We start from the raw sequence: 55,260 nt of genomic DNA on the forward strand, positions 1-55,260 counted from the left end.
GGTGGGCCCTCGACCGCGGGTGCGACCGGCAACGCCTCGTCCGGCAGCTCCCGGGCATCGTCCAGGGCGGCCAGCCACGTCCGGGCGAGCCGCCGGACCGAGCGACCACCGAAACCGGGCAGTGTCAGCAGCGTCTTCTCGTCCCTCGGGTCCAGCTCGGCGGCCGCGACGATCGCCGAGTCCGGCAGCACCCGGCCCGGAGCGGCATCCCGGCGGGCGGCGATCTGGTCCCGCGCGTACCACAGCGACCGGACCCGGGCCTGCGCCCGCGCCCCGCGCACCCGATGGATCCCGGAGGTGCGACGCCACGGGTCGGCGCGGAACCGCGGCGGGCGGGCACCATTGCGGATCACGGCGGCGAACTCCTCCGCCGCCCACCCGGACTTGCCCTGCCGGGTCAGCTCGGCGTCGAGCGCGTCGCGCAGCTCGACCAGCAGCTCCACGTCGAGGGCGGCGTACGTCAGCCAGGACTCCGGCAGGGGCCGGCTCGACCAGTCCGCCGCCGAGTGGTGCTTCTCCAGCCTGAAGCCGAGTAGCTGCTCGGTCAGCGCGGCCAGACCGACCCGCTCGAAGCCGGCCAGCCGGGCGGCGAGCTCGGTGTCGAACAGCCGGCGGGGACGCAGCCCCAGCTCCGCGAGGCAGGGTAGGTCCTGGCTGGCGGCGTGCAGCACCCACTCGGCCTCACCGATCACCTCGTCGAGCACGGCCAGGTCGGGCAGCGGTAGCGGGTCGATAAGCGCCGTGCCGGCGCCCGCGCGGCGCAGCTGCACGAGGTAGGCACGCTGGCTGTATCGGTAGCCCGAGGCGCGTTCGGCATCCAGGGCGACCGGGCCGGTGCCCGCCGCGAAGCGGGCGAGGACCTCGTCGAGCTCGCTCGGCGTGGCCACCGGCTGTGGTGTTCCCTCATGCGGGGCGATCAGCGGAACGGGCCCGTCGACGGTCGGTTGCTCCCCCGCGTCCTCCGGCTCCGACTGGGCCGACGGCGGGCGGTGCGGTGTACTTCCCGTACGGCTTTCGGCGGCCCGACGGCTCTGGGGTGGTTCGTCGGTCACCTGCCAACCCTATTGCGGGACCCGATCGCGTGGGTGCAGCCGGTCCGGTGCGTGTCGGGGAGATGGCCGGCAGGTGTCCCGCAGTCGTCCGGACACCGGGGGAGACAAAGGGCATTCGTGCAGGTACGGTCCATTGAACCGGGTGAGTGCGCCGGGCATCGGTGCGGTCCGGGTGTGCTCGGGGAGGACGAGGGAGCATGGCTGCGGGCTACGGTTGGTCCGGGACGGAGGACGGCTCCGGCGCGATCACACCCGATCAGCCCGGCGTCCGCCCGGCCCCCCGGCCGATCGTCTCCGAGCTGTCCTCGCCGACGGCCCCCGGGTACCCGCCTGCGGCGCACCGGCCGGCCCCGACCGGTCCCGGCGCCGTCGATCCCGGCCAGCTCCCGGCGCCACCGCCCGCCACCTGGTTTCCGCCGGCCCAGGCCGGCGCCCGCAACGGTGCCCCCGGATCCGCGGCGCCGGGCAACCGGGACACCGGCGCCGTGCCGTCCACCGCCGCGGGAGCGCCGGCTCCCGCTGCCTTCGCCGCCCCGCCGGCCCCGGGCGGCGTTGGGCCGCCCCGCCCGCCTCGGGGCCGTCGGTCACCCGGGCGCCGGGGCCTGCCGTCCCGGCGGTCGCCCGGCCCGGCCTCCCGTCAGTGGTCTGGCCTGGTGTCCCGGCGACCGGGGGCCCGGCCGGAGCCTGGCCTGGCACCCAGCCGACCCCCGCCCCGGCGGCCCCCCGACGGGTCTGGCCCGGCCGCCTGGCCGCACTGCTCGTCGCCGTGCTGATCCTGGTGACCGGTGCGCAGGCGTACCAGATCGATCGGCTCACCGACCGGCTTGGCGACACCGATCGGCGGCTTGACACCGCCCAGCAGGGTGCCGGGGCGCGGCTCGACGGCCTGGAGACGCGGGCGGAAGCCCTGGAGGAGCGGGCCGGCGCCGCGTTCGACCCGGAAGCCGTCGCCAGCGCCGTGCTGCCCACCGTGTTCCGGGTGCGCGCCGGCCGGTTCACCGGCTCCGCGTTCGCGGTGGGCGGACCGACCGCCGGAGGCGGCACCAACCTGTTCACCAACTTCCACGTGGTCGAAGGGGTCTGGGAGGGTGGTGGCCGGCAGATTCTCCTGGAGCGCACCGATCAACGCTTCCCGGCAACCATCGTCACGGTGGACAAGGACAACGACATCGCCCACCTGCGGACGACCAGCAAGTTCACCGGTCTTGCCGCCGCTTCCGCGGCGGTGCGGTCCGGGCAGCAGATCGTCGTGGTGGGTGCCCCGCTCGGTCTGGAGGACAGCGTCACCACCGGTGTGGTGAGCGCGTTCCGCGAGGCCGAGGGCGGTGACCCGCCGGCGATCCAGTTCGACGCTCCGATCAACCCGGGCAACTCCGGCGGCCCGGTGGTCAACGGCAGCAAGCAGGTGGTCGGCATCGCCACAGCCAAGGCGCGCGACGCCGAGGGGATCGGTCTCGCCGTACCGATCAAGACCGCTTGCGACAGTTTCAAGATCTGCTGACGGTGTGAGGAGACCCAAAAACCTCTGATCGGTCAGGCCGCGCCAGCGGGTCGGTGCTCGGGGAGTGCCGTCACGCCGGGCGGCGGGAGGCCGGCGGTGGAGGCGAGCAGCGTGCACCAGGCGTGCAGGTGCGGCGTGAGATCGTCGTCGATCGGTGTCCACGACGCCCGGAGTTCGACGTCGCCGGCCGCGGGCGGCCCGGCGAGCTCGCCGAACCGGGTCGACACGGTCTGCGTGACCGTTCCGCCGATCGCCCGGTACCGGGCATCCTGCGCCGCCAAGGCATCGGTCAGCCAGGTCCAGCCCACCCCGGGCAGCAGCGGGTCGGCGGCCAGGTCCACCTCCAGCTCGGCAGTCACGTACGTGACCAGCCGCAGGGTGCCCTGCCACGCCTCGTGCCCGGCCGGGTCGTGCAACAGGATCAGTCGCCCGGTCGCCACCTCGTCGCCGTCACGGAGCACCGTCGCGGAAAGCGCGAACGCGTAGGGAGCCAGCCGCTGGGGCGCGCCGACCTCCTCCAGCAGGATCTCCGCCCGGGACACCGCGGACCGTAGCCCGGCGACCGCCCGGGCGAAGGTCTCCGGAAGCGCGATCGGGGGGGCCATGCCGGCAGCCTATGCCGCCGCCCGCCGGCCTTCCGGGCGGCGCGCCGATGTCACCGCGGCCGGCACCCGGGCCGGGAACCGGCGCCTGGCTCGGCTGGCGCGCGGAACCGGACCCGGGTTCGGCATTCCCCAAGGCGCTGAACAGCTCACTTCCCCAGCCGGTCGGACGCCGGTCACAAATGGTGGCGGTGGGCGCGGAGACCGCCGGGGCGCGTGGCACGATGGCCGCGATGAGCACCGACCCCACGGGCACCGCGGCCCGAGACGAGGACGCCCACCCCGGCGGACCCGCCGACTCAGCCTTCGTCCGGGCGTGCCGGCGTGAACCCGGCCCGCACACCCCGGTCTGGTTCATGCGCCAGGCGGGCCGGTCGCTGCCGGAGTACCGCGAGATCCGAGCCAACGTGGCGATGCTGGAGTCCTGCCGGCGACCGGATCTCGTCACCGAGATCACCCTCCAACCGGTCCGTCGGCACGGGGTCGACGCGGCCATCCTGTTCAGCGACATCGTGGTGCCGGTCGCCGCCGCCGGGGTCGACCTGGACATCGTGCCCGGCACCGGACCGGTGGTGGCCGAACCGGTCACCAACCGGCAGGGTGTGGAGCGAATCCGCCCGATCGGCTGCGACGACGTCTCGTACGTGGACGAGGCGGTGCGGATGCTGGTCGCGGAGTTGGGTGGCACCCCGTTGATCGGGTTCGCCGGCGCCCCGTTCACGCTGGCCAGCTACCTGGTCGAGGGTGGCCCCTCGCGCACCCACGCGAAGACCAAGGCCCTGATGTATGGCTACCCGGACCTCTGGCACGCCCTCGCCGGCCGGCTCGCCGAGGTGACGCTGGCTTTCCTACGGGTCCAGGTCGACGCCGGGGTTTCCGCGGTGCAGCTCTTCGACTCGTGGGCCGGCGCTCTCTCCGAGGCCGACTACCGTCGCTTCGTGCTGCCGCACTCGCGGACGGTCCTCGCCGGGCTCGCCGACGCGGGTGTACCCCGCATCCACTTCGGGGTCGGCACCGGCGAACTGCTGACCGCGATGGGCGAGGCCGGTGCCGACGTGGTCGGCGTCGACTGGCGTACGCCGTTGGACGTGGCCACCCGCCGGATCGGCCCCGGGCGGGCCGTGCAGGGCAACCTCGACCCGTGTGTGCTGCTCGCGCCGTGGCCGGTGGTGGAGGCCGAGGTGCGGCGGGTGGTGGAGCAGGGCCGGACCACCCCGGGGCACGTGTTCAACCTCGGCCACGGGGTGCTGCCGGAGACCGACCCGGACGTGTTGACCCGGTGGTGGCGCTGGTCCACGAACTGTCCGCCCGGCCGGCCGAGCGGGGCTGATCGGCATGCCGGCACCGTGGCGGGTCGCGGTGGTCGGCGGCGGGATCGCCGGCCTGGCCGCCGCCGTGCGGCTGCGCGACCGCGCTCCCGCCGGCACCGAGATCACGGTGTACGAGCAGAGCGGCGCGCTCGGTGGCAAGCTGCGCACCGGCGACCTGGCCGGCCAGGCGGTGGAGTTCGGCGCGGAGTCGTTCCTCATGCGCGACCCGGCCGGTGGCCAGTCCGCAGCCGTGGCCCTGGTCCGCCGGCTCGGGCTGGCCGACCGCATCGTGCACCCGACCGTCGGGCAGGCGGCGCTGGTCGTCGACGGCGGGCTGCGCCCGATCCCGGGCGGCACGCTGGTCGGTGTGCCCGGGGATCTGGCCGCGGTGACCACGGTCGCCCGGCCGGCGGCGGACGCCGACCGGGATACCGGCCGGGCGCTGCTCGGCCCCCACGACGACGTCGCGGTGGGGGCGCTGGTCCGCGCGCGGCTCGGCGACGAGGTGGTCGACCGGCTGGTCGACCCGATGCTGGGCGGCGTGTACGCGGGCCGCGCCGACGACCTGTCGCTGGCCACCACCATGCCGGCGCTGACCCGCTCCGCCCGCGTCGAGCACACCCTGGTCGACGCGGTGCGTGCCGCGCGGGCCGCCGCGCCCCGGTCGCCGGGTGCGCCGGTGTTCGGGACCCTGGCCGGTGGCCTGGGCACCCTGGCCGAGACGGCCGCGACAGCCAGTGGAGCGACGATCCGCCGGGACGCGGCGGTCCGCGAGCTCACCCCGGTCGGCGCCGGCTGGCGGCTGACTGTCGGTTCGATCCGTGACGCGGAGCTGATCGATGTCGACGCGGTGGTGCTGGCGGTGCCGGCCCGCCCGGCGGCGCGGTTGCTCGGTGGCGTCGCCCCGCTGGCCGCCGCGGCGATCGGCGGGCTGGACTACGCCAGCGTCGCGCTGGTCACCCTCGCCCTGCCGGAGCCAGCCCTGCCGGCGCTGTCTGGCTTCTTGGTGCCGGCCGCCGAGGGGCTACTGGTCAAGGCATCCACGTTCTTCACCACGAAGTGGGGGCACCTGCGCCGCCCGGATGGGCTTGCGCTGGTTCGTGCGTCGGTCGGCCGGTACGGCGACGAGGCGCAGCTGCAGCGCCCGGACGAGGACCTGGCGGTCGCCGTGCACCGGGAGTTGTCGGCGGTGCTCGGCGCCCCGCTGCCCGCGCCGGTCGCCCGGCACGTGCAGCGGTGGGGCGGGTCGCTGCCGCAGTACGCGCCGGGCCACCTCGACCGGGTGGCAGCCGCCCGGTCGGCGGTACGGGTCGGTCACCCGACACTGGCCCTGGCAGGTGCCGCGTACGACGGTGTCGGTATCCCGGTCTGCGTCCGCTCCGGCGTGACGGCTGCCGACGAGATCATCACAGCACTGGGAGGTTTCGGGACATGACCGAGCAGACCAACGTGGCCCGGCTCAAGGAGCTGAACGCCACCATCCGCTACACCATGTGGTCGGTGTACCGGGCCAACAGCCCGCTGCCGTCGCTGCGCGAGAACGTCGCCGGTGAGGTCGAGGCACTCATCGCGGAGCTGGCCGGTAAGGACGTGACCGTCCGGGGCACCTACGACGTCGCCGGTCTGCGGGCGGACGCCGATCTGATGATCTGGTGGCACTCCTCGTCCAGCGACGCGCTCCAGGATGCGTACCTGCGGTTCCGGCGCACCACCCTGGGACGCGCGATGACCCCGGTCTGGTCGCAGATGGCGTTGCACCGGCCGGCCGAGTTCAACAAGAGCCACATCCCGGCGTTCCTGGCCGGCGAGGAGGCCCGGGCGTACCTGTGCGTGTACCCGTTCGTTCGCTCGTACGAGTGGTACCTGCTGCCGGACGCCGAGCGGCGGGAGCTGCTGGCCGAGCACGGCCGGATGGCGCGTGGCTACCCGGACGTGCGGGCCAACACGGTCGCCTCGTTCGCGCTCGGGGACTACGAGTGGCTGCTCGCGTTTGAGGCCGACGAGCTGCACCGCGTCGTCGACCTGATGCGCGACCTGCGGGGTTCCCGGGCCCGGCTGCACGTCCGCGAGGAGGTCCCCTTCTACACCGGCCGTCGCCGCCCGATTTCCGACATCGTCTCCTGCCTGCCGTGAGCGGAAGGCCCTTGTCGACCCTGCCGTGAGCGGAAGGCCCTTGGCAACGCGTTTCGGCGTATCGGGGTGTGCGGTATGCCGTCCTCGGCGTACCGCTGATCGTGAAGCCGTGCCGGGCGTAGGAGTCGTCGGGGCGTCGCTGGAGGCGGGCCGGTCAGGCGGCGTCCACCGGTTCGGCCGGAGCGGAGGCCGGGCGGCTGGCGGCACGCCGGCGACGGCGTAGCACCGTGCCGCCGGCGGCCACCGTGAGCAGCGCCCCGGCGGTGGACGCGACCACCCACGGACCCAGGCCGGTCACCCATTCGCTGAGCGCGGACTGCACCCGGCCGGCGGCCTCGATCACCGGATCGTCGCCGCTCCTGCCGGAGAAGACCCGGATCTCGTACCAGCCGTACCAGGCCACGTACCCGCCGGTGAGCACGAGCAGAGCGCCGGCGAGGCGGCCGAGCAGCGGCGCGGCCCGCCGGGCGCGGCGGACCAGGGACTCCCGGGCCAGCGCGACCGCGAGCGCGGCGGCGCCGACCACCAGGCCCATGCCGATCGCGTACGCGACGAACAGCCCGATCCCGGCGAGTGGGCTGCCGGCCCCGAACCCGGCGACCACGACGGCCAGGAACGGACCGATGGTGCAGCCGAGCGAGGCGATCGCGTACGCCGCGCCGAAGAGAACCATCGACCCGAAGCTCCTCCGTACCTCGGGGCCGCTGGCCAGCCGGGGCGCGAACGTGGGCAGTGCCCGGCCGGTGAGCAGCCAGCCGCCGGCGGCGACCAGGGCGAGGCCGATCGCGACCGACACCCAGGGCAGGCGGCTCGCGAGGGCGTCGGCGGCGGGGCCGGCGAGCAGCCCGAACGCGCCGAAGACCGCGACGAAGCCGATGGTCATCGCGCCGGTCAGGGCCAGCGCCCGGCCCACCGGCGCGAGCGGCCCGCGCGTGTCCGCCGGGCCGTCACCCACCACCAGCATCGAGAGGTACGCGGGCAGCAGCGCGAAGCCGCACGGGTTGACGGCGGCGAGCAGGCCAGCGCCGAGCGCGAGGCCGTACGGGGCGTCCACGTCAGCTCAGCTCGGCCACGCGCCGCCGCAGGTCGGCCTGCGACAGCGGCCCGGTGTGTACGACCTTCCCGGTCGAGTCCAGCAGCACGTAGTGTTCCTGGCTGGTGACGCCGAACCGGCGCCACACCGTGCCGTCGTCGTCGGCGAGGTTCGGGAAGCCCTCGATGCCGGTGTCCTTGGCGAACCGGCGCATCGCGTCGTCGCCACTGCCCAGCCCGGCCACCCCGACCAGGTTGACCTGGGCGGCGTTGTCCCGCGCGACGGCGGCCACCGAGTCGGCGACGCCACGGCAGCGGGTGCACCAGGCGGCCCAGAACCACAGCACAGCGGGCCGGCCGGCGAGGCTCGCGCCGGCGAAGGACCCGCCGTCGATGGTGCGGGCGGTGAAGTCGAGGGCCGGCGGCACCGCGGTCGGGCTCGCGGTGGTGTCCGGGCTGGCGGTGGTGGTCGCGGGCTCCGTCGGGATGGCGGTTGGTGTGGCGGTGGTCGGCGTGGCGGCGGTTGGCGCACCGCTGTCGGTGCAGGCGGTGAGCGCGAGAGCGGCGGCCAGGGCGAGCGGGATCGCGCGGAGGGCGGTGACGGGCATGTCCGGATGTTAGCGGTGCGTCGGGCCCGCTGGGCCTTACCGCTCGGTTACGGTGCTGGCGTCCCTACCCACCGTGGCGGCGCGCATGCTCGCGCGCAATTCCTCCGGTTGGTGACCGTCGCGTCGTCCGACTGCCGCGGGCGCTTCGGTAGCGCCAGGCCGGGCGGGCACCGACGGCGCAGCGCTAGGCCGGGCGGGCACCGACGGCGCAGCGCTAGGCCGGGCGGGCACCGACGGCGTCGCGGACCTTGGCGCCCTGTTCCCCTTCTTCGGCCCGCGCGCAGTGGGCGCTGCAGAAGAACCGTCCGGACACCTCCACCCCGTGCCCCACGATTTTGACCTGGCAGTGTTCACAGATCGGCGCCATCCGGTGCACGGCGCATTCGAAGCAGTCGAAGGTGTGCACGTCGCCGCTGACCGTACGCACCTCGAACGACATCCAGTAGTCGTTCCCGCAGACCTCACAGGTCGCCATGACAAACCCCCGCTGGTGGACCGGTAACGCCAGGGTCGGACACCTGACGTGCCCCTGCACCGGAATCAGCGAATCTGGTGCGGTTTCACGGCGAGTCGTCCCTGGCGTGTCGGCCGTTGGTACCGGTGGAACAACCTCGACCCCGGAGGAAAAGTGATCAAGCGCAACCGGCTCTTCGGCAACCAGACCCGGGTCACCTTCTGCCTCCCCCGTGACACCCCGCCGGGAAGGGTCAGCGTGGTGGGCTGCTTCAACGGGTGGGAGCCGGGTCGGCATGAGCTGGTCGCCCGCCGGGACGGTACGCGCACGGTCACCGTCCGGCTCGGGCCGGGCCAGTACCGCTTCCGGTACCTGGCCACCGGCGGGGTCTGGCTCGACGACGACTCCGCCGACCGGATCGACGAGAACGGCAGTCTGCTGCTGCTCTGACGCTGGCTTTGGTCGATGTTGTTATCGATGGGAGTCTTTACTGTTAACAAGGTTTAAATTATTTTGAGTGGCATCCTCAGTAGTTTCGTCCGCGAAGGAGATGCCACCATGCATCGAAGAATCACCCTCCCGCTGGTCGCGGTGGGCGCTGTCGGGTCCTCGCTGGCCGTGGCCGCGCCGGCCCAGGCGCACGGCTACGTGTCCGGCCCACCGAGCCGGCAGGCGCTCTGCGCGCAGAACCGGGTGCCGGACTGCGGCCAGATCAAATGGGAGCCGCAGAGCGTCGAGGGCCCCAAGGGGCTGCGCAGCTGCCACGCCGGGATCGCCCGCTTCGCCGTCCTCGACGACGACAGTCGGGAGTGGCCGGCCACCAGCGTCGGCAGCACGGCGACGTTCACCTGGACCAACACCGCCCGGCACGCCACCAGCAACTGGGAGTACTTCGTCGGCGACACCCGGGTCGCGGTGTTCGACGGCGGCGGCCAGCAGCCCGGCGCCACCGTGTCACACACGGTCAACCTCGGCGGCCACTCCGGCCGGCAGAAGGTCCTCGCGGTCTGGAACATCGCCGACACCGCCAACGCCTTCTACTCCTGCGTCGACCTACAGATCGGCGGCGGCCCCGGGCCCACCCCGACCACGCCGCCACCGAGCCCCAGCCCGAGCCCGACGCCGACCGCCGCGCCGACGACCAACCCGCCCACCCCGGGCGACACCTGGACGGCGGGCCGCGCCTACCAGATTGATGACCAGGTCACGTACGGCGCGGCGACGTACCGGTGCCGGCAGGCGCACACCGCGCTGCCCGGCTGGGAACCGCCGTACACCCCGGCGCTGTGGACCCAGGTCTGACCGAACGGGTGCGGCCCCTACCCAGAGCGTGCCGCACCCGCGGACCCTGGCCCGGCGCCCTGCTCGCGGTGCTGCTGCTCGTCGCCGGCTGTGCCGGCGGTAGCCTGCCGTCCCCGACCGCCACCCTCGTCACCGCCCCGGTGAGCCTGCGGGGAGTGGATGCTCCGTTCCTCACCGCGATGGTGGCACACACCGAGCGGACACTGGAGATCGTCGAGCTGGTCGAGGAGCGCCTGACCGACTCCCGGCTCCGCACCCTGGTCGCCGCGATCGCGGCGACCGAGACCGACGAACTTCGGACCATGCGAACCTGGCTTCGGGACGCCGGCCGGCCCACCACCGGCGGGGAGCACGACCACGCCGGACACGCCGACGCCGACGACCTGGCCCGGCTGCGCGGGGCGTCGCCGGCCGACGTGGACCGCGTCCTGCGCTCGGTGTTGGCCGCGCACCAAGAGGCGGCCGCCGATCTCGCCCGGGCGCACCTGGCACTCGGCGGCAGCACGCCGGTCCGCGAGTTGGCCGAACGCGTCGCCCGGTCGCGGACCGCGCAGGTCGAGCTGATGGCCGAACCGGCGAGCGGCTGAGTCCGCCGCCGGCGGAGCCGGACGGAGCGAAGGTCGGGTCGCTCGACGGCGGACACCTCGAATCAGGGCCGCCGGCGGCGCCGGCCGGGTCGGTCAGGTGTCGCGTGGTTCCAGCCGGATGGCGACCGAATTCACGCAGTGCCGGGTGTCCTTCGGGGTGAACCGCTCGCCGTGGAACACGTGCCCGAGGTGGCTGTCGCACCGGGCGCAGCGGATCTCCGTACGGACCATGCCGAGGCTGTGGTCCTCGATCTCCTCGACCCGGCCCGGGATGGCGTCGTCGAAGCTCGGCCAACCGCAGTGCGAGTCGAACTTCGTGTCGCTGGAGAACAGTTCCAGCCCGCAGGCCCGGCAGTGGTAGATACCCGAGGTCTTGGTGTTCACGTACTCGCCGGTCCACGGGGCCTCGGTGCCGGCCTGCCGCAGCACCCGGAACTCCTCCGGGCTCAGTCGGACCCGCCACTCGTCCTCGGTGCGGGGCAGTTCGCTGTCGTCGAGACTCACCCGCCAACGGTACGTCGGATGTCGGAGCCATCGCATATCGTCGCGCCATGGGTGGCACGAAGGCAGGGGCCGACAAGACCAAGGCCGCGGACAAGACCAAGGCCGCCGACAAGACCAACTCTGCCGGGGAGATCAGGGCCGCCGGGGAGATCAACTCTGCCGGGGAGATCGAGGTCGCCGGGCGCCGCGTCCGGCTGACCAGTCCGGACCGGGTGATGTTCCCGCAGCGGGGGTTCACCAAGGCCGACGTCTTCCATTACTACCTGGCCGTCGGCGACGGCATCATGCGGGCGTTGCGGAACCGGCCGACGACGCTGCAACGCTTCCCGGAGGGCGTCGAGGGGGAGATGTTCTTCCAGAAGCGGGTGCCGGCCCGGGGGGTCCCGTCGTGGGTCGAGACCGCGCAGATCAGCTTCCCCAGCGGCCGGACGGCGGCGGAGCTCTGCCCGGCCGACCTGGCCCACGTTGCCTGGGCGGCGCAGATGGGCACGGTTGTCTTTCACCCCTGGCCGGTCCGTGCCGCCGACCCAGATCGCCCCGACGAGCTGCGCGTCGACCTCGACCCGCAACCCGGCACCGACTTCGCCGACGCCACCACCGCCGCGGCCGAGCTGCGGGGGATCCTCGACGAGCTGGGCGTGCCCGGCTGGCCGAAGACCTCCGGCGGCCGCGGCGTCCACGTCTATTTGCGCATCCAGCCACGCTGGACGTTCGTCGAGGTCCGCCGGGCGACGATCGCGCTGGCCCGGGAGCTGGAGCGGCGCCGGCCGGCACTGGTCACCACCGCCTGGTGGAAGGAGGAGCGCGGCACCCGGGTCTTCGTCGACTACAACCAGATGGCGCGAGACCGGACGATCGCCTGCGCGTACTCGCTGCGGGCCAACCCCCGGGCCACCGTCTCCACGCCGCTGGGCTGGGACGAGCTGCCCGAGGTCGATCCGGACGACTTCGACCTGCGCACCGTCCCGGCGCGACTGGCCGAGCGCGGCGACCCACACGCCGGCATCGACGACTCTCCGTGGGACATCACGCCGCTGTTGGAGTGGGCCGAGCGGGACGCCGCCGCCGGACAGGGCGACCTGCCCTACCCGCCGGACCATCCGAAGATGCCCGGTGAGCCGAAGCGGGTCCAGCCGTCCAAGGACCGCGACCGTCCCCGATGACCGTCGCCCGTCGCGACCCGCAGCCGGTGCCGGCCACCGCCGCGCGCTGCCCGGCGCGGTCGCCCGGTACTCGGGCAGACTGGGCGACATGACCCCCTCGACCGCTGTGATCCGGCGACTGGTCGGCGTATACCACGCCGACGGTGGCCTCCGTGGAGAGCTGACGTACCTCATCGGCAAGCTCCGCGGCACCACCGAATGCGCCCTCTGCGACATCACCCACCGCGGCCTCGGCCGGAAGCGGGAGTGGCGCGAGTTCGTCCCCACCCTGGGCGTTCCGGTCCACCTGGTGCACCTCAACGAACGCAACGCCGACATCCGCGCCGCCAGCGAGGGGCGTACCCCCTGCCTGCTCGCCGTGACCGACGCCGGGTCGGTGCTGCTCCTGCGCCCCGACGAGCTGGCGGCGCTGGACGGCAGCGTCTCCCGGTTCGCCGAGCGGGCGCGGGCGGCCGCCGAGGCGGCCGGGCTGCGCTGGCCGGACACCCGGCCGGCCCCGACGTCCGGACCGCCACCCGCGTGAGCGACCCGCAGACGCTCCGGCGGCACCACCGTGACGCCCCGCGATGTCGTGCCGCACGCAGACCGTCGCGTCAGAGGGCCAGCTTCATGCCCTCGTGGCTGGCCACGAAGCCCAACCCGAGGTAGAAGCGGTGCGCGTCGTGGCGGGTCTTGTCGGTGGTGAGCTGGACCAGGCCGCAGCCGCGGGCGTGGGCCTGGCCGATCGCCCAGGTCATCATGTGCCGGCCCAGCCCACGGCCGCGCTGGTCGGAACGGACCCGGACCGTCTCGATGAGCTGCCGCTCGGTGCCGTGCCGGCCCAGCCCAGGGACGTAGGTGAGCTGCATGCAGCCGAGCAGCTCACCGCCCGAGTCGGCAACGACGAGCTGGTTGCGCGCGTCGGCCGTGATGTCCGCGAAGGCACGCTCGTACCGGGCGTCGACGTCGGTGTGGTCCCGTGTCCGGCCGAGCACGTCATCGGCGAGCAGGGCGAGGATGGCGGGCAGGTCGGCCCGGACCGCTTCCCGGAAGATCACGTCGATAAGCCTGCCACAGACACAACGACGGATGCCCGATTGTCAGCTGCGGCCACCGCGCAGCACGATGCTTGCTCGCACGCGGGCGCTGGAGGAGCTGGCCACAACCGGCGTCGACCTGCTGGACCGGCCGCTAAAGGACCCGGTCACCGGGCCGGGCAGCGCAGCCCCGCCCTGGGGACGGTCAACGAGATCAGGTAGGCGTCGACCGCCGCCGTGACGCAGGGCGTCTGCGGGTAGGCGGTGTGCCCCTCACCCTCCCAGGTCAGCACCCGGCCCACGCCCAGCATCTCGGCCAGTGCCGGGGTCTGCTCGTACGGTGTCGCCGGGTCGCCCGTCGTGCCGACGACCAGGATCGGCGGCGCTCCGTCGGCCCGGCCGGTGGGGTACGGGTCCCGGCCGCCGGGCCACTCGGCACAGGCCAACATGCCGACCGCGAGCGCCGGCCCGAACAGTGGGTACGCCTGCCGCCACCGCGACTGGAGCTGCCGGATCTGCTCCCGGCTCGGCTTCTCGTCCTCGTCGGCGCAGTTCACCGCGAGGTTGGCGTCGAACAGGTTCGAGTACGTGCCGTCGGGCTCCCGGCCCGCGTATGCGTCGGCGAGGCGGAACACCTCGGCCGGATCGCCGCCCGCCAGCTCGTCGAGCGCCTGGGCCAGCTCCTGCCAGCCGGCCTCCGTGTAGAGCGAGGAAACCACGGCGTAGAAGATCCAGCCCGGGGTCGCCTTTCGGCCGTCGTCGCCCGGAACGGGGGAGACCCGCGCCTTGTCGAGGGCCGTGTTCACGGCCGCCCGCGCGTCGGGTGCGATCGGGCAGCGCCCAGCAGCGGAAACGCACCACCGCGAGAAGTTGTCGAACGCCCGCTCGAAGCCCTTGGCCTGACTCTCCGAGGAGGCGACCAGACCCAGCCGCGGATCCACCGCCCCGTCCAGCACCAGCGCCCGGACCCGCTGAGGGTGGAGCTGGGCATACGTGGCACCCAGCAGGGTGCCGTACGAATACCCCAGGTAGGTCAGCTTGTCGTCGCCGACGGCGGCCCGGACGGCGTCCATGTCCTGGGCGGCCTGCTCGGTGCCGTACAGCGGCAGCTGGTCGCCGTACCGGTCGCCGCATCCCCGCCCGATGCGCTGGTTGAGTGCGACGAACCCGTCGAACGACTGCTGGCTTTCCGGGTCGGGGTCGTAGCCGAAGCTCGCGTCGAGGTCGGCGTCGGAGATGCACTCCACCGGACTGGACCGGGCGACACCGCGCGGGTCGAAACCAACGATGTCGAACCGGTCGGTGATCGAGGCCGGCAGGCCACCGAACGCCGACCCGAAGGACAGGTAGACGGCGGTGTCCACGCCGGAGCTGCCGGGGCCACCCGGGTTGACGACCAGCGAGCCGATCCGGTCCCGCTGTTTCGTGGACCGGGCCCGCAGCAGGGCGATCTCGAAGGTCTCCCCGGCTCCCGGCCCGGACGTGGCGCCGGTGCCGCCACCCCAGTTGCGGGGCACCTGGATCCGGGTGCACTCGTAGCGCATGTTCGGCGCGGTGCGCCCGACCAGTTCCTCCGCGACGTCCGGGCAGGCCCGCCAGGTCGGTGTGCCGCCCGGGGCCGCCGCGTCGTCGGCGTCGGTGCGCGGTGCCAACGCCGGCAGGGTGCAGCCGGTGGCGACCAGGGTGGCGGCGATCAGGCCGACCAGGGTCAGCCGGCGGGTGAAGGTGCGTACCACGGGTGCGCCTTTCGTGAACGGTCGGGGACCGACCTACGCCGGCCCGGAGGCGGGGCCGACGCTTGCCGGGTCACCCCGCAGCACCTGGCCCACGTCGAAGCGGACCGGCCGGTCGAGCTGGTCGTAGCGGCAGGAGCGGGGGTCGCGGTCCGGTCGCCAGCGGACGAACCGGGCGGTGTGCCGGAACCGGTCGCCCTCCATCGCGTCGTAGCCGACCTCGACGACGAGGTCCGGGCGCAGCGGCTCCCACTCCAGATTCTTCGTGCCGGTCCAGCGGCTGACCCCACCCGGGAGGCGCTGGCCGCGTTCGTGGTCGCCGTGCACCCACGGGTGATCGGCGCCGGCGTCCCGGTATGGCTCGAGCTCGGCCAGCAACTCCTGCCGGCGCGCCATGGTGAACGATGCGCTCACCCCGACGTGGTGCAGCACGCCCTCGTCGTCGTAGAGGCCGAGCAGGAGCGAGCCGACCACCGGCCCGGACTTGTGCCACCGGAAGCCCGCCACCACGACGTCGGCGGTGCGCGCGTGCTTGACCTTGAACATGAGCCGCTTGCCCGGCTCGTACGGCAGGTCGGCGGGCTTGGCGATCAGTCCGTCCAGCCCCGCGCCCTCGAAGAGGTCGAACCAGCGACGCGCGGTCGCCGGGTCGGTGGTGACCTGGGTGAGGTGCACCGGCGGCCGGACGCCGGCCAGCGCCGCCTCGAGCCGGGCCCGTCGTGCCGGGTAGGGCCGGTCGAGGAACGCCTCGTCGTCGAGGGCCAGCAGGTCGAACGCGACGAAGTCGGCGGGGGTCTGCTCGGCGAGCAGCCGCACCCGGGAGGCGGCCGGATGGATGCGCTGGGCCAGCAACTCGAAGTCGAGCCGGGGCTGCCCACCCGGCCCGTCACGCCGGATCACGATCAGCTCGCCGTCGACCGCGCAGCGCTCGGGCAACTGGCGCAGGGCCTGCTCGACCACCTCCGGGAAGTAGCGCGTCAGGAACTTGCCGCCCCGACTGGCCAGCTCGACCTCGTCGCCGTCGCGGAAGACGATGCAGCGAAAGCCGTCCCACTTTGGCTCGTACGTCATCCCGGGTGTGGCGGGCACCTTCGGAACGCTCTTGGCGAGCATCGGCTCGACCGGCGGGGTGATCGGCAGCTTCACGGCGACCAGTCAACCAGACAGCACCGACAACCGTGAGCAGGATCACCGTCGGACGGTGGGCGGCCCGTTCCTCGGCGTCCCTGTTCGTCCTCACCGGGGCAATCGGGAAACCGCTGGTCAGAGCTAACTTCGCCGGGTGCCGGAATGGGTCTGTGGGTGCTGCGGGCGGTGGCGGGTGAGCGTCGAGCTGATCCGCGGACGCTACCGCTACCGGCTGGTGCAGCGGTATCCGGAGCGCTTCGGCGGGGGTAAGAACGTGCTCGGCGAGGTCGGCACGGTCGACGAGTTGGCCGACCTGCTGCGCCGGTGTACCCCGCTGGAACTGGCCGACCTGCGTGCGGCCGCGTGATCAGCAGCGGACCGGCGCCCGCTTCTCCAACACCGCAAGCCGGACCCCGTTCGGATCCGGCTCATGTCCCACCACCCGGTACCCGTGCCGCTGGTAGAACCGCAGGCTGTCCTCGCTGTCCGCGCCGGTGAACAGGGCGAAGCGGCAGATCCGGGCCGCCACCACCGCCTCGACCGCCCGGAGCAGGCGGCCGCCGATTCCCCGGCCCTGCTGGTCAGGGGCGACCGACAGCCGGCCCACATGGGCGATGTCGTCCTCGATGCGGATCCGGACGGACCCGACGAGCCGGCCGCCCAGTCGGGCGGTGAGCACGGTCTGCGGCCCGGCCAGCGTCGCGCGCACCTCCTCCAGTGTCTCGGTGAGCGGTGGCAGGAACGGGTCGGCGTAGCGCTGTGCCTCGGTCAGGTACGCGGCGCGCTGCACGGTCAGGATCTCGCCGGCGTCGACGGGGGTCGCGGGGGCGATCAGCGGGGGTGTGGTCACGTGCGCCAGCCAACCACAGCCGGCCGGCTGCGCGGTGCCCGGCGTACCGGCCAGTGACCGTGACAGGGTGGGTTCATGCCGGACCTGACCTACGCCGAGGTGGGCACGACCCGTGACGGTCCGTTGCCCGCCGGCTACCACCACCTGCGGCACCGGGTCCGCCTCCCGGTCGGCTGCTACCGGGAAGCCGCCACGGCCGTCCTCACCTGGCGGCTGCACCGCACCGCCGGGGTGCGGATGCGCACCGACGCACCGACGCGCCGTGCGCCGTACCCGAGGTCGCCGTCACGCCCGGCCTGGGCGTCGGCCCGGTCCGGGTCTGGGGCCCGTGCACGGTGGTCTGGGCCGAGGACGGCCCGGAGCGGGCCGGTTTCGGCTACGGGACCCGGCCAGGCCACCCGGAGCGGGGCGAGGAGGCGTTCGTGGTCAGCCTGGGACGCCGCAGGTCGTGTCTGGTTCGAGGTGGTGGCGTTCAGCGTTCCGGACTGGTGGCTGCTGCGTGCCGCCGGCCCGCTGGCACGCGGCGTGCAGCACGCGTACGCCCGGCGGCTGGGGCGGACGTTGCGCCGACTCTGTGACCGCTGACCGCCGTTTGACACGAGCTACCTAGAACCGCGCGAAGGAGCGGATCGGCGCGCGGGGGCCGAACCTGGGTGCCTGCACGGCGGCGGCCTCCAGCAGGACACAGACCCGACCCCGGTGCCCCCGGAACGGCTCCAACAGGGCCAGCATCCGGGCGTCGTCGCCACGCGGCTCGCCCGCCAGGGCCCAGGCCACCGTGTTCGGCACGTGGTAGTCACCCACGCTGACCGCGTCCGGGTCGCCGTACGCGACGCGCACCACCTCGGCGGCCGTCCACGGCCCGATTCCGGCGACGGCGGTGAGCCGGCGGGTGGCGTCGGCGGAATCCGGGCAGCGTTCCAGCCGGTCGGCCAGCGCCGCGGCCCGGCGCAGCGTCTCCGCCCGGCGCTGCTCGACACCGAAGGGGTGGAAGACCCAGTACGGGGTGGCGGCCACCGCCGCCGGTTCCGGCGGCAGCAGCAACGGCTGTGCCGGACCGGGAGCCGCCTCCCGGAAGTGGCGGACCGTCGCGGCGTACGCCCGGTAGGCCTCCTTGCCGGTGACCTTCTGTTCGAGGATCGCCCGCAGCAGCCGGGGGAACACCTGACCGGTTGCGGGCATCCGCAGCCCGCGGTGCCGGGCCGCCAGCTCGGCCACCACCGGGTGCGCGGCGGCCAGCTCGGGGAACCCGGTGAGATCGTCCCGCAGGCCGGCGACCGCGTCGGCCCGCTGCACCACCCAGTCGGCGCCGGGGCCGTACCCCTCGGCGAGCAGGTCGCCGGCGGCCGGCCGCAGGGCGAGGGTCGCCGGTCCGGCCGGCGTGCGGGCGGCCCACCAGAAGGTGCCGGCGGTGATCCGGGCGCAGGGGTCGTACGGGCTGAAGGTGAGCGAACGGACCGATGCGGCCAGCCGATACCCGGCCGGTGGGCGCAGCACCCGGCGGGCGGGGGGTTCGGTCCCGGTCACCCGAACATGCTGCCACGGGCGCCGGCAGCGACGGACAGCACCGCCGGCGCCCGTGAGGGCGTCGGCGGTGCCGTCCACACCGGCGGGTCGGCCGGGATCCGGCCGTGGGTGCGGGTTGGGGGGACCGCGGTGGGTCGCCTGCCGGCGCGGGTGACCCACCGCCCACATCCGCGCCGGGGGCTGCGGGACGCTCGGGACCGTCCGTCGACGTGCGGCGCCGGCCCGGGGGACGGGCCGGCGCCGCGGTCGGACGTGGGCGTTGCCGGTACGCCGGACGTCCGGATCTGGCGCCGGTTGCCGGCCGGATCTTCCTCGGCCGACCGGCCACCGGGTCTTACCGGGTCAGTACGAGTAGTCCGATTTCTCGTCCTGCTCCGCGTCCGACGGCGGCGCGACCGGCTTCGGCGTGCCCGTCGGCAGGCAGGTGAGGTTCTTCTTGCCGTCCGGGGCGACCACGAACCAGGTCCCGCCGACGCCCTGGCCCTTCCACTGCCCGGCCTTCTGGTCGCCGATGTAGCGGTACAGCGGCCAGCCGTCGAGCGTGATCTGCCGGGTGCCGTCCTGCCGGGTGATGGTGCCGACCAGGTTGTCGGCGACGTCGTCGAGCTGCGGGTCGCCGTCGGTCAGCGCCGGCGGCCACACCTCGGCGCACTTGTCGACGCAGTTCGATGCCGCCGGGTCGTTGGTGTCCTTGTCGAAGCGGTACAGGATGAATCCGTCCTGGTCGGTGACCACGCTGCCCATCCGGGCGACCTTCTTGCCGGTCAGCGAGTCGGTGAGTTCGACGTTGGCGGGCGGCTGCTGCGGGGCGACGTCGTCCGCCGGAGCTTCGGCGGACGACGTCGCCTCCGGCTCGACGGCCGCGGTGGGCTCGGCCGCGGCGACGGCGACCGGCTCGGCGGCGCCGGAATTCGCCCCGTCGTAGCCCGCGGGAGCGCAGGCCGTAAGTGCGACCATCGCGCTCGCTACGATGACGGTCCGCTTCATCTGTGCCACGTGCCCTCCTCATATTTGGCAGTTCACCCGGAAATACGTGCGGTGTGCTGTCAAGGTTGAATGTGGAACAGTGGCCAATTTCACCAATGAATCATTGAACCGGCCGGATCGGTATTGCGTGTCTGGGGCGCAGAGGAGCCTTACGGAAGAGGCTCGTGTTCAAGAAACACTGGACAGACGTCGGCCAATGCGGCCGACGCCTGTCCGGGGTACCGTCGGACTACTTGATCGGTACCGTGACCAGCGGGCTCGCCACCCCGTCCGGGTCCACCGACTGCACCTGGAGGTGCTTGATCTCGTCGATGGGGGTCGACGTTGCCGCAGACAGCGACAGTAGCGTCGAGTTGGTGTTCGTGCCGTAGCCGCCGTCGGGCACCGACCAGGTGGAGACCACCTCGCTGGTGTTGTTCTTGCGCATCACGACCAGCCGGCAGGCGCGTGGTCCGGGCAGCCGACCGAGGATGAAACTGACCTTCGTGCCGAAATCCTTCGAGGCGACGAAGAAGTTGGCCTGGACGCCGGTGGTCGCGTCGACCTCGTTGTACTTCGTGCCCTCCGGGAGTTCTCCGCCGACCCCAGGATCGTTCGGATCGCTGCTGCGGGTGGCCACCGGCCCGGTCGGGACGGCGGTCGGCTGGGCGTCGACGACCGGTGGGGCGCTGTCCTCGGCGATGCTGACGAAGCCCACCCCGGTCAGCCCAGCGAAGACCACCACGGCGGCGGCCGTCGCCAACACCCGCCGGAACCGTGTCCTCCGGCGGTGGTCGCGGACCGCGACCAGCGTCCGATCCAGCAGCGCCGGATCCGTCCGCGTCTGCTCCAGCGCGCTCATCGTCTCGCCGTCGATGTCGGAGAGCAGCCCGACCACCGGCATCATCGTCTCCAGCTCGGCCGCGCAGGCCCAGCAGGTGGCGAGATGCTCCTCGAACCGCTCGGTGTCGTGTTCGTCCAGCACGCCGAGCGCGTACGCGGCGACGTCCATGTGGTCCACCCGGCTCATTCCGTCACCCCCCGTTCCTGCAGAGCCGTGCGCAGGGCGCGCAGCGCGTAGTAGACCCGTGATTTCGCCGTGCCGAGCGGAAGGCCCAGTTCCTCGGCTGCCTCCGGGACCGTCCGGCCCGGAAGTACGTCGCGACCAGGATCTCCCGGTGCGACTGGCTCAGCGTACGCAGCGCGTCCGCCACCGTCATCGTGCGCAGCACCCGGTCGGTGCTGTCCGCCTCGGCGAACGCGGTCAGGTCCCGGTCGTACGTCTCGGCCGGCCGGGCCTGCTCACTGCGATGCTCGTCGATGGCGATGCGCCGTGCGACGGTGACCAGCCAGGGCCGCAGCGAGCCCTGCCCCTGCGCACCGAGCCGGTGCGCGTTGCGCCACGCCCGCAGCAGCGTCTCCTGGACGATGTCCTCCGCTCGCTGTCGGTCCCCAGCGGTCAGCCGCATGACGAAGGCCAGCAGCGGACCGGCGTGCTCGGCGTAGAGTAACCGGACCAGGCGGTCGGAGTGATTCGACTCGGCGGACGGCGTCGCCTGGTGCCGTCCGGGAGCGGGTCGGGGTGTCACCGGCCCATTCTGGCGAGGGACACCCCGTGCGTCGACCTCGCGTGCCGACGCGCTCGACCGCGACTGGGATCGCGCGGACATCCAGTCCGCCCGGACCCAGTCACCGTGCCAGCCGGCCGCCACCGCATGCATGCAGACCTCCGGGAGATGACTGCGGCCGTCCCCCCACGGGCTGGCCGTCCGGTGGTACGCACCGCCGGCCTTGACGGATCAACGTCGGACCGAAAAAATCCCCGGCGGTGGGGGCGTGGAGTCGGTCGCGTCTGCGTCGCGGACGACCGCGGCGCCCCCGGCGAACCGGTCCAGTTCCCCGCCGGCCACCAACCGTCCAGGAAACCAGTCCCCGGCGACCCGCCGGGTCAGCGCCGCCAGCGGTGGATCGGCCCGGCCGGCCAGCAGCACCAGGTTGCCGTAGCGGCGACCGCGCAGCACAGCCGCGTCCCCGACCAGCGCCATCCGGGGAAGCACCGACCGGACCGTGGCGACCTGACGGCGGGCGTGCCGCAGCGGCGGGCCGTCGGCGACGTTCGCCAGGTACCAGCCCGCCGGACGGAGCACCCGCGCCACCTCGGCCGCGTACTCCACCGAGGTAAGGTGGGCCGGGGTGCGGGCACCGGCGAACACGTCGGCGACCACTACGTCGACACTCGTGTCCCGAGCGGCGCTGAGCACCGCCCGGGCGTCGGCGACCCGGACCCGGAGCCGGGGGTCGGCCGGCCAGGGCAGTTCCCGGCGGACCAGGTCGACCAGGGCACCGTCGACCTCGCACACCCGTTGGGTGGAACCGGGACGGGTGGCGGTCACGTACCGGGGCAGGGTCAGCGCGCCGCCGCCCAGGTGCAGCACCCGCAGCGGCACACCGGCCGGGGCGAGCAGGTCGATCGCGGCCCCGAGCCGCCGCACGTACTCGAACTCCAGGTGGGTGGGGTCGGCGAGGTCCACATGGGACTGTGGCGCGCCGTCGAGCAGCAGCGTCCAGGAACCCGGCCGGGTCGGGTCGGGCACCAGCTCCGCCACCCCGGTGTCGACCCGTGCGGTCACCCGGTCGGCGGCCCGTTTGCGGCCCATCAGTCGCGGCCACCGGCCGCCGGCCGGGGCCGCGGCGGGCCGGCGGGTGGCGCGCTGGCGGGCGCCCGGGGTGGTGTGGCGGCCCGCGCGGCGACGGTGAGCGCGCGGTACAGCAGTCGGGCGTCGCCGAGCAGCGCCCGCAGCCGGCGCTCCAACCCGGCGATGGGGACCAGGTTCTGCGGGGCGCGCGGGTCCTTGTACGGGGTGGACGCGAAGCGGGGCAAGGTGACCACGGACCGGTCGGCCAGCGCCACCGCCTCAGCGACGTCGAGGTCGGCGGAGCACTCCACCCGCACCACGCCCGCCCACGGCGCGCCGTGGGCCACCGGCAGCCGCAGATACCACGACCAGCCGCCCCAGGCGGTGCCCAGCCGGAACACCGGGGACCGCTCGCCGGCCGCGAGCCCGGTGACCACGGCCGTCAGCCGCGCGTCCAGGTACTGGCTGTGCTGGGTCTTCACGTAGCCGAGCGTCCGGGGCAACTGCCGCCGGTTGCGCAGCGGACCGTCCACCACCAGCAGGTCCCCGTCGGTGCGGGCCGCGCCGGAAACCTCCACCTCCAGCGCGGTCAGCGGCCCCTGCACGGCGGCCGGCAGCTTGGCCAGCTCACCGCTGCCACCGACCCGGTGCACCGGGTAGCGGACGCTGCCAGCCCGCACGTCACCGGCCGACGGGCTCGCGGTGAACAGACCCCGGCCAACCTTCGCGCCGGCCAGCCGCGCCACGCCGCCTTCCAGGTCACAGCGGACCACGCCGGCCGCGTACGAGGCGGCCAGGCCCGGATACGACCCGCCGTCGTCCTCGGCAATCCACAGACTGGCGTCGATCCGACGGACCCCGTCGACGAGCAGCACCATGTCCGGCGGGCGGACACCGGGCCGCGGCCCGATTCCCCGCCAGTCCACGGCGGGTAGTTCGTGGTCAGCCTCGACCCGGGCACTGCTGGGCGCGGCCGGGCCACCGCCGGTCGCCTCGAACGACGTCCCGTACGCCGGGTCCCACGCGTCGACGAAGAACCGGCTCACGCGGGCCGCCCCACGGCGGGGCGGGACGCCGCCCGCCGGCCGCCGCCGGCGCTCACCGGCCGGTCCGCTCGACGCGGGCCGACCGGGCGTCCTTGCGGACCTCGAACCGGACCGGGATGCGTTCGGCCAGCGCCGGCACGTGGGTGACCACGCCGACCATCCGGTCACCGCGAGCGGCGAGGTTCTCCAACGTGGCGGCGACCGTGTCCAGCGTGGCCGCGTCGAGCGTGCCGAACCCCTCGTCCAGCACGATCGACTCCAGGCTCGCCGCCGTGGTGGACATCCCGGCGAGCTGCTCGGACAGCGCCAGGGCCAGGGCCAGGGACGCCTGGAAGGTCTCCCCGCCGGACAGGGTGCGCACCCCGCGCCGCAGCCCGGCGTCGTGGTGGTCGACCACGAAGAACTCACCCTTGTCGTGCACCAGGTCGTACTGGTCGCCGGAGAGTTCCCGCAGGATCCGCGAGGCACCCTCGACCAGCAGGTCGAGTGCCTCGGCGAGCAGCCAGCGCTCGAAGTTGTTGGCCCGCAGGTGCCCAGCGAGCGCGCGGGCCACCTGTGCCTGCCGTTCGTACCCGGACCGCTGCTCGCGCAGCTCACTGGCCCGCTCCCGGCGGCGGACCAGCTCGCGCAGCTCGGCCTCGGCGCGCTCCAGGGCGACCGCGGCGGCCCGGACCGGGTCCTCGGCGGCCGGTACCCCGGCGGCGGTGAGCAGCCCGGCGACGCGCTCCTCGACGGCGGCCACCCGGGCCTCGGCCTCGGCCACCGCCGCCACCCGGCCGGCCCGATCGTCGCGGCGGCGCTTCGCCTCGGAGTCGGCCCAGCCGGTGAGGGCGGCCCAGGCGACCGCCACGTCCTCCCGGTCGGCGGCGGGAGGGCCGAAGCGGGCCAACTCGTCGCGGGACGCGTCGAAGGCCCGCCACGCCGTCCGCAGTCGCTCCTCGGCCGCGTCCACCTCGGCCCGCGCCCGACGGGCCGCGTCCCGCCCGGCGCGCACGGCCGCCGCGGACTCCTCCAGCGCCCGGCGCAGCCGGGCGTGTTCGTCCAGCTCGCGACGGAGCGCGACGGGCTCGGCCACGCCGGTCAGCTGGCCGTCCAGCTCGGCCAGCCGGACGTCGAGCTGCTCCTGCCGCGCCCGCGCCGCCACCAGCACCCGCTCCAGCTCGCGAGCGGCGCCGTCGCGCTCCCGCACCGCCGCCTTCGCCGCCTCGCTGGCGGCGCGCGCCGCCTTCCCGGCGGCGACCGCCGCCGCCACCGCCGAACCCGGCGGCAGCGCGGGCACCCGGGTCACCGACTGTTCACAGACCGGGCAGGGGGCACCGTCGCGTAGGTGCGCGCGCAGGGCCACCGCCTGGTCGGTCGCCTTCGCCTCCTCGTGCGCCCGGAAGGCCACCTCCAGCTCGGCCTCCGCCCGCTCCGCCGTCGCCCGCGCCGCCACCAGCGCCGTCGAGGCCACCTCGTGCTCGTCGTGCGCCGCCGCCACCGCCGCTCGGACCGGCTCCGCCTCGCCGGCCAACCGCTTTCGGTCGGCATACGCCTTCAGCAGCATCCGCAGCGCGCTCTCGTCGCCGGCGGCGGCCAGCTCACCGCGCAGCTTCTCCTCCCGCTCCTCGGCCTGGGTGACCACCGTGGCCGCCTCGTCGGCGCCGGTCCGCGCGGCGGCCACCGCCCGGGCGACCTCGGCCGTCCCGTCCGGGGCGCGCACGGCCCCGAGGACGGCCAGATCGGTGTCGAGGACGGCCAGCGCCGCGCCCGCCTCCCGAGCGGCGGCACCGGCCGCCTCCAGTTCGGGTCCGGCGTCGGTCACCGCCCTGGTCAGCTCCCGCATCCGGTCCGCCCGCGCGGAGGCGTCGGCGAGCGCGGCGTCGTCGACATCGGACAGCCCGGCCAGGGCCTGGTCGACCGCCTCGAACTTCGCCTCGGCCTGGGCGGCCCGCGCCGTCGCCCTCTCCCGCACCTGCTCGTAGACGCCGAGACCGAGCAGGTTGACCAGGATCTGCTGACGGGTCGCCGGCCGCGCGTGCAGGAAATCCGCGAACTGGCCCTGCGGCAGTACCACGCAACTGGTGAACTGCTCGTACGGCAGCCCAACCGCCGCCAGCACCGCGCCGTCCATCTCGGCGGCGGTGCCGGCCAGCACCTCGCCGAGGTCGTCCGGGCTGAGGCCGGTGTCGAGCTTCGTCGGGTCGAAGCCGGCCGGCATGACCTGGAGGCCGGCACCGGCGGTCTTGACGTTGCCCCGGCCGTCCCGGCGCACCACCCGGGTCGCCACGTAACGATCGCCGGCGGACTCGAAAACGAGCCGGACCCGAGCCTCCGTCGCCGAGGGGGCCAGCGCGTTCGCCAGACCGCGGGTGCCACCCCAGCGGGGCACAGTGCCGTAGAGCGCGAAGCAGATCGCGTCCAGCACCGTCGACTTGCCCGAGCCGGTCGGCCCGACCAGGGCGAAGAAGTCGGCGTCGGTGAAGTCGATCGTCGTGTCCTCGCGGAAGACGGTGAACCCGGCCAGGTCCAGTCGCATCGGCCGCATCAGTGCTCGACCTCCTCGAACAGCTCGTCGAAGAGGTCCCGGACACCCTCGTCGGCGTGGCCCCGGCTGTCCAGATAGTCGGCGAACAGCTCGTGCGGGGAGCGACCGGCCCGCTGGGCGACCCGCGTGCCGCTGCCCGGCGCGGGCACCAGCTCCGGGTCGATCCGGATCTCCAACGCGCGGGGGAGTAGTTCCTGCACCTCCTCGCGGAGGCCGGCGCGGGGCTGCTCCCGCACGTAGACCCGCAGCCAGGCATCCGGCACCTCGATCTCGGCGAGCTGCGCGAGGGTGCCCCGGACCGTCCGCAGGGCGGCCGCGGCCGTGATCGGGACCTCCCGGACCTGCGCGGCCGTCGTCGCGGTCACCTCGACCACCGTCACCGAGGGGACGTTCTCCTGCTCGCCGAAGTCGACCGCGAGGGGGCTGCCGCTGTAGCGGATCGGGCAGGGCCCCTGGACCCGCTGCGAGCGGTGCAGGTGCCCGAGCGCCACGTAGTGCGCGGTGCCCGGGAAGACCGTCGCGGGGACGGCGTAGCCCAGCACGGTGTGCGCGTCCCGCTCGCCGCCGCCCGTCGTCGCCCCGACGACCGTCAGGTGGGCGGTGACCAGGTGCACCCGGTCCGGCCCGGTGAAGCCCTCGGCCAGCCGGTTGAGGATCCGGCCGAGGTGGTCGGCGTACGTCTGGGTGGCCTCGGCGGCGGTCAGTTCGTACATCTCCACTGCCCGGATCGCGTACCGCTGGGAGAGGAACGGCAGCGCGGCCAGCCGCCACCGCTCACCGCCCGCGGTGGTGCCGTCGATCACGTGCTCGTCCGGGCTCTCCCGGACGCTGCCGCGAAGGGTGATCCCGGCGGCCTCGGCCCACGGCCGTAGCGCGTCCAGGGCCGGGCCGTTGTCGTGGTTGCCGCCGATCGCGACGACGTCGGCGCCGGTCCGGCGCAGCGCGGTCAGCGCGCGGGTGACCAGCCGGGTCGCCTCGGGGGTGGGCGCGGCGGTGTCGTACAGGTCACCGGCGACGATCACCAGGTCCGGCTGTTCCCGCCGGGCGACGTCGATCACCCCGGCGAGGACGGCCGTGTGCTCCTCGGCGCGCGACTTTCCCTTCAGAACCTTGCCGACGTGCCAGTCGGAGGTGTGCAGGACCTTCACCGGTGGACCACCTCAGAACGGGATGTCGTCGTCGCTGCCGCCGCCGGAACCCACCACCGCGAACGGGTCGGCCGACTGGGTGATCGACCGGAGTGTGTGCGCGGGTGCGCGACCGGCCTCGGAGACCCGCGTTGCCCAGGCGGGGAACGGGAACTCCAAACAGAGCGGCACCGGGATGTCGGGCTGGTTGACGAACATCGTGCCAGGCTTCGCCAGCAGGGCCCGCTGTCGTTGAGCCGGGGGGAGGAAGCCGTACTCGGGGCGGGACGCCTCGGCCGGGTCGAGTCGACCGACCACCCGGATCGCCGAGTTGGTGACGATGCGCCGTTCCACCTCGCTCGCCGTCTGCTGGGCGCCGACCAGAATCACGCCGAGCGACCTCCCCCGCTCGGCGATGTCCAGCAGGACCTCCTTGATCGGGGAGGAGCCCTCGCGGGGGGCGTACTTGTTCAGCTCGTCGAGGACGACGAAGAGCAGCGGCTTTGCCGTGCCGGCCTTCTCCTTGCGTTCGAACTCGCTCTTCAGCGTCACACCGACCACGAAGCGCTGGGCCCGGTCCGGGAGGTTGTGCAGGTCGACCACGGTCACCTGGGCCGACTCGGCGGTGTTGATGCTGTGCGTCCGCTGCGCGGGCGCGAGATCCCCACGACCGAGCGCGCCGCCGCGGCTCCCGAGATCGCCGCGGATGAGCCGGGACAGGTCCTTCTTGCTGCCGATCAGCCGCCGGGCGAAGGCGTTGACGGTGCCGAGGCCGACCGCGCTGCCGGCCCAGTCGCCCCGGGTCTCGTCGTCGTTGAGTTGCTCGACGATGTGGTCCACCAGGTCGGCGTACGTGCCGAGGCGCACCCCGTCGATGCTCACCCCGCCGTCCGCGGGCTGCGCGTACCGGGCCAGGTGGGCGGCGACCGAGTGGACCACCATCGTGTACTGCTGGCGCTCGTCGTCGGCATCGGCGAACACGTACGGCAGGAGGCGGTCGGCGCAGAATTCGGTGAGCGTCCAGTAGAAGCTGTCCACCCCGCTGAGCCGGCTGCTCACGTCCGGCGTGCCGGCGGAGTCGCCGACCCGGGGCGGGGCGTACACCCGAACGTCGGGGAAGGCGGCGGCGGTCAGGCCGAGCCGCGAGTACGCGGTCCGAGTCGACTCGTCCAGCCGGGCGTTGGGGTGGTCGAGGAAGAGCAGATCCTCGCCCTTGACGTTGAAGATGAGCGCCTTGGCGTTGACCGCGTCGCCGCCGAGCACCCCGGAGCGGAACACCGAGTAGAGCAGGAAGGTGGCGAAGCTGGTCTTGGTGGCGACACCGGAGATGCCGGAGATGGAGACGTGCGCGCCCCGCGTGCCGTCGAGAAAGTCGGCGTTGAGGTAGACCGGCACCCCGTCGCGGCCCATGCCCATCGGGACGCGGCGCTCCATCCGGTCGAAGTGCAGCGCCCGGGCCCGGGCGTCCCCCTCGGCGCGGTGCACGACCGCCCCCGGTGACGGCGGCACGTACAGCTCCGGGTCGACCCGGGTGGTGGTGATCTCGGCGGCCTCCTGCACCTGGGCGGGGAGGGTGCCGTCGGCGATCGCGAAGACGTCGGAGTCGAACTGGGCGCCCTCGTGCCGGGCCCGCACCTGGGTGACCACCCCGGCGATCGTCACCGGCTCCCGGTCCGGCAGCTCGCGCCGGGTCACCACGACGTCGTCGAGTTGCAGGTAGCTGGTGGGAGAGACCGCCGTCCAGAACTGCAGCGGGGTCGCGTCGGCGGTGCCGAGCACCCGGCCGACCTCCTCGCCCGGGCCGGCGAAACCATCGTCGGTCATCGGGCTACTCCGCGGGGCTGTTCGTCGTCGGGACACACGCCCTGCATCCTGCCCGAGGAGTACGACAGCGCGCCACGCGACGCGACGAACCCCACCGGGGCGCCCGGATGATCACGTACCGCCGAGCGCGGTGCGGCGGAGACCGTGCCCCGCACCGCGGACCGTTGCTCCGCGACCGGTGGCGGGCCGGCCGCCTCGCCCTCCCCCGGCCGGTGGCCGGGGGAGTCGGCGCCCGGCGACCGGAACGGCACCCCCGGCCACCGGCGTGTGACCGGGGCCCGGTTCGACCACCGTCGGTGGCGGTGTCGGGGGATCCTGCTACGGATGGCTGACCACAAAGTCGCGCTTCGGACGCCCCGCGCCCGGCTCGGGGCGCTGCTCGCCCTGGCGGCGGTGCTGCCTGCGGTGGAGGCGGCCATTCTCGCCGTGGTCGGCTTCCAGGCGGCGCGGGGCCTGTCACCGCAGATCACCGCCGTCTGGCCGTACGGCACATACCACGAGCTGCGCTGGCTGTTCGTCTACCACCAGACGATCCCCGGTTTCATCCTCGCGTTCGTGGCGTTGTCGGTGCTGCGCGGAGTCCTCTCCGCGGCGTTCGCCACGCTGGCCTGGCCGACGGGGACGCCGTGTCCGTCGTGGCAGTGGCTGCTCCGGCGCAACATCTGGGTCGCCGTGCTGACCGCGGTGATCCTCTCGCCGTGGGTGGCGCTGTCGATGGCCTTCGCGACGACCGCGCTCTCCTGGTACCTGCTCGCCTCCGTGCTGCCGCTGCTGCTGCTCGCACCGTTCCTGCTCCGGGCCGGCGTGGTCGCCGACTGGTGGCGCGGCCTGCCGAGGATCGGCCTGGTCGGGTGGGCCTGGCTCAACTTCGCCGTGCTCACCTTCGCCGGAGCCCTGCTGGCGTCGGTGCCCTTCCGGTGGGGTGTCCCGCTCGCCGCCGGCGTCGGTGTCGTCAACGGGTTGCTCTGGCGGCAGAGCGTCGCCATCGCCGTGGCACCCGGCCGGGTGCACTGGCGGCTCGTGCCGATGGCGCCGCTGACGGTGGTGCTCACCCTGGCCGCCCTCCCCGCGGTGCAGCCGGTGGCGGGGTACTTCCAGGACGAGCGGACCGGGTGGCGGCCACCGATCATCGCCGAACCGCTGCCGGACAACGTCCCGTTCGCGGTGATCGCCATTGCCGGGCACGACTCCGAGTACGACGGGGAACCCGCCGCGGATCCGCGGGTGGAGCGGTACTCCTACCGCGGGCTGGACGGGCAGGACCGGCCGATTCCGTACACGGCCCTGGACACCCACATCTCGTTGGGGGAGAGCGCGGCCCTCCTGGCCGCGCACGTCGATTCCCTGCACCGGCGCACCAAGCGGCCGGTGGCCCTGCTCGGGCACAGCGAGGGGGCCATGGTGGCCCGGACCTACCTCGAGAAGTGGCCGCAGACCGAGGTCGAGGCGGCGCTGCTGTTCAGCCCGCTGGTGATGCCCGGCCGGACGTACTATCCGCCCAGGGACATCCGGCAGGGGTGGGGCGTCGTCGCCGGTTGGGAACTGCGGGCGCTGATGGCCTGGTGGAACCTGACCGACGTGTCGGACGAGACGCCGGACCAGCCCTTCATCCGCTCACTGCTGGCGGACGCGCCCTTCTACCGCAACCGTACGCTCTGTCCGGTGGCGGGGGTGCGGATGGTGGCCTTCCTGCCGACGGTCAGTGCGATCGAGGCACCGCCCGGGGAGTACTCCCGGATTCCCGTCTTCGAGCTGCCGGCGCTGCACGGCGGGCTGCTCAACCAGGCCGCCGTCGCGGATCGGGTGCTCAACTTCCTGGCTGGTGAGCCGGTGGAGCGGGCGCAGGAGGAGTACGCGCTGCTCCAACGCCTCGGTGCGGCGTGGCAGCCGCCGCCGCTGGCACTGCGGCTCAACCCGGTCTGGTCGGCGAACCGGGAGGCCGATCCCGCCTTCACCGGTAAGATCTGCGAAGCTCGGTAACCGCCGTGCCGTGCCGCCCGGTCCGCCACCGCCTACCCGGGGGATCCGGCCCGCACAGCCTCCCCCCGGGGGCGTCGCCACGTCCGTACTCTCCGTCCGAGACCGCACCGGACCATGGCTGACCTCGGTCGCGACGCTCAGCGGAGCGGGCGGAGCGAACTGGACGGGCGGGGCGGGAAGAGATGCCGTAGCAGCAGCCGGGCCGCCGCGACGGTGAGACCGGCGACCAGGATGGTCTGCAGCGGGACGTAGGGCAGGAAGGCGAGGTTGAGTCCGAGACCCACCAGCCCGAAGCCCAGGCCGACCGCCGAGGTCCACCGCCGTCGGGCGAGGACCAGGACACCGGCCGCGGCGACGGCGGTGGAGACGATGACGAGTAGCCAGGTCCAGCCGGTGATGTCGAGCAGGAACAGGTTGTCGCCCGTCGCGATCACGAACCGGTCGGGTGACGTGGTGGCATAGGCCACGACGGCGTCAACGACTCCCGCCCCGATCAACAGCGTGCCGGCGAGCAGCACACCGCGGCGGATGGCGTCGTCGTCGGCCAGGCGCTTCGGCCCCGGATACGGACCCACGATCCCAGGCTACGGGGCCGGAGGCGGCTCAGCGGGCGTAGCGGAGCATCAGCCCGCCGTCGGTGGCGGCGAGCACGTGGCGCAGGGACAGCCGCCGCACCGGACTCGCCGCGCCGGCGGTGATCCGGCCCGGACCCGGGCCGGCGAGCAGCGGGGCGACCGTCAGGCAGACCTCGTCCACCAGGTCGGCCGCGGTGAGCGCGCCGAACAGCCGTGGGCCGCCCTCACAGAGCAGCTGGTCGAGGCCGCGGCGGCGCAGCTCGCCGAGGCCCACTGCGAGGTCCACGCGGTCGTCGCCGCACGTGACGACGTCGGCCACCTCGGGCAGGCCGGGTGGAACGGTGGCGTCGGCGTGGGTGAGCACCACCGGCCGGACCGGTGCGTCGGCGAAGGCGGCCTGCGTCGGATTCAGGTCGAGCGATCCGGAGACGACGACGAGGGTCGGGTACTCGGCCAGGCCGTGCTCGCGGCGCCAGGCGCGCCGTGGTCTGTCGAGGCGGACCGCCCGGTACCCCTCGTGGCGCAGCGTGCCGGCGCCCACCACAAGGCCGTCACAGAGCATCCGCAGCAGGCCGAAGATCCGTTTGTCCGGCTCGCCGGAGAGCCCGGCCGAGTAGCCGTCCACGGCGACCGCGCCGTCGACGCTCGACACGAAGTTCATTCGCAGTCGCGGACGGTCCGCCCGGCCGTAGAGCACCGCCAGCGCGGCGTCGTCGAGTGGCAGCGCGGATGGCTCGGGCCAGAGCGCGGAAATCGGCATTCCGACGTTCACTCGCTGGCCGGACCCGTGACCGGAGGGGTGGGCCGGGGGTACGGTGCTGGCAGTCGCACCAGTTCCGGCCCGGACAGTCGTCGTGCCGCCGCCCCCGGCACGCTCGGCAGATCATGCTCGCAGCCTATGCCGAGGGAGGATGGGACAGCATGCCGCGTCAGATCTTCCAGCTGAGGATCTCCCTGACCGGGATCCGGCCACCGGTCTGGCGCCGGGTCCTCGTCCCTGGCGGGTACACGCTCGACCGGGTGCACCGGGTGGTACAGCACGCGACGGGGTGGCGGGACTGCCACCTACACTCGTTCGAGATCGACGGTCGGCAGTACGGGGAACCCGACCCGGACGGACAGCTGTCCCTGCTCGACGAGTTGGACGTCCGGCTGGACGCCGTGGTCGGCAAGGGCAGCCGGTTCCACTACACGTACGACTTCGGGGACTGGTGGGAACACGACCTGCTGGTCGAGGACGTCTTCACCGCCGACCCGGAGGAGCGCTACCCCGCGTGCCTCGACGGCGAGCGGGCTGGCCCGCCGGAGGACATCGGCGGTCCGGTCGGCTACCAGGCGCTGCTGGCCGCGCTCGCGGAACCGGGCCACCCCGAGCATCACGTGCTGCGTGGCTGGGTGGGCGACGGGTTCGACCCGGAGATGTTCGACGCCGGCCGGGTCGGCACCCTCCTGCGACGGTTCTGCTGAGCCGCGTCGGCCGTGCGCCGCCTGGTGTCCGGCGGCCTACCAGATCGAGGGCGTGGCGGTACGCCGAGGTGATCCGACGTAACGGGCTGGCCGCACAATAGGCTCGGGCCAGCCATTCGGGCGGTCCCGGTGGCACCCGGTGGCACCGGGACCCGTCCGACGTCGGAGGAGCAGACGATGACAACGCAGCGTAGCCGGTCGCTCGGTCGCCCGACCCTCGACGCGGTGGCCGCGCGCGCCGGAGTCGGCCGCGGCACGGTTTCCCGCGTCGTCAACGGCTCACCCCAGGTGAGCCCGGAGGCTCGGGCCGCGGTGCAGCAGGCGATCGCCGAGCTGGGATATGTGCCGAACCGGGCCGCCCGCGCCCTGGTCACCCAGCGCACCGACTCGGTGGCCCTGGTCGTCTCGGAATCCGGCGACCGGGTATTCACCGAGCCGTTCTTCGCCGGCATCGTCCGGGGCGTCAGCTCCGGGCTGCTGGAGACCAGCCTGCAACTCTGGCTCGCCATGGTCCAGTCCCCGATCGAGCGGGAGCGGGTCGAGCACCACCTGACCAGCCAGCACGTCGACGGTGTCCTGCTGCTGTCGTTGCATGACGCCGACCCGCTGCCGACGCTGTTGGAGGAACGCGGCCTGCCGACCGTGCTCGGCGGTCGCGCGGCACGGATGTTGCGCCCCGGCGTCCAGCCCGCCTGGTTCGTCGACGTGGACAACATCGGCGGTGCCCGGCGAGCGGCCGAGCATCTCGCCGCGCGCGGGCGGCAGCGGATCGCCACCATTGCCGGCCCCCAGGACATGGGCGCTGGCGTAGGCCGGCTGACCGGCTACCGGGAGGCGGTCACCGCCGCGCTGGGTGGGGTCAACCCGGACCTGATCGCGTACGGGGACTTCGGTGAGGGCAGCGGGGCGGTCGCCATGCGCCGGTTGCTGGAGGTCTGCCCCGACCTGGACGCGGTCTTCGTCGCCTCCGACCTGATGGCCCTCGGCGCGTTACGGGTGTTGCGGGAGGCCGGTCGGCGGGTGCCCGAGGACGTCGCCGTGGTCGGCTTCGACGACGCCCCGGTCGCCCGGCAGACCGACCCGCCGCTGACCACGGTCTTCCAGCCGGTGGAGGAGATGGGCCGGCAGATGGCGCGGCTGCTGGTGTCCCGCATCCGTGGCGAGGATCTCGCCGCCCCGAACGTCCTGCTCGACACCCGACTGATCGAACGCGCCAGCACCTGACCCCACCCCACCGTCCCAGGTCCCCGAGCCACCGGGCTCCTGGGCGGTCTCGCGTTTTGGCCGGCCATGCTGGCCCCAAGCCGGCAGACGGAGACCGAAAGCGCAAGATCGCGGGCAGGCTCAGCGGATGGGTGGCTGGTTCGAGTCAGGTACGGGGGTGTGGCGGTGGAGTTCGCGCTTGGCGAGGGAGGACTTGTGGACCTCGTCGGGGCCGTCGGCGAGGCGGAGGGTGCGGGTCTGCGCCCAGAGCGCGGCCAGGGGGGTGTCCTGACTGACGCCGGCCCCGCCGTACGCCTGAATCGCCTTGTCGATCACCCACTCCGCCATCGCCGGGGTGGTGATCTTGATGGCCTGGATCTCGGTGTGCGCGCCCCTGTTGCCCACCGTGTCCATCAGCCAGGCGGTCTTGAGCACCAGTAGCCGGGCCTGCTCGATGCGGACCCGGGACTCGGCGATCCACTCCCGCACCACGCCCTGCTCGGCGAGTGGCCGGCCGAACGCGACCCGGTCCAGGACGCGACGGCAGAGCAGCTCCAACGCCCGCTCGGCCATCCCGACCAGCCGCATGCAGTGGTGGATCCGTCCCGGGCCGAGTCGGGCCTGGGCGATGGCGAACCCGGAGCCCTCGCTGCCGACCAGGTTCTCCGCCGGCACCCGGACGTCGTTGAAGTCGATCTCGGCGTGCCCGCCGTGCGGGCCGTCGCGGTATCCGAAGACGTGCATCCCCCGGCGCACCGTCACGCCCGGCGAGTCCCGGGGAACCAGGATCATGCTCTGCTGCCGGTGCCGGTCGGCCGACGGGTCGGTCTTGCCCATCACGACGAAGAACTCGCAGCACGGGTCCATCGCTCCGGTCGACCACCACTTGCGGCCGTTGACGACATAGTGGTCGCCGTCGCGGGTGATCCGGGTGGCGATGTTGGTCGCATCGGAGGAGGCCACGTCCGGCTCGGTCATGCAGAACGCCGAGCGGATCTCTCCCTCCAGCAGCGGGCGCAGCCACCGTTCGCGCTGCGCCTCGCTGCCGAACTCGGCGAGCAGCTCCATGTTGCCGGTGTCCGGTGCCGCGCAGTTCAGCGCCTCGGGGGCCAGGTGCGGGCTGCGGCCGGTCAGCTCGGCGAGCGGCGCGTACTGGAGGTTGGTCAGGCCGGCGCCGTAGCGGGCGTCGGTCAGGAACAGGTTCCACAGGCCGCGCTTGCGGGCCTCCGCCTTCAGCTCGGCCATGACCGGCGGACGCGCCCACGGGTCGCCGGCGCCGGCGACCTGCTCGGCGTGCACCGCCTCGGCCGGGAAGACGTGCTGCTCCAGGAAGACGGTCAGCTCGGCCCGCAGCTGCTCGGTGCGTGCGTCGTAAGCGAAGTCCATCACTGCTCCTCCAGTGCGGTGAGACCGTGCGCCACCAGCGGCGCCACGATGTCGCCGATCCCGTCGAAACCCTCGCCGAGGGTCTGCCCCCGGGAGTGCCGGTAGTGGATGCCCTCGCAGATCACCGCGAGCTTGAAGCAGCCCAGCGCCACGTGCCAGTGCAGTGGGCCGACGTCCACGTCGCTGCGGTCGGCGTACCGCTCGATCAGCTCACCGCCGGTGGGGAAGCCGGCCCGCGGGCCCAGCCCGTCGGAGACCGGGTTGCCCGCAGCGGCGTCGCCGTCGCCGAGGACGTCCCAGTAGGTCAGCAGCAGGCCCAGGTCGGCGAGGGGGTCGCCGAGGGTGGCCATCTCCCAGTCGAGCACCGCCCGGACCGCGACCGGGTCGGCGGTGGCGAGCAGGTTGTCCAGTCGGTAGTCGCCGTGCACGATCCGGCCGGTGTCGGCGCCGTCCGGGGTCGTCGCCACGAGCCGGTCGTGTAGCTCGTCGATGCCGGGCAGCGGCCGGCTGCGTGACCGGTCGAGCTGCCCCGACCAGCGACGCACCTGCCGCGCCAGATACCCCTCCGGGCGGCCGAAGTCGGCCAGCCCCACCGCCATCGGGTCGACGGTGTGCAGGGCGGCGAGGGTGTCCATCATCGCCATCGCCAGTTCGCGCCGCTGGTCGGCGGTGAGCGGGTCGGTCTGGGCGCGGCTGCGGAACACCTCGCCGGGGACGTGTTCCATCAGGTAGAACGGCGCCCCGAGCACGTCCGGGTCCGGGCAGAGCAGCAGCGCCGCCGGGACCGGCACGTCGGTGCGGGCGAGTGCCGAGATGACCCGGAACTCGCGGGCCATGTCGTGCGCCGTGGCCAGCACGTGCCCGAGCGGTGGACGGCGCAGCACCACCTCGTGCTCGCCGGCGTGCAGCAGGTACGTCAGGTTGGACTTGCCACCGGCGATCAGGGTGGCCCGCAGCTCGCCGGCGGCCAGTTCGGGCTGGTGCGTCGCCAGGTACGCGGCAAGTCGGCCCAGGTCCAGCCCCCGCGGAGTGCCCTGTGGGGTGGAGGGGACGGCCGGCTCGGTCATCCGATTAGTTGATGGCAGCTCAGCCTTGTTGTCAAGGTCAGATTTTCCCCCGGAACATCCCGCTGCAACAGGGGCGAAACGGTCGCGGGGCAGGCTGGTGTCCAGCCCGCCGGCGGACCACGCCGGCCCGCCGAAGCGGAGGATCACATGTTGTTGCGCGTTCGGGTCACCCTGCCGGACCGTCCGGGCACCCTCGGTCAGGTGGCGCGGACGTTGGGCGTGTCCGGCGCGGACATCGTGCAGGTGGTCGTGCTCGAGCGGCTCGGCGGGCGGGCGGTGGACGACTTCACCGTGGTCTGGCCCGGTGCGGCTCGGGTGGAGCGGTTGATGGCCGGCCTGGCGGCAATCCCCGGGGTCCGGGTGGACGGAGTGTGGCGGGCGATCGGCGCGCCCACCGCCACGGGGCAGGACGCGGAACTGCTCGCCCAGGTGGCGGCGAACCCGTCCGACGGGCTGGCGACCGTGGTCGACGCGGCGCCGGGGCTGCTCGCCGCCGACTGGGCTGTCGCCGCGGTGGTGCCGGTCGACTGGGCTTCCCGGGCCGGTGCCGGCAGCGAGGCAACCATCGGACACGCGAGCTGGCAGGCCCCGGTACCCCCGCGGCTGCCGGACGTGACTCCGCTGCGCGCCCGGGCGATCAGCGTGCCCGACGGTGCCCACTTCGCGGTCGCGCCGTTCGGGCGCGCCGGCCTGGTGCTGGTGGTGGCGCGGGAGGGCGGTGAGTCCCGGGCGGCCGCCGCGTTCCACGCCATCGAGGTGGACCGGCTCGCCCAGCTGGTGCGCGCCAGCGCGGTGATCCTCGGCGACCGCCTCGACCTGGTCGGCACGCCGCCCGCAGTTGGCTGACCGCGACCGTGGCGCGGACCGTGCGGGCGACTGTGGCGCAGTCCGCAGCGGTGGATCCCGGACCGTCATCCCGGGGCAACTATCCGGCAACCGCCAGCGGTGAGGGTCGTGCGGGGGAAGGGAGCGAACCATGACGCTGTGGCGGATCCGAGCCACCGTGGACGATCGGCCGGGCTACCTGTCGGTACTCACGGCGAGTCTGGCCTTGAGCGGGGTCAACATCCTCGCGGTTCAGGTGCACACCACGGAGCGGGGCGCGGTCGACGACTTCCTCGTCGACGCCCCGGACTCACTCGACGAGGCCGGGCTCGTCGCCGCCGTGGAGCGGGGGCGGGGACGTGACTGCTGGGTGGCGCGTAGCGAGGCGCGTGGGCTGGCCGACCAGCCGACCCGGGTGCTCGGCCTGGCCGCCCGCCTGGTGCGGGACCCGGATGCGACCGGGGAGGCGCTGCGTGCCCTGCTCGGTGCCGATTCGGTGACGTGGCGACCGATGCCGGCCAACGCCGGCCCCCGGTTCACTCCGAGCGGGATGCTGCTGGCCGACCCGGGCGGCGGATCCTACGAACTGCGGCGGGCGGTCCCCAGGTTCACCCCGGCCGAGTACGCCCGAGCCCAGACGCTGGTCGAACTGGGCGCGACCGCCGCGCGGCGGGCCGCCGAGCGGGTCAACCTGGTGCTACCCGACGGTGCCGAGGTGCAGGTGCGCCCGGCAACCGGAGAGGACCTGCTGGGCGTCGTCGACCTGCACGAGCGGTGCTCGGGGCGGAGCCGATACCGCCGGTACCTGGGTGGGTCGACGACGCCCGCGCCGGCCCGGCTGCGCCGGCTGCTCGAACCGGCGCGGGGCGTCACCCTCCTCGCGACCACCACCGGCTCCGGCGAGGCGGTGGAACCGGTGGTGGCAATGGCCAACCTGCTCGCCGAAGGGGACGTGGCAGAGGCGGCGCTGCTGGTGCGCGACGACTGGCAGCGCCGTGGGCTCGGATCGAATCTGCTGCGCCGGCTGGTCCGGCACGCCGAGCGGGCCGGGTACGCGGCTCTCGTCCTGCACACCCAGGCGGAGAACACGCCGATGCTGCGTACCGCGCGTCGGCTGGAGCGACCCGCGGTGGTGGAACGGGACGGGTCGCTGGTCATGCTGACAGTGCCGTTGGCCGTCGACGTCCCCACGCTCGGGCGGGCGGGTTCCTGACCGGCGGCATGGACTGCAAATCCCCGATGACCGCGGGACGGCCGGCTCCCGGCGCGGGAGAACATCACCACGAAGCCGTCGCCGGCATCGCGCCCGGCGGCGGGGGATCGGGTCGCTGTGCGACAGCGGCTTCGTAGTACGACCCCTAGACGTTCGGCGGTAGCGTCGTACGGTCCGGGAAGTTGCCGTAGAGGTGATCGTCGTCGCCGATCGTGACCGCCTGAACCAGCAGGTCACCACCGACGAACGCCCCCTTCCAGGAGGCGCCGCGGCCACCGAACGGCTCCGCCCGGTCGCCCCGCGAGCGCGGCTTGTTGATACCCACCTTGAACGCCTGGAGGTCGACCGCGAGTTTCGCCGCCTCGTCCTCGTCGTCGCAGGCCAGTGAGGCGACGAGCGCACCGTTGGAGGCGTTCATCGCGGCGAGCAGTTCGTCGGTGGTGTCGACCACCACGATGGTGTCGACCGGGCCGAACGGCTCGGCGTGCATCAGCCGGGACCGCCCCGGCGGGGCGAGGAGCACCGACGGCGCCACGTACGCCGAGGTGTCCTGCCCGTCGAGGAACGGTGCTCCGTCGAGCTTGCCCCGGTACAGCGGGACGGCGCCGTCGCGGAGCGCCTCGTCGACCTTGCGGCGCAGTTCCTCGGCCTTGGCGCCGCTGATCAGCGGGCCGAAGTCCAGCTCGGGAAGTGGGTCGCCGGCCGACCAGTCGTCGCTCACGGCGAGCGGGTGTCCGAACCGGACGGAGCGGGCGACCGGCAGGTACATCGCGAGGAACTCGTCGACCAGGTCCCGCTGGACGACGAACCGGGGATACGCGGTGCATCGCTGCTTGCCGTACTCGAAGCCCTTCCTCAGGTGCCCGGCGAGCAGGTCCCACTGGGAGAAGTTCCAGATGCCCCAGGCGTTGAGCCCCTCCTGCTCGATGAAGTGCCGCTTGTCGGTGTCCAGCAGAGCCGCGGCCACCTTGCCGCCGTTGGAGCGACCGCCGACGAACGCCACCGCGCCGATCTCCGGGGCGCGGACCAGCACCTCCGACAGCTCCTCGCCGCTGCCGGAGAGCAGCGTGGCCGGCAGGCCGGCGCGGCGCATCAGCGCGTGCGCGACGGTGAGGCACACCGCGCCGCCCTGCGACGGAGTTTTGGCGATCACCGCGTTGCCGGCGAGCACCTGGACCAGTTCGGCGTGGACGAGGACGCTCATCGGGTAGTTCCACGAGGCGATGTTGCTGACCGGCCCGGGCAGCGGCGCCCGGCCGTCGGCCAGCATCCGGTCGATCTCCTCGACGTACCACCGGACGCCGTCCAGCGCCCGGTCGACGTCGGCGCGGGCCAGCCGCCACGGCTTGCCGATCTCCCAGACGAGTAGCAGGGCGAGCAGGTCGCGGTGCGCGGTGAGGGCGTCCAGGGCGGCGGTGACGCGCGCCTTCCGGTCGGCGAGCGGGGTCTGCGTCCAGTCCCGGTGGGCGGTGGCGGCGTGCGCGACCGCGGCGCGCGCGGTCGCCGCGTCCACCCGGGCCAGGTTGACCAGGACGGTGTTGTCGACCGGGGTGCGTACCGCGGCGGGTGATCCCACCGCCCGCCAGTCACCCTCGATCAGGTTGTGCGGGGTCGTCACGCCGTCGGCCGGGGTGCCGAACGATTCGGGGGCGGCGGCCACCGCGCGGGCCAGGACGTCGGACCAGGCGGTTCCGTCGGCGAGTCGTAGAGTCATCGCGATCTCCTCAGGGTCGGCCGGGGGCGGCGGCGTCGACGGCACCGCTGGTGTCGCGTACTGTCGCGTGCCGAAAACGGAGGCGGCAACAGTACGTTCGTATATCAGGACACGATGGCCGCGCCCGGCCGGCCTTCTGGTACGTCGCGTATTATTCTCATCCTTCCTGACCTGCGAATACATGGACAGGCAATCCACGTATTTCGATGGTGTGATGAATCTCCGGGCCGCGTTGGCCGCTTACCGATCAGTACGATCGTGCCCGCTGGCGAGAGAGCCGCCCGACGTGTCCGAGCCGGTCAGTCCCGCAGGTCCTCGGCGAGGAGATCCATCAAAAGGCCGTCGTGCCAGCGTCCGTCCGCACCGCGCTCGTAGCGGCGCAGCACGCCGACCGGCCGGAAACCGACCTTCGCGTACGCGCGGATCGCCGCCGTGTTGGCCGCCGCCGGGTCGATGGTGAAGCGGTGGTGGCCGTGCTCGTCGACCAGGTGCCGGACCAGGGCTCGGATCGCGTCCCCGCCCAACCCGAAGCCGCGCGCCGCCGGGTCGAGGAAGATGTCCATGCTGGCGTGCCGGTAGTCCGGGTCGTCCTCGGCGTACCACTGGATCGCGCCGACCACCCGGCCGTCGTGCTCGATCGTGTAGACGGTCAGGCCGTCGTCGGCGAGGTCGGCGCGGACGGCGGCGGCGAGCTCGTCCCCGCCCCGCCACCAGCGCCGGACCTCCGGGTGGGCGCGGATCGCCGCGAGGGCCCGCACGTCCGCGACGGTGGCCGGCCGTAGGGTTACCACCCGACCCCGCAGCACCGGCTCAGCCCCGGATCGCACCGTGCGCGACGCACACCGCCGACCAGCCGACCGGCAGCACCTGAACCGTCATCCGGCGGCGGCAGTGCGCGCAGTACCGGGGTGGCTCCAGGTCTCGGGCGGCCTGGCAGACGGCGTGGTCGCCGGCGCCGGCCGGCTCACCGCACCGGTCGCACCATCCGCTGCCGGCGTCCGTCGCCACGTCGCTGGTCGTCACCTGCGTGCTCACAGGGTCGCGGAGAGCGCCTTGACCGGCATCTTCAGGTCGTCGAGCAGCCGCAGGTCCGCCGTCGCCGGACGACCCAGCGTCGTCAGGTAGTTGCCGACGATCACCGCGTTGATCCCGCCGAGCAGCCCGTCGCGGGTACCCAGGTCGCCGAGGGTGAGCTCCCGGCCGCCCGCGTACCGGAGGATCGTGCGTGGCATGGCCAGCCGGAACGCGGCGATGGCGCGCAGCGCGTCCTTGCCCTCGACCACCGGGCGGTCGGCCAACGGCGTGCCCGGACGGGGGTTGAGGAAGTTCAGCGGAACCTCGTGTGGGTCCAGCTCCGCCAGCTGGGCGGCGAACTCGGCCCGCTGCTCGACGCTCTCGCCGAGACCGAGGATGCCGCCGCAGCAGACCTCCATGCCCGAGTCGCGGACCATCCGCAGTGTCTCCCAGCGCTCCTCCCAGGTGTGGGTGGTGACGACGTTCGGGAAGTACGAGCGGCAGGTCTCCAGGTTGTGGTTGTAGCGGTGCACACCCATGTCGACCAGATCGTCGACCTGCTCCTGGCTGAGCATGCCGAGGGAGGCGGCCACCTGGATGTCGACCTCCGCCCTGATCGCGGCGACGCCCTCGCGCATCTGCCGCATCAGCCGGGCGTCCGGGCCGCGGACGGCGGCCACGATGCAGAATTCCGTCGCCCCGGTCGTGGCGGTCTGTTTCGCCGCCTCGACCAGGGACGGGATGTCCAGCCACACCGAACGCACCGGCGAGGTGAACAGGCCGGACTGTGAGCAGAAGTGGCAGTCCTCCGGACAGCCGCCGGTCTTCAGCGAGACGATCCCCTCGACCTCGACCTCCGGGCCGCACCAGCGCATCCGTACCTCGTGCGCGAGCTGGAGGGCGGCGGGCAGGTGCTCGTCGGTCAGGTTCAGCACGGCGAGGACACCGGCCTCGTCGAGGCCGACGCCGTTCTGCAGCACCCGGGTACGGGCCTGGTCGAGGATCTCTGGCATGGCCCGTACCCTACAAGGCCGCTCGGGCGTCGGGAAACGGCCGCGCGACGCACCAGCCGCGACGCACCAGCAAGGGTCGAGGGCCACGCCGGGTGGACCCGCGCCACGCCGGGGCGGTCCTGTCCGGGTGGTACGTTCGCCCGGACGGGCGGGTGCCGCGGGAGGGGAGTGGCGGTGGCGGACTGGCTGGCGGCCCTGGACCGCCGCGCGGAGCTGCGCGCCAAGGCGGGGCTCACCCGCACGCTGCGTCCCCGTACCGCCGCCGATGCCGTGGTCGACCTCGCCGGCAACGACTACCTCGGCCTGGCGACGCACCCCGAGGTCACGGCCGCGGCCGTCGCGGCGGTTCAGGCCTACGGGCTGGGGGCCACCGGGTCGCGGCTGGTCCGCGGCTCGACCGACGCCCACCACGCGCTCGAAGCTGACCTCGCCGACTGGCTGGGCGCCGACCGAGCACTCGTCTTCTCCTCCGGTTACCTCGCCAACCTCGGGGCGGTCCGGGCGCTCGTGCAACCGCGGACGCTGCTCGTCTCCGACGCGCACAACCACGCCTCGCTGATCGACGGCTGCCGGATCTCCGGCGCGGAGACCGTGGTGGTCCCGCACGCCGAGGTCGCCGCGGTGCGTGCCGCGCTCGCCGCCGCGCCCGGCCGGCCCGCGGTGGTGGTCACCGAGTCGGTGTTCTCGGTCGACGGGGACCTCGCCCCGCTGGCCGAGCTGCACGCGGCGGCCCGCGCGCACGGTGCGCTCCTGCTGGTCGACGACGCTCACGCGCTCGGTGTGACCGGGCCGGGCGGTGCCGGTGGAGTGACCGCCGCCGGGCTCGCCGGCGAACCGGACGTGGTCGTCACGGCGACCCTGTCCAAGGCGCTGGGCGGTGCCGGTGGGGTGGTCGCCGGGCCGGCGGAGTTCGTCCGCCACCTGATCGAGACGGGTCGGACGTTCATCTTCGACACGGCGCCGCCCCCGGCGGTGGCGGCCGGCGTCCGGGCCGCCGTCCGGCTCGCCCGCGCGGGCGACGACCTGCGGGCGGAGCTGGCGGACCGGGCCCGCACCGCCGTCGACCTGCTGCGCGCCGCCGGACTGACCGTGTCGGCACCCGATGCCGCGGTCGTGTCGGTCACGGCGCCCGGCCCCGAGGCGGCCACGGCGTGGGCGGCCGACTGCCGGGACCGGGGCGTCGCCGTCGGCTGCTTCCGCCCGCCCTCCACCCCGGACAGCCGGTCGCGGCTACGCCTGACCGTCAGCGCCGGTGTGTCCCGGACGGACTACGAGCGGGCGCTGGAGATCGTGGTGGAGTGCGCACCGTGAGGGCAGGGAGCCGGCCGGGTCTGGGAGCCCCGCGGTCGCGAACGAGGGTCGTGCCGTGAGCGACGTCTCCTGGCGCCGTGCCGTGCTGGTGACGGGCACCGACACCGAGGTCGGCAAGACCGTGGTGACCGCGGCGATCGCCGCGGCGGCGCAGGCGGCGGGGCTACGGGTCGCGGTGGTCAAGCCGGGCCAGACGGGTACGGCCACCGGAGAGCCCGGCGACGTCGATACGGTCACCCGGCTCGCCGCGCCGTTGACCGGCCGTACGCTGGCGAGTTTCCCGGATCCGCTCGCCCCGCTGGCGGCGGCCCGGGTCGCCGAGCTGCCGCCGCTGGAGCTGTACCCGGTGGTCGACGCGGTCCGCGAGGAAGCCGACAAGCACGACCTGGTGCTCATCGAGGGGGCCGGTGGCCTGCTCGTACCGATGGGGCTGCGGCCCTCGGCCGAGCCGTGGACGGTGGCGGACCTCGCGGTCTCCCTCGGTTGCCCGGCGGTGGTGGTGGCACGGGCCGGGCTCGGCACCTTGAACCACACCGCGCTCACCCTGGAAGCGCTGGAGCGGCGGGCCGTTCCGGCCGGCGTGGTGATCGGCGCCTGGCCCGCCGAGCCCGAGCTCGTCCACTGGGCAAACCTCACCGACCTGGTGCCGCACCTGCTCGGCGCGGTCCCGTCGGGGGCCGGCGCGATGGACCCGGGTGTGTTCCGGCGGTCCGCCCCCGGCTGGCTCACCCCGTCGCTGTACGGCGTTCTCGACGACTGGCGCGCCTGGGCCGACGAAATCAGCTGAGTCGGCCGGGCGGGCTGAGTCGGCCGGGCGGCGGGCCCGGGCGCCAGCGGGCCCGCCCGGAGCCAGCGGGCCGACGGCTCGTCCGGGCGGTCAGCGGCGACGGACGACGAAGGCGTCGGGCATCCGAAAGGTGAGATTGTCCGGGCACCAGGGCGGCCGGACCACGGTCACGTCGTCGAGTAGCGAGGTCACCTGATCGACCACGACCGCCGCCTCCATCCGGGCCAACTGGTCGCCGACGCAGCGGTGGGCGCCCGCCCCGAAGGCGAGGTGCCGGCGCGAGCCCCGCTGCCCGGGCCGGAACTCGTCCGGCGCGGCCACGGTGACCGGGTCCCGACCGGCGCGGGCCAGCCACAGGACGACGCTGGTGCCCGCCGCCACCGCCGTCCCGCCCAACGTGGTGTCCGCGGCGGCCACCCGGCGCCAGGTCACGATCGGCGGCTCCAGCCGCAGTCCCTCCTCGACCACGTCGGTGACCGCCACGGTGCCGTCCCGCAACCCGGCGCGGACCGCCGGCTCACCGGCCAGCCGGTGCAGCAGCAGCGTGAGGAACTGCGAGGTGGTCTCCTGGCCGGCGACCAGCAGGAAGAACAGCGCTCCGACCACCACGTCGGGCGGGTGCCCGGCGGCGCGCAACGCTCCGGCGAGCCCGCCGCCGGTGGCGGCGAACTCGCGCAGCACCCGGTGGAACCGTCCCACCTGCTCGGCGAGGGCGAGCTGGCGGTCGGCGTCCAGCGGAGCCCAGAACAGTTCCAGCGCGGCCCGGGCGAACTCCTTCACGGCGCCGACCGGGGCGTCCGGCAGCTCCACCAGGCGGGCCAGCACGAGTAGCGGCAGGTCAGCGGCGAGCTCGGCGTAGAGGTCGGCGGGCGCGCCGGAGTCGAGGGCGGCCCGGATCGCCGCCACCCGCTCGCCGACCAGGCCGGTCAGCCACGGCCGCTGGGCGGCCACCTTCGCTGGGTGCAGGGCCTCCGCCACGATCGCCCGGATCCCCGGGTGGCTCGCGCCGCCGTTGTTGGCGAGCGTCGGGGGCAGCCGGAAACGGTGCCCGGCGAGCACCCGCAGGGCCGCCACCGGCACCGGGGTGACGGCGTCGAGGGCGTTGTCCGGGCGGTACGTCACCGGGTCGGTCAGCACCTGCCGTACCAGGGCGTGCCGGGTCACCACCAGGTGCTCGACGCCGGTGTGGTCGGCGACCTGGGCCACGTCTGGCCACCGGGCGTCGACCGGCTCCGCCCAGCTCCGGAACAGCACGCCGGACACGCTAACGAGCCGCGCCGGGCAGCCCGGGCCGCAGCCGCCACACCGTGGTGCGCCTCACCCGGACGCTCTCCAGCGTCTCGGGAACCGGGACGTCGTAGTCGGCCACCTCGTCGAAGCGGTCACCGGGCAGGAACGCCCTGCCCGGATCGCCGACCAGCACCGTCGCGCCGGCTCGCGCGGCCCGCAGCAGAAAGCGCAGCACCCGCCGGGCCATCTGCTCGCTGTAGAACACGTCCCCGGCGAGCACGACCTCGGCACCGCCCGCGTCGCCGTCGAGGATGTCACCGAGTTCGGCGTCGAGGCGTACCCCGTTGGCCTCGGCGTTGAGCGTGACGGCTGCGACGGCCAGCGGGTCCACCTCGACGGCGCGGACCGTGCTCGCGCCGGCGCGGGCCGCGGCGATGGCGACCAGGCCCGACCCGGACGCGAGGTCGAGCACCCGCCGGCCGGTGACCAGATCCGGGTGGTCGGTGACGTACCGGGCGAGCGCCTGCCCGCCGGCCCAGGCGAAGGCCCAGAACGGGGGCGGTTGGGCGCTGCGGAACTCACCTTCGGTCAGCTCCCACAGACCGATCGCGTCGCCGGCCTGGTGCAGCCGCACCTCGGGGACGAAAGCGACGGGCGTGAGACGGGCGTGCAGCCGGACGAAGGTGGCGGCGAACTCGGACACCGGCAGATTCTCCCGCAGCCGGGGGCGTCGGCGTGTCGCGGGGATGGGGTGGCTGGTTCACCACGCACGGTGAAACCACCCCTTGTCCTTGGCGATCCGTGCGAACACGCCCGTCTACCGGCTGCCGCCGGGCGCTCGTAGCGTCTGTTCCGGAGGCGACCGACGGGAGGACGGAGACGGTGACGTTGTGGCGGTACGCGTTGCGGGCCGGGGTCATTCTGGCCTGTGTCGCCGGAGTGGCCCTGGCGGCGCCGACGTCCGCGTCGGCGGCCAACAGCACCGAGTTGAGCGGCCTGCCGGACGAGTTCCGGGCCGGCGATCAGGTGGCGACGGTGTCCGCCGTTGTGCGACGTGACCAGGGCGGCTGTGTCAAGGTCCGCTGGTCGATGGTGCTGCGGGTGTCGGGCCTGCGGCTCGACCAGGTGAAAATGGATCGGATCGAGGACACCGGGTCGTTCCCGCTGGAAATCCGCACCGAGGGTGACGTGGCCCGGTTGACCGATCGGCAGTTGGATCCGGGAACGCTCTGCCCCGACCGGACGGTGACCGCCCGGTACCTGCTGGCGTTCGCCGAGGACGTCAGCAGGGGGCGGATCACACTGGAGGCGGAGGCGTACGACGCGAACCTGCGCCTGCTGGCGCGGCAGACCGCGACCCGGACGGTGGTTGGCCGGGACGCCGACCCGGCGCCGAGCGATTCGGCGGTGACAAGCGAGGCACCGACCGAGCCGACCGACCCGGCCGGCGCGCGGACCGAGGAGGAGGTGCCCGCCGACGACGGCGTCGCGGAGGTGCCGGCGGCCGGGGCGGGGGGTCGCCCGGTCGCACGATCGGGGGCTTCGGAGTGGTGCAGGCGGCCTTCCTGCTCGGCGGGCTGCTGCTCTCACTCGGCCTCGGGCTGCTGCTGCGCCTACGGCAGCTCACCCGGGCGACGGGCGAGGACGGCGGTGCGGACCGGCGCTGGGGCGGTGCGTCGGGCCGGTCACGTCCGCGGACCGGCCGTCGCTGATCGGGGGCCACCGGGGGTGGCGACCGGTTGCGCCGCCTTTGGTGGGCGCCGGCTCCGGCTGCCGGAGGCGGCGCACGATGGCCGATGGCGGGGCGGCGGCTAGGGAGCCCAGTCGGGATCGCGGCCGAAGGCAGCGATGAGCCGGTCCTGCGCGTCGGAGCCAGCCGGCACGTCCATCCCTGATCGGACGAGCCGGTCCCGCTGGTAGTCGCCGATCCGTCCGTGGAACCACCGGGCGCACTCGGCCACCGCGTCGGCGTCCAGTCGTGGGTCGGCGCCGATGGACACCGCCAGGTCCCAGCCGTGCACGAGGTGCTCCGCGATCAGCTGGCGCAGGTACTCGTCGGCCGGCGTCGGACCGGAGGAGAGGTCGACGGTGCGCTCCAGCGCCGACGGCCGGGTGAAGGCCAACTCCGCCTGCGCCGCCGCGTCCCGGGCCGCGGCCGCCGGGTCGCCGTCGAGCTGGTCGCCCCCGTAGCGGTCGCCGATCTCGGCGATCCCGTGCCCGGCCATCAGCGAGACGCTCCACCGGTCCTCGCCGACCACATGGTTGACCAGCGTCCGGACGTCCCAGTCCGGGCAGGGGGTCGGCGCGGTCCACTGGCCCGGGGCGACCTCTGCCACCCGGTTGGTGAACTCGGCGACGCTGCGACGGTACGTCTCTAGCAGGTCCATGCCCGGATTGTCCCGCCCGAGGTGCCGGTGTGAGCCGGTTTCGCAGGCCCTCAGTCCAGCACGACCGGGTCGATTCCCAGCTCCCGTGCGGTGACCAGGCGGACCCATTCGGTGAACTGCCGGCGGGAGATCACCCGGTCGTGCACCGCGAGTTGGACGGCGAGGCCGTCCATCACGGCGCTGATCCGCCAGGCCGCGCCGGCCGGGTCGGCGCACTCGAAGATGCCGTCGCTGACCCCGTCCGCGATCACGGTGGCGAGATCCTGCCGCCAGCGCAGGTCCAGTCGACGGGAGATCTTTTCCAGCTCCGGCGTGCGTAGCGACTCCGCCCAGCCGTCGATCCACATCGACCAGGAGGTCGGACGGCCGGCGGGGGTGTAGAGCTTCACGATCCGCCGTAGCTTGGTCAGCGGTGGGGCGCTGGCGCGCATCACCGCGTTCAGTCGGGCGAGATCCTGCTCGACGGCGTACGCGAACGCCTCGGCGAGCAGCCGGTCCTTCGTGGCGAAGTGGTAAAAGACCAGTGCCTGGCTCACTCCGGCGGCCTGGGCCACGTCCGCGGTGCGGGTATTGGCCAGACCTCGTTCCACGATCACGTCGCAGGCCGTGCGCAGCAGGGCATCCAGGCGGATCTCGGCCGCACGTCTCGTCACGATCGTTACGGTAGACCATCCGCATGGACACGGGTCGTCACCAAAACGGCGCAGACGTCACCGATGACAGTCGGAAATCAGACAGTAGGTGGAAAGTGTCGTAAGTGCGCCGATGGCGGAGTGGCTCCGGGCTCGGCACCGTGAACTCGGGGCCTGACGGCGGACGCGCCGGGACCCGAGTTGGCAACCACTCGCCGGCTCGGCTAGAGTTCTCATCCGTCACCGGGTTAGCCGGGGGCGTGCGGACGTAGCGCAGCTGGTAGCGCATCACCTTGCCAAGGTGAGGGTCGCGGGTTCGAATCCCGTCGTCCGCTCGGAGATGCCGCCACGCATGACGGGGGCAACCTCGGTGGGGTGGCCGAGAGGCGAGGCAACGGCCTGCAAAGCCGTGTACGCGGGTTCAAATCCCGTCCCCACCTCGGCATGGACGAGGGCGATTGGCGCAGTGGGAGCGCGCTTCCTTGACACGGAAGAGGTCACTGGTTCAAACCCAGTATCGCCCACCAGTGAGAACGAGCCCGACACCACACGGTGTCGGGCTCGTCGCCTTCTGCTCGCCGACGCACGCCGGACTTCGAGACTCGTCGTGGCCGTCGTGGCCTGCCGACCGCCACGACGGCATCGGCTGGATCCGCCGTGCGGTCAGTCAGCGGACGGGGGAGCGGGGCTCGGCGACGACCGCGGCGTCCTTGTCGCCGTCCCCGGCACCCACCGCCTCGGTGAACCGGTCGGCCGCGCAGGCCGTCACCGCCAGACCCACACCCCGTGCCTCCGCCTCGTCGACGGCCAGCCGCAGGTCCTTCGCCATCAGGCTCACCCGGAACTGCGGGGGTTCGTAGCTGCGGTTGCGCACCATGTCCGCCCGGAACGCCAGGGTCGGCGAGCTGAACCCGCTCGCGGTGAGGGCGGCGAGGAACCGTTCCCGGTCCAGACCGTTGCTCTCCACGAACGCCACCGCCTCGGCCAGCGCGGCGACCTGGTTGCCGAGGATCAGGTTGAAGGCCAGCTTCAGCGTGCTCGCCGCGCCGACCGGCCCGACGTACCGGACCTCCTGCCCGAGCGTGGCGAGGACGTCGTTGGCCCCCTCCACGGCCGACCGGTCACCGGCGGTGAAGACCCGGAGCCTGCCCGCCCGGGCCATCGGCGGGTTGCCCAGGACGCAGGCCTCGATCCGCCGTACCCCGACCCGCGCCAGCCGCTCGCTGGCCTCGGCCGAGTACGCGGGGGCCAGCGTGGACGTGTCGATGACCAACGTGCCCGGTCGCAAGAAGCCGAGCATCTCCCCGAACAGCACCTGCTCGACGGCGTGCTGGTCGCTGAGACTGAGGACGATGATCCGGGCGTTCGCCACGGCCTCGCCGCTGGAATCCGCCACCCGGGCGCCGGCAGCGGCCAGGGGAGCGGCCTTCGCCGCTGTCCGGTTGTGCACTACGAGGGGGTAGCCGGCGGCGCGTAGGCACCGTGCCATGCCGCCGCCCATGCCGCCCAGCCCGACGAAGGCCAGCTCTCTGTCGTGACTCATCTGCAGTGACCTCTTTCGAAGGATGTCCGTCGATCCGCTGGGGCGACCATCAGGAGGCGGCGATGGCGAGGCTGTTCGCGGCGAAGGCGAGCACGGCCAGGGCGGTGCGCAGCAGGTGCCAGCGCCGCCACCCCGGGCGCGGGTCGATCCAGTCCGCCGGGATGGCCGCCGGGTCGGTCCGGTGCACCCGCCGGTTGATCGGCACATTCCGGAAGTGCGAGACCACCGACACCCCGAGCAGGCATCCGGCGGCGACGACGATCAGTGCCCGGGGTACCACCGCGGTGGTGCGGTACGCCAACCAGAGATCCAGCCCGGTGGTGCTCAGCACGATCAGCGGCATCGTCGGGTCCCAGTTGCGACCCAGCAGGGTGTGCGCCTGCACGTACCGGTCGGGACTCATCGCGGCGAGGGCCGGAACGGTGCTCAACGCCACGGCGAAGAGCACACCGGCCACCGTGCCGCTGCCGAGCAGCACCAGGACGTGCAGCGTCGTGGTCACCGCGCTCGCCCCAGGACCGCCTCGGCGATCAGGTCCGCCTGCGCCGGCTCCGGTACGCACGGAAAGAGGATCAACTCGTCGCAGCCGACCGCGCGGTAGTCGGTGACGAACGTGCGTAGCTGCTGCGCGTCGGTGAGGACGCTCTTGACCGCGATGTCGGCCTTCCAGCCGAGGAAGCCGTAGTAGTCGCGCAGGTACGCGGCGGATCGGTCGGCGGTACCCGGGCCCAGGGCCACATAGGCGATCGCCACCAGGCGGGGCTGCTCGGCCCGCCCGGCCGCCCGCCACGCCTGCCGGGCACGTCCGGCCAACTCGTCGTACCCGCTGGCGGAACTCCCCCGGCGATCCACCCATCGCCGTAGGCGGCGGCCCGCCGCATCGCCGCCGGCGAATGCCCGCCGACCAGCAGCGTCGGGCCTCCCCAGGGGCAGCGGGGGCCGGGCACCAGCGCTTCCGGCCCGCCGTCCCACGACCGCCGCAGTTCCCTCAGGAGCGCATCGAGGCGCCGGCCCCGCTGCTCGTACGGAGTGCCGCAGGCCTCGAAGTCGTCCGGTCGGCCGCCGGCCGCCGCGCCGACCACGAGGCGGCCGCCGGAGAGCCGGTGCAGGCTGGCGAGCTGCTTGGCCAGCAGTGCCCGGTCACCCCGGTAGGCGGCGATCAAGATGCTGGTGGTCAACCTGATCCGGCGGGTCGCTCCGGCCGCGGCCGCCAGCGTCATCAGGGGTTCGTAGCCGTCGTACATCAGTCGGTCCAGCACCCCGAGGGAGGCGAAGCCGTGCTCCTCGGCCCGGCGTGCCCAGGTGAGCAGATCCGCACCGGCGATCCCCGGGATCATCGTCGGCAGCCCGATGCCTAGCTCCATGTCACCCTCTCGCGTCCGGCGGCAAGTGTCCGAACGCAACCCAACAGCAGCCCGCTGGTTGCTCGCTGGCGTCGGGCCCGACCCGCGCGGCCGGCTGGGGTCGGATGCTCGAGCCCGGCTCGACCGGCGCGCTGGGGCGCATGGCCGGGATCGAGCGTTCGTACAGGGCCCGCCCAGCCGGCGGTGCTGCGATGGGCCGATGCGGATCCTCTTCACCTCCTGGGCGTGGCCCTCGCACCTGTACGCGATGGTGCCGCTGGCCTGGGCCTGCCGTACCGCCGGGCACGAGGTGCTGGTAGCCAGCCAGCCGGCGCTGACCGAGGTGGCCCTGCGCACCGGCCTACCGTTCGCCCCGGTCGGCCGGGACGTCGACGCCGAGACGGCGTTCCGCGAGATCGTCGCCACGCCGCCCGGCCACAACGGCGGCGGCCCGCGCGTCCTGAAGCTCTTCGCCGAGGTGGCCGACGCGATGCTGGACGACCTGGTCGGCCTGGCCCGGTCCTGGCGGGCGGACCTGCTGGTGTTCGAGCCGAGCGCCTTCGCTGGGCCGGTCGCCGCGGCCGCGGTGGGCGTGCCGGCGGTCCGGCACCTGTTCGGAACCGACCTGCTGGGCGGCCGCGCGGGGCAGTTCCTGCCGGCTGTGCTCGACCCGCTCGGCACCCGATACGGGTTGACCGGTGTGGACCCGTTCGGTGTGGCCTCGGTCGACCCGTACCCGGCCGGCCTTCAGGCGACGGTCGGCTCCCACCGGCTGCCGATTGGCCAGGTGCCCTTCAACGGTTCCGGTCTCGCGCCCCCGCCGCTGCCCGAATCCGGCGCCCGGCCCCGGGTCTGCGTCACGTGGGGTACGACGATGGGCCGCCTCGGTCCGGACTACCACCTCGCCGGGGCGGTGGTGCGGGCGCTCGCCGGCCCGGCCGTGGAGGTGGTGGTCGCGGTGAGCCCCGACCAGCGCTTCCTGCTCGACCCCGTGCCCGACGGGGTGCATGTGGTCGTCGGCTCGCCGCTGCATCTCGTGCTGCCCGGCTGCGCGGCGGTGGTCGCCCACGGCGGCGCCGGGTCCCTGCTCACCGCCGTGGCGTACGGGCTGCCGCAGGTACTCGTACCCCGGCTACCCGACCACGTGCGGCATTCCGCGCGACTCGTCGGGAGCGGGGCCGGCCTGGTGGTGCCGCCGGCCGACGTCGACGCCGAACCGGCCCCGGTGGCCGCCGCGCTGCGGCGCGTGCTGGACGAGCCCGGGTTCCGCGAGGCGGCCGACCGGTTGCGTCGGGAACTGGTCGCCCAGCCGTCGCCCGCGCGAGTGGTGGCGGAGCTGGAGCGGCTGACGGTTGCCGTGCCCCACTGACGGGGTCGACCGCGGTGCGAGCGGCGGTGGATCCCGCCCTGTGACCCTCGGCGGGCGTCCGGACCGGGACCCGCGACGACGAGTACGAGACGTACGGGAGTGACCGAATGAATCCCACACCCCAGTTCGAGCACGAGTCCTTCGCCCGGCGGCACCGGGGCGGAATGCTGCTGGAACGGCACGGCATCGACCTCTATCCGCACCCGTTCCTCGGGTTCACGCTCGCCCCGGGTCTGCGGTCCGACCTACTGAACACCGACGACGCGGGGTTCCGGCTCTCCGACTCCCCGTACGGCACCGTGGACTCGGCGAGCTGGCTGGCCGCCGGTGGCGGGGGGATCCTGCTCGGCAACTCGGTGGCGCTCGCGCTCGCCGCGTCGTCGGACCGGACGACCGTGGCGTCGTACCTGGCCGGGCTGACCGGGGTGCGGCAGCTCAACCTGGGCCTCTGCGCAGCCGTCTCGCTTCAGGAACTGGTGGCCGCGGTGCCGTTCCTGGAGCTGGCGTCCACCGTGGTCATCGTCGGTGGCGGGCCGGACTTCGTGAACCTGGTGGGTTCGCTGACCCCCGGCACCCAGTACGGCACGGTGTCCTACGAGCGCACGTTCGACGACCTCACCCGGGTCCCACTCTTCGATGTGGCCGCGCTCGCCGCCGGCAAGACGGTGCCCGACCTGGACGCGGTCCGCCGGCGCCACGTCACCACGCCGGACTGGGACCTTGCGCAGGTGCACAACCGGATGGAGGTGGCGGCGGCGCGTCGGCTCCGGGACCTGCGGGTGCTCGCCCGGGCCGTTCCCACCGACGCCCGGGTGCTGTTCTGTCTCCAGCCGCTGGCCTCCACCCGGACCCGCGACATCACTGCGGCGGAGCGGGCGCGCTACGACTTCGACGCACCGGTCTTCGGCATCCTGCACAGCGCCGTCGAGGAGAACTGGAAGGCGTACGCGGATGTGCTCGCCGCCGGCTGCGCCGAGCTGGGCGTGTCGTTCCTGAACCTGGCGGCGGACCGGTTCGTCGGGGATTCGTTCGCTGACACCGTGCACCTCACCGACGCGGGCAACCGGCAGGCGGCGGAGCTGATCCAGGCGGCGCTGGGCGGCGTGGAGGGCTCTGCTGCCGTGCCCCCGTTGCGGGCCGCCGACGCGACCCCGGCGGTCGCCTCCGCACCTGCCGCCGACGCCACGCCCGCCGGGACGGGCGAGGACCGTACGGCGCAGCTGGCGGCTGTCGTGACCGAGATCCTCGAACTCCCTCCCGGGCAGCTCACGTCCGACGGTGACTTCATCAACGACTACGGAGCCGACTCCATGCTGGTCATCGACATCCTGGCCCGGATCGAGGTGGACATGGGGGTCCGCATACCCGACACCGACATCCCGAAGATGACGAGTCTGGCGGCGGTGGTGGCGCTGGTCGAGGAGAACGCCGGTGAGCCGGAAGCGGTCGGCTGAACGGGTGGCGCCCGCGACCGGTTTCGCGCCGTTTCCGGTTCGCCGGCCGGCGGGTCCACAGTGTCAGCGGGTCGACCCGCCGCCGCGGGAGCCGGTCCGGGCCGTCCTCGCTGGGGAGTGGTCCGCAGCCCGGACCGAGGCGCTGCGCGTGTTGCTCACCGTCGTCGACGACCCGGGGACGCCGGTCGACTGGCTGCTCCTCGCGGTCGGCGTGGGCCCGCCCCCCAGGACGCTGCCTTGGCCGGCGCAGCCGCGTCGTCCCCGGGTGGGCGTGGTGGACCCCGGGTGTCGATGGCCGGCGGGTGCGGACAGCGACGTCTACCTCGCCGGTGACGTCGAACCGGGGGAGCTGGTCGCCGCGCTGCGGCTGGCCGGGACGGGGTTCAGCATCCGCCGGGTTGCGACGTCGGCCGGGCTTCCGGCCGGGTTGACGGGCCGGGAGGTGGAGCTGCTGCGGGCGCTCTGCGCCGGCCTGGGCAACGACCAGATCGCCCGCCGGCTGCACATCTCCCGCAGCACGGTGGAGTTCCACCTCACCCGCATCTTCCGCAAGCTCGAGGTGTCCAGCCGCGCCGAGGCCATCGTCCGGGCCCTGCGCTACGACCCCGGCCTGGCCGCTGCTGCCCTCCGCTAGGCCGCTGGTGCCCTTCCGGTGGGCTGCTGGTGCCCTTCGCTGGGCTGCTGCTGTCCTCCGTTGGGCCACCGTTCCGCATTCGTTGTCCGGCCTGCCACGGCGACCTGTCGGACGGGGCCCCGGGGCTCGTCGCCGTGCCCGCGTGTGGCGGCGGTGGAGGAAGGAGGGCAGAGAGCGGTATTCCTGACCGGCATAAATATGCCGGTCAGGAATACCGCTCTCCGCCGACTCCTGCTGTCCGGCCGCTACCAGGATCTCGATCCGACCGCCGTCGCTGCCGGTCGCGCCGGCGTGCTCCGCCGGCGGGCACTGGTCGCGACCGAACCGTCCGGCGGCTGGCTTGGCTGAGTGGTGAGGTGCGCGAGGGGCTGTGACGACATCAGGCGTGGTCGCGGGTGCGCTGGCCGAACGGTGGACGCGGGGCTCAGCGGTCGATAGCCGGCCCCCGCTGGCTCCGTGCCGCCTTGCCCCCGCCGGCTTGGTAC

Annotated in this window: 54 protein-coding genes, 3 tRNA genes and 6 pseudogenes (1 of these 63 cut by a window edge); 28 read left to right on the forward strand and 35 right to left on the reverse strand. The window is 73.6% G+C overall.

Annotation, left to right across the window (positions count from 1 at the left end; genetic code table 11):
• Nucleotides 1-1,052: the 5' portion of a ribonuclease D gene (locus QTQ03_RS00265; RefSeq protein ID WP_289276153.1), read on the reverse strand. 286 nt of this gene lie to the left of the window's left edge; only the first 1,052 of its 1,338 coding nucleotides appear in the window; it begins with the start codon at nt 1,050-1,052; the stop codon falls past the left edge of the window.
• 640 nt (nt 1,053-1,692) lie between these two features.
• On the opposite strand from QTQ03_RS00265, the gene QTQ03_RS00270 reads away from it, so the two are divergent.
• Nucleotides 1,693-2,553: a S1C family serine protease gene (locus tag QTQ03_RS00270; RefSeq protein ID WP_289276154.1), complete on the forward strand. Its 861-nt coding sequence runs from the start codon at nt 1,693-1,695 to the stop codon at nt 2,551-2,553.
• A 32-nt stretch (nt 2,554-2,585) separates the two neighbouring features.
• On the opposite strand, the gene QTQ03_RS00275 is transcribed toward QTQ03_RS00270, so the two are convergent.
• The gene (locus QTQ03_RS00275; RefSeq protein ID WP_289276155.1) at nt 2,586-3,158 is read right to left on the reverse strand and encodes a DUF3000 domain-containing protein; all 573 of its coding nucleotides are present in this window, start codon (nt 3,156-3,158) and stop codon (nt 2,586-2,588) included.
• A gap of 230 nt (nt 3,159-3,388) precedes the next feature.
• On the opposite strand from QTQ03_RS00275, the pseudogene hemE reads away from it, so the two are divergent.
• The 3 genes and pseudogenes from hemE (at nt 3,389) to hemQ (ending at nt 6,598) form a co-directional block, all read left to right on the forward strand.
• A pseudogene (gene hemE, locus QTQ03_RS00280) lies at nt 3,389-4,485 on the forward strand (uroporphyrinogen decarboxylase).
• A gap of 5 nt (nt 4,486-4,490) precedes the next feature.
• Nucleotides 4,491-5,900 (forward strand): protoporphyrinogen oxidase, encoded by a 1,410-nt coding sequence (gene hemG / locus QTQ03_RS00285; RefSeq protein WP_289276156.1) that lies wholly within the window; start codon nt 4,491-4,493, stop codon nt 5,898-5,900.
• Complete coding sequence (gene hemQ / locus QTQ03_RS00290; protein WP_289276157.1) at nt 5,897-6,598, forward strand: hydrogen peroxide-dependent heme synthase; 702 nt, start codon at nt 5,897-5,899, stop codon at nt 6,596-6,598. The genes hemG and hemQ overlap by 4 nt, the downstream gene beginning before the upstream one ends.
• A gap of 154 nt (nt 6,599-6,752) precedes the next feature.
• Here the strand turns inward: hemQ and QTQ03_RS00295 are convergent, their stop codons facing one another.
• The 3 genes from QTQ03_RS00295 to QTQ03_RS00305 form a co-directional block, all read right to left on the reverse strand.
• Entirely contained in the window at nt 6,753-7,652 is a 900-nt protein-coding gene (locus QTQ03_RS00295) for a cytochrome c biogenesis CcdA family protein (protein ID WP_289276158.1), read from the reverse strand.
• Nucleotide 7,653: 1 nt separating this feature from the next.
• A complete protein-coding gene (locus QTQ03_RS00300) occupies nt 7,654-8,238 on the reverse strand; it encodes a redoxin domain-containing protein (RefSeq protein WP_289276159.1) in 585 nt (194 codons plus the stop codon).
• Between the two features lie 214 nt (nt 8,239-8,452).
• A complete protein-coding gene (locus tag QTQ03_RS00305) occupies nt 8,453-8,713 on the reverse strand; it encodes a metallothionein (protein WP_289276160.1) in 261 nt (86 codons plus the stop codon).
• A 153-nt stretch (nt 8,714-8,866) separates the two neighbouring features.
• Between QTQ03_RS00305 and QTQ03_RS00310 the strand changes: the two genes are divergently transcribed.
• From QTQ03_RS00310 to QTQ03_RS00320, 3 genes are all read left to right on the forward strand, one after another.
• Complete coding sequence (locus QTQ03_RS00310) at nt 8,867-9,142, forward strand: isoamylase early set domain-containing protein (protein ID WP_289276161.1); 276 nt, start codon at nt 8,867-8,869, stop codon at nt 9,140-9,142.
• Nucleotides 9,143-9,250: 108 nt separating this feature from the next.
• Complete coding sequence (locus QTQ03_RS00315; protein WP_289276162.1) at nt 9,251-9,994, forward strand: lytic polysaccharide monooxygenase; 744 nt, start codon at nt 9,251-9,253, stop codon at nt 9,992-9,994.
• A complete protein-coding gene (locus QTQ03_RS00320) occupies nt 9,979-10,581 on the forward strand; it encodes a DUF305 domain-containing protein (RefSeq protein WP_502889669.1) in 603 nt (200 codons plus the stop codon). Before QTQ03_RS00315 ends, QTQ03_RS00320 begins: the two co-directional genes overlap by 16 nt.
• Nucleotides 10,582-10,674: 93 nt before the next feature.
• Here QTQ03_RS00320 and msrB read toward each other — a convergent pair whose 3' ends face one another.
• A complete protein-coding gene (gene msrB / locus QTQ03_RS00325) occupies nt 10,675-11,085 on the reverse strand; it encodes a peptide-methionine (R)-S-oxide reductase MsrB (protein WP_289276163.1) in 411 nt (136 codons plus the stop codon).
• Between the two features lie 47 nt (nt 11,086-11,132).
• On the opposite strand from msrB, the gene ligD reads away from it, so the two are divergent.
• Both ligD and QTQ03_RS00335 read left to right on the forward strand, forming a co-directional pair.
• Nucleotides 11,133-12,248 carry a non-homologous end-joining DNA ligase gene (gene ligD, locus QTQ03_RS00330; RefSeq protein ID WP_289276164.1) on the forward strand — a complete coding sequence of 372 codons (1,116 nt, stop codon included), beginning with the start codon at nt 11,133-11,135 and terminating at the stop codon, nt 12,246-12,248.
• 88 nt (nt 12,249-12,336) lie between these two features.
• Nucleotides 12,337-12,771 carry a hypothetical protein gene (locus QTQ03_RS00335; RefSeq protein ID WP_289276165.1) on the forward strand — a complete coding sequence of 145 codons (435 nt, stop codon included), beginning with the start codon at nt 12,337-12,339 and terminating at the stop codon, nt 12,769-12,771.
• A 70-nt stretch (nt 12,772-12,841) separates the two neighbouring features.
• Here QTQ03_RS00335 and QTQ03_RS00340 read toward each other — a convergent pair whose 3' ends face one another.
• The 3 genes from QTQ03_RS00340 to QTQ03_RS00350 form a co-directional block, all read right to left on the reverse strand.
• The gene (locus tag QTQ03_RS00340; RefSeq protein ID WP_289276166.1) at nt 12,842-13,285 is read right to left on the reverse strand and encodes a GNAT family N-acetyltransferase; all 444 of its coding nucleotides are present in this window, start codon (nt 13,283-13,285) and stop codon (nt 12,842-12,844) included.
• A 146-nt stretch (nt 13,286-13,431) separates the two neighbouring features.
• A complete protein-coding gene (locus QTQ03_RS00345) occupies nt 13,432-15,000 on the reverse strand; it encodes an alpha/beta hydrolase (RefSeq protein ID WP_289276167.1) in 1,569 nt (522 codons plus the stop codon).
• A gap of 33 nt (nt 15,001-15,033) precedes the next feature.
• Nucleotides 15,034-16,143 carry an ATP-dependent DNA ligase gene (locus QTQ03_RS00350; RefSeq protein WP_289276168.1) on the reverse strand — a complete coding sequence of 370 codons (1,110 nt, stop codon included), beginning with the start codon at nt 16,141-16,143 and terminating at the stop codon, nt 15,034-15,036.
• A 136-nt stretch (nt 16,144-16,279) separates the two neighbouring features.
• Here QTQ03_RS00350 and QTQ03_RS00355 point away from each other — a divergent pair, with 136 nt between their 5' ends.
• Nucleotides 16,280-16,492, forward strand: a complete 213-nt coding sequence (locus QTQ03_RS00355; protein ID WP_289276169.1) for a hypothetical protein — start codon at nt 16,280-16,282, stop codon at nt 16,490-16,492.
• Here QTQ03_RS00355 and QTQ03_RS00360 read toward each other — a convergent pair whose 3' ends face one another.
• The gene (locus QTQ03_RS00360) at nt 16,493-16,975 is read right to left on the reverse strand and encodes a GNAT family N-acetyltransferase (protein ID WP_289276170.1); all 483 of its coding nucleotides are present in this window, start codon (nt 16,973-16,975) and stop codon (nt 16,493-16,495) included.
• Between the two features lie 75 nt (nt 16,976-17,050).
• Between QTQ03_RS00360 and QTQ03_RS00365 the strand changes: the two are divergent.
• The 3 pseudogenes from QTQ03_RS00365 to QTQ03_RS00375 all read left to right on the forward strand — a co-directional run.
• Nucleotides 17,051-17,182 (forward strand): annotated as a pseudogene (locus QTQ03_RS00365) (DUF1990 family protein); the annotation flags it as partial.
• Nucleotides 17,182-17,346 (forward strand): annotated as a pseudogene (locus tag QTQ03_RS30150) (hypothetical protein); the annotation flags it as partial. The pseudogenes QTQ03_RS00365 and QTQ03_RS30150, both read left to right, overlap by 1 nt.
• A gap of 73 nt (nt 17,347-17,419) precedes the next feature.
• Nucleotides 17,420-17,560, forward strand: a pseudogene (locus tag QTQ03_RS00375) (DUF1990 family protein); the annotation flags it as partial.
• A 21-nt stretch (nt 17,561-17,581) separates the two neighbouring features.
• Here the strand turns inward: QTQ03_RS00375 and QTQ03_RS00380 are convergent.
• From QTQ03_RS00380 to QTQ03_RS00420, 9 genes and pseudogenes are all read right to left on the reverse strand, one after another.
• The gene (locus tag QTQ03_RS00380) at nt 17,582-18,502 is read right to left on the reverse strand and encodes a DNA-3-methyladenine glycosylase family protein (protein ID WP_289276171.1); all 921 of its coding nucleotides are present in this window, start codon (nt 18,500-18,502) and stop codon (nt 17,582-17,584) included.
• Nucleotides 18,503-18,844: 342 nt separating this feature from the next.
• Nucleotides 18,845-19,498: a COG4315 family predicted lipoprotein gene (locus tag QTQ03_RS00385; protein WP_289276172.1), complete on the reverse strand. Its 654-nt coding sequence runs from the start codon at nt 19,496-19,498 to the stop codon at nt 18,845-18,847.
• Nucleotides 19,499-19,718: 220 nt separating this feature from the next.
• A complete protein-coding gene (locus tag QTQ03_RS00390) occupies nt 19,719-20,498 on the reverse strand; it encodes an anti-sigma factor family protein (RefSeq protein WP_289276173.1) in 780 nt (259 codons plus the stop codon).
• Nucleotides 20,495-21,189, reverse strand: a pseudogene (locus QTQ03_RS00395) (sigma-70 family RNA polymerase sigma factor). The gene QTQ03_RS00390 and the pseudogene QTQ03_RS00395 overlap by 4 nt, the downstream one beginning before the upstream one ends.
• Before the next feature lie 78 nt (nt 21,190-21,267).
• Nucleotides 21,268-22,125, reverse strand: a complete 858-nt coding sequence (locus QTQ03_RS00400) for a spermidine synthase (protein ID WP_289276174.1) — start codon at nt 22,123-22,125, stop codon at nt 21,268-21,270.
• Nucleotides 22,125-23,150: a hypothetical protein gene (locus QTQ03_RS00405; RefSeq protein ID WP_289276175.1), complete on the reverse strand. Its 1,026-nt coding sequence runs from the start codon at nt 23,148-23,150 to the stop codon at nt 22,125-22,127. Before QTQ03_RS00405 ends, QTQ03_RS00400 begins: the two co-directional genes overlap by 1 nt.
• Nucleotides 23,151-23,202: 52 nt before the next feature.
• On the reverse strand, nt 23,203-25,677 hold the full coding sequence (locus QTQ03_RS00410; RefSeq protein ID WP_289276176.1) for an AAA family ATPase: 2,475 nt from the start codon (nt 25,675-25,677) through the stop codon (nt 23,203-23,205).
• Nucleotides 25,677-26,825: an exonuclease SbcCD subunit D gene (locus tag QTQ03_RS00415; RefSeq protein ID WP_289276177.1), complete on the reverse strand. Its 1,149-nt coding sequence runs from the start codon at nt 26,823-26,825 to the stop codon at nt 25,677-25,679. Before QTQ03_RS00415 ends, QTQ03_RS00410 begins: the two co-directional genes overlap by 1 nt.
• Nucleotides 26,826-26,837: 12 nt before the next feature.
• Nucleotides 26,838-28,628, reverse strand: a complete 1,791-nt coding sequence (locus QTQ03_RS00420) for an ATP-binding protein (RefSeq protein WP_289276178.1) — start codon at nt 28,626-28,628, stop codon at nt 26,838-26,840.
• A 324-nt stretch (nt 28,629-28,952) separates the two neighbouring features.
• Between QTQ03_RS00420 and QTQ03_RS00425 the strand changes: the two genes are divergently transcribed.
• A complete protein-coding gene (locus QTQ03_RS00425; protein ID WP_289276179.1) occupies nt 28,953-30,608 on the forward strand; it encodes a serine aminopeptidase domain-containing protein in 1,656 nt (551 codons plus the stop codon).
• A 137-nt stretch (nt 30,609-30,745) separates the two neighbouring features.
• On the opposite strand, the gene QTQ03_RS00430 is transcribed toward QTQ03_RS00425, so the two are convergent.
• Together QTQ03_RS00430 and QTQ03_RS00435 are read right to left on the reverse strand one after the other, a co-directional pair.
• The gene (locus QTQ03_RS00430) at nt 30,746-31,183 is read right to left on the reverse strand and encodes a DUF7144 family membrane protein (RefSeq protein WP_289276180.1); all 438 of its coding nucleotides are present in this window, start codon (nt 31,181-31,183) and stop codon (nt 30,746-30,748) included.
• Nucleotides 31,184-31,211: 28 nt separating this feature from the next.
• Nucleotides 31,212-31,955, reverse strand: a complete 744-nt coding sequence (locus QTQ03_RS00435) for a pyrimidine reductase family protein (protein WP_289276181.1) — start codon at nt 31,953-31,955, stop codon at nt 31,212-31,214.
• Nucleotides 31,956-32,104: 149 nt separating this feature from the next.
• Here QTQ03_RS00435 and QTQ03_RS00440 point away from each other — a divergent pair, with 149 nt between their 5' ends.
• Entirely contained in the window at nt 32,105-32,650 is a 546-nt protein-coding gene (locus QTQ03_RS00440) for a plasmid pRiA4b ORF-3 family protein (RefSeq protein ID WP_289276182.1), read from the forward strand.
• A gap of 177 nt (nt 32,651-32,827) precedes the next feature.
• A complete protein-coding gene (locus QTQ03_RS00445) occupies nt 32,828-33,874 on the forward strand; it encodes a LacI family DNA-binding transcriptional regulator (RefSeq protein WP_289276183.1) in 1,047 nt (348 codons plus the stop codon).
• 120 nt (nt 33,875-33,994) lie between these two features.
• On the opposite strand, the gene QTQ03_RS00450 is transcribed toward QTQ03_RS00445, so the two are convergent.
• Together QTQ03_RS00450 and QTQ03_RS00455 are read right to left on the reverse strand one after the other, a co-directional pair.
• On the reverse strand, nt 33,995-35,239 hold the full coding sequence (locus QTQ03_RS00450) for an acyl-CoA dehydrogenase family protein (RefSeq protein ID WP_289276184.1): 1,245 nt from the start codon (nt 35,237-35,239) through the stop codon (nt 33,995-33,997).
• On the reverse strand, nt 35,239-36,306 hold the full coding sequence (locus tag QTQ03_RS00455; protein ID WP_289276185.1) for a phosphotransferase family protein: 1,068 nt from the start codon (nt 36,304-36,306) through the stop codon (nt 35,239-35,241). Before QTQ03_RS00455 ends, QTQ03_RS00450 begins: the two co-directional genes overlap by 1 nt.
• Nucleotides 36,307-36,453: 147 nt before the next feature.
• Between QTQ03_RS00455 and QTQ03_RS00460 the strand changes: the two genes are divergently transcribed.
• Complete coding sequence (locus tag QTQ03_RS00460) at nt 36,454-37,152, forward strand: ACT domain-containing protein (protein WP_289276186.1); 699 nt, start codon at nt 36,454-36,456, stop codon at nt 37,150-37,152.
• A gap of 130 nt (nt 37,153-37,282) precedes the next feature.
• On the forward strand, nt 37,283-38,344 hold the full coding sequence (locus QTQ03_RS00465) for a GNAT family N-acetyltransferase (protein ID WP_289276187.1): 1,062 nt from the start codon (nt 37,283-37,285) through the stop codon (nt 38,342-38,344).
• A 145-nt stretch (nt 38,345-38,489) separates the two neighbouring features.
• Here QTQ03_RS00465 and QTQ03_RS00470 read toward each other — a convergent pair whose 3' ends face one another.
• The 4 genes from QTQ03_RS00470 to bioB form a co-directional block, all read right to left on the reverse strand.
• Nucleotides 38,490-40,058 (reverse strand): aldehyde dehydrogenase family protein, encoded by a 1,569-nt coding sequence (locus tag QTQ03_RS00470; RefSeq protein WP_289276188.1) that lies wholly within the window; start codon nt 40,056-40,058, stop codon nt 38,490-38,492.
• Nucleotides 40,059-40,357: 299 nt separating this feature from the next.
• On the reverse strand, nt 40,358-40,864 hold the full coding sequence (locus QTQ03_RS00475) for a GNAT family N-acetyltransferase (protein WP_289276189.1): 507 nt from the start codon (nt 40,862-40,864) through the stop codon (nt 40,358-40,360).
• A gap of 4 nt (nt 40,865-40,868) precedes the next feature.
• Nucleotides 40,869-41,093, reverse strand: a complete 225-nt coding sequence (gene bsaP / locus QTQ03_RS00480) for a biotin synthase auxiliary protein BsaP (RefSeq protein ID WP_289276190.1) — start codon at nt 41,091-41,093, stop codon at nt 40,869-40,871.
• Nucleotides 41,090-42,085: a biotin synthase BioB gene (bioB, locus tag QTQ03_RS00485; RefSeq protein WP_289276191.1), complete on the reverse strand. Its 996-nt coding sequence runs from the start codon at nt 42,083-42,085 to the stop codon at nt 41,090-41,092. Before bioB ends, bsaP begins: the two co-directional genes overlap by 4 nt.
• A gap of 174 nt (nt 42,086-42,259) precedes the next feature.
• Here bioB and QTQ03_RS00490 point away from each other — a divergent pair, with 174 nt between their 5' ends.
• Nucleotides 42,260-43,396 carry an 8-amino-7-oxononanoate synthase gene (locus QTQ03_RS00490; protein WP_289276192.1) on the forward strand — a complete coding sequence of 379 codons (1,137 nt, stop codon included), beginning with the start codon at nt 42,260-42,262 and terminating at the stop codon, nt 43,394-43,396.
• 82 nt (nt 43,397-43,478) lie between these two features.
• A complete protein-coding gene (bioD, locus tag QTQ03_RS00495; protein ID WP_289280610.1) occupies nt 43,479-44,183 on the forward strand; it encodes a dethiobiotin synthase in 705 nt (234 codons plus the stop codon).
• Between the two features lie 90 nt (nt 44,184-44,273).
• Here bioD and QTQ03_RS00500 read toward each other — a convergent pair whose 3' ends face one another.
• Both QTQ03_RS00500 and QTQ03_RS00505 read right to left on the reverse strand, forming a co-directional pair.
• Nucleotides 44,274-45,446 carry a cytochrome P450 gene (locus QTQ03_RS00500; protein WP_289276193.1) on the reverse strand — a complete coding sequence of 391 codons (1,173 nt, stop codon included), beginning with the start codon at nt 45,444-45,446 and terminating at the stop codon, nt 44,274-44,276.
• A gap of 1 nt (nt 45,447) precedes the next feature.
• Complete coding sequence (locus tag QTQ03_RS00505; protein ID WP_289276194.1) at nt 45,448-46,116, reverse strand: class I SAM-dependent methyltransferase; 669 nt, start codon at nt 46,114-46,116, stop codon at nt 45,448-45,450.
• 179 nt (nt 46,117-46,295) lie between these two features.
• Between QTQ03_RS00505 and QTQ03_RS00510 the strand changes: the two genes are divergently transcribed.
• Nucleotides 46,296-47,228, forward strand: coding sequence for a hypothetical protein (locus QTQ03_RS00510; protein WP_289276195.1), 933 nt, complete (start codon nt 46,296-46,298; stop codon nt 47,226-47,228).
• Here QTQ03_RS00510 and QTQ03_RS00515 read toward each other — a convergent pair.
• Both QTQ03_RS00515 and QTQ03_RS00520 read right to left on the reverse strand, forming a co-directional pair.
• A complete protein-coding gene (locus tag QTQ03_RS00515) occupies nt 47,225-47,800 on the reverse strand; it encodes a TIGR03086 family metal-binding protein (RefSeq protein WP_289276196.1) in 576 nt (191 codons plus the stop codon). The genes QTQ03_RS00510 and QTQ03_RS00515 overlap by 4 nt on opposite strands.
• A gap of 50 nt (nt 47,801-47,850) precedes the next feature.
• Entirely contained in the window at nt 47,851-48,453 is a 603-nt protein-coding gene (locus QTQ03_RS00520; RefSeq protein ID WP_289276197.1) for a TetR/AcrR family transcriptional regulator, read from the reverse strand.
• Between the two features lie 241 nt (nt 48,454-48,694).
• On the opposite strand from QTQ03_RS00520, the gene QTQ03_RS00525 reads away from it, so the two are divergent.
• The 3 genes from QTQ03_RS00525 (at nt 48,695) to QTQ03_RS00535 (ending at nt 48,959) form a co-directional block, all read left to right on the forward strand.
• Nucleotides 48,695-48,767: transfer RNA gene (locus QTQ03_RS00525), tRNA-Gly, on the forward strand.
• A gap of 34 nt (nt 48,768-48,801) precedes the next feature.
• Nucleotides 48,802-48,872 (forward strand) — tRNA-Cys (locus tag QTQ03_RS00530).
• Nucleotides 48,873-48,884: 12 nt separating this feature from the next.
• Nucleotides 48,885-48,959 (forward strand) — tRNA-Val (locus QTQ03_RS00535).
• 140 nt (nt 48,960-49,099) lie between these two features.
• Here the strand turns inward: QTQ03_RS00535 and QTQ03_RS00540 are convergent.
• The 4 genes and pseudogenes from QTQ03_RS00540 to QTQ03_RS30155 all read right to left on the reverse strand — a co-directional run.
• Nucleotides 49,100-49,975, reverse strand: coding sequence for an NAD(P)-dependent oxidoreductase (locus QTQ03_RS00540; RefSeq protein ID WP_289276198.1), 876 nt, complete (start codon nt 49,973-49,975; stop codon nt 49,100-49,102).
• 49 nt (nt 49,976-50,024) lie between these two features.
• Nucleotides 50,025-50,477, reverse strand: a complete 453-nt coding sequence (locus QTQ03_RS00545) for an anthrone oxygenase family protein (protein WP_289276199.1) — start codon at nt 50,475-50,477, stop codon at nt 50,025-50,027.
• Nucleotides 50,474-50,827, reverse strand: coding sequence for a hypothetical protein (locus QTQ03_RS00550; RefSeq protein WP_289276200.1), 354 nt, complete (start codon nt 50,825-50,827; stop codon nt 50,474-50,476). Before QTQ03_RS00550 ends, QTQ03_RS00545 begins: the two co-directional genes overlap by 4 nt.
• A 23-nt stretch (nt 50,828-50,850) precedes the next feature.
• Nucleotides 50,851-51,339, reverse strand: a pseudogene (locus tag QTQ03_RS30155) (LLM class flavin-dependent oxidoreductase); the annotation flags it as partial.
• Between the two features lie 199 nt (nt 51,340-51,538).
• Here QTQ03_RS30155 and QTQ03_RS00555 point away from each other — a divergent pair.
• From QTQ03_RS00555 to QTQ03_RS00570, 4 genes are all read left to right on the forward strand, one after another.
• Nucleotides 51,539-52,687 (forward strand): nucleotide disphospho-sugar-binding domain-containing protein, encoded by a 1,149-nt coding sequence (locus tag QTQ03_RS00555; protein WP_289276201.1) that lies wholly within the window; start codon nt 51,539-51,541, stop codon nt 52,685-52,687.
• Nucleotides 52,688-52,794: 107 nt separating this feature from the next.
• Nucleotides 52,795-54,141, forward strand: a complete 1,347-nt coding sequence (locus tag QTQ03_RS00560; RefSeq protein WP_289276202.1) for an acyl carrier protein — start codon at nt 52,795-52,797, stop codon at nt 54,139-54,141.
• On the forward strand, nt 54,119-54,775 hold the full coding sequence (locus tag QTQ03_RS00565; protein WP_289276203.1) for a helix-turn-helix transcriptional regulator: 657 nt from the start codon (nt 54,119-54,121) through the stop codon (nt 54,773-54,775). Before QTQ03_RS00560 ends, QTQ03_RS00565 begins: the two co-directional genes overlap by 23 nt.
• Before the next feature lie 198 nt (nt 54,776-54,973).
• Nucleotides 54,974-55,123: a hypothetical protein gene (locus QTQ03_RS00570; protein WP_289276204.1), complete on the forward strand. Its 150-nt coding sequence runs from the start codon at nt 54,974-54,976 to the stop codon at nt 55,121-55,123.
• The last annotated feature ends 137 nt before the right edge of the window (nt 55,124-55,260 follow it).

Origin of the sequence: Micromonospora sp. WMMA1363, assembly GCF_030345795.1 — a bacterium.
Taxonomy (GTDB): domain Bacteria; phylum Actinomycetota; class Actinomycetes; order Mycobacteriales; family Micromonosporaceae; genus Micromonospora.

Excerpts from the sequence above, each read along its gene's own strand:
- QTQ03_RS00470 (WP_289276188.1), bottom strand. The coding sequence starts at position 40,058 with ATGACTCTACGACTCGCCGACGGAACCGCCTGGTCCGACGTCCTGGCC.
- QTQ03_RS00300 (WP_289276159.1), bottom strand. The coding sequence starts at position 8,238 with ATGCCCGTCACCGCCCTCCGCGCGATCCCGCTCGCCCTGGCCGCCGCT.
- QTQ03_RS00460 (WP_289276186.1), top strand. The coding sequence starts at position 36,454 with ATGTTGTTGCGCGTTCGGGTCACCCTGCCGGACCGTCCGGGCACCCTC.
- QTQ03_RS00560 (WP_289276202.1), top strand. The coding sequence starts at position 52,795 with ATGAATCCCACACCCCAGTTCGAGCACGAGTCCTTCGCCCGGCGGCAC.
- QTQ03_RS00540 (WP_289276198.1), bottom strand. The coding sequence starts at position 49,975 with ATGAGTCACGACAGAGAGCTGGCCTTCGTCGGGCTGGGCGGCATGGGC.
- QTQ03_RS00390 (WP_289276173.1), bottom strand. The coding sequence starts at position 20,498 with ATGAGCCGGGTGGACCACATGGACGTCGCCGCGTACGCGCTCGGCGTG.
- QTQ03_RS00305 (WP_289276160.1), bottom strand. The coding sequence starts at position 8,713 with ATGGCGACCTGTGAGGTCTGCGGGAACGACTACTGGATGTCGTTCGAG.
- QTQ03_RS00315 (WP_289276162.1), top strand. The coding sequence starts at position 9,251 with ATGCATCGAAGAATCACCCTCCCGCTGGTCGCGGTGGGCGCTGTCGGG.
- QTQ03_RS00465 (WP_289276187.1), top strand. The coding sequence starts at position 37,283 with ATGACGCTGTGGCGGATCCGAGCCACCGTGGACGATCGGCCGGGCTAC.
- QTQ03_RS00555 (WP_289276201.1), top strand. The coding sequence starts at position 51,539 with ATGCGGATCCTCTTCACCTCCTGGGCGTGGCCCTCGCACCTGTACGCG.
- QTQ03_RS00420 (WP_289276178.1), bottom strand. The coding sequence starts at position 28,628 with ATGACCGACGATGGTTTCGCCGGCCCGGGCGAGGAGGTCGGCCGGGTG.
- QTQ03_RS00425 (WP_289276179.1), top strand. The coding sequence starts at position 28,953 with ATGGCTGACCACAAAGTCGCGCTTCGGACGCCCCGCGCCCGGCTCGGG.
- hemG (WP_289276156.1), top strand. The coding sequence starts at position 4,491 with ATGCCGGCACCGTGGCGGGTCGCGGTGGTCGGCGGCGGGATCGCCGGC.
- QTQ03_RS00450 (WP_289276184.1), bottom strand. The coding sequence starts at position 35,239 with ATGGACTTCGCTTACGACGCACGCACCGAGCAGCTGCGGGCCGAGCTG.
- QTQ03_RS00335 (WP_289276165.1), top strand. The coding sequence starts at position 12,337 with ATGACCCCCTCGACCGCTGTGATCCGGCGACTGGTCGGCGTATACCAC.
- QTQ03_RS00440 (WP_289276182.1), top strand. The coding sequence starts at position 32,105 with ATGCCGCGTCAGATCTTCCAGCTGAGGATCTCCCTGACCGGGATCCGG.
- QTQ03_RS00275 (WP_289276155.1), bottom strand. The coding sequence starts at position 3,158 with ATGGCCCCCCCGATCGCGCTTCCGGAGACCTTCGCCCGGGCGGTCGCC.
- QTQ03_RS00445 (WP_289276183.1), top strand. The coding sequence starts at position 32,828 with ATGACAACGCAGCGTAGCCGGTCGCTCGGTCGCCCGACCCTCGACGCG.
- hemQ (WP_289276157.1), top strand. The coding sequence starts at position 5,897 with ATGACCGAGCAGACCAACGTGGCCCGGCTCAAGGAGCTGAACGCCACC.
- QTQ03_RS00570 (WP_289276204.1), top strand. The coding sequence starts at position 54,974 with ATGCCGGTCAGGAATACCGCTCTCCGCCGACTCCTGCTGTCCGGCCGC.
- bioB (WP_289276191.1), bottom strand. The coding sequence starts at position 42,085 with ATGCCAGAGATCCTCGACCAGGCCCGTACCCGGGTGCTGCAGAACGGC.
- ligD (WP_289276164.1), top strand. The coding sequence starts at position 11,133 with ATGGGTGGCACGAAGGCAGGGGCCGACAAGACCAAGGCCGCGGACAAG.
- QTQ03_RS00515 (WP_289276196.1), bottom strand. The coding sequence starts at position 47,800 with ATGGACCTGCTAGAGACGTACCGTCGCAGCGTCGCCGAGTTCACCAAC.
- QTQ03_RS00455 (WP_289276185.1), bottom strand. The coding sequence starts at position 36,306 with ATGACCGAGCCGGCCGTCCCCTCCACCCCACAGGGCACTCCGCGGGGG.
- QTQ03_RS00410 (WP_289276176.1), bottom strand. The coding sequence starts at position 25,677 with ATGCGGCCGATGCGACTGGACCTGGCCGGGTTCACCGTCTTCCGCGAG.
- QTQ03_RS00400 (WP_289276174.1), bottom strand. The coding sequence starts at position 22,125 with ATGGGCCGCAAACGGGCCGCCGACCGGGTGACCGCACGGGTCGACACC.